Origin of the sequence: Nonomuraea rhizosphaerae (genome assembly GCF_019396405.1) — a bacterium.
Classification (GTDB): Bacteria; Actinomycetota; Actinomycetes; order Streptosporangiales; family Streptosporangiaceae; genus Nonomuraea; species Nonomuraea rhizosphaerae.
In genome coordinates, this window is the sequence record NZ_JAHKRL010000373.1 from 1 (window position 1) to 42154 (window position 42154).

The 42154-nt window shown below is 70.9% G+C and carries 41 protein-coding genes; 24 read left to right on the top strand and 17 right to left on the bottom strand.

The window, feature by feature from the left end:
- Positions 1-177 precede the first annotated feature (177 nt).
- Genes KME77_RS18835 through pdhA form a run of 3 tightly spaced genes read right to left on the bottom strand, consistent with a single transcriptional unit; the run spans position 178 to position 3676 of the window.
- A complete protein-coding gene (locus tag KME77_RS18835) occupies positions 178-1587 on the bottom strand; it encodes a dihydrolipoamide acetyltransferase family protein (RefSeq protein ID WP_219469345.1) in 1410 nt (469 codons plus the stop codon).
- Between the two features lie 20 nt (positions 1588-1607).
- Positions 1608-2588, bottom strand: coding sequence for an alpha-ketoacid dehydrogenase subunit beta (locus KME77_RS18840; protein ID WP_219469348.1), 981 nt, complete (start codon positions 2586-2588; stop codon positions 1608-1610).
- Entirely contained in the window at positions 2585-3676 is a 1092-nt protein-coding gene (pdhA, locus tag KME77_RS18845) for a pyruvate dehydrogenase (acetyl-transferring) E1 component subunit alpha (protein ID WP_219469351.1), read from the bottom strand. The genes KME77_RS18840 and pdhA overlap by 4 nt, the downstream gene beginning before the upstream one ends.
- Positions 3677-3904: 228 nt before the next feature.
- Here pdhA and purS point away from each other — a divergent pair, with 228 nt between their 5' ends.
- The 4 genes from purS to purL all read left to right on the top strand — a co-directional run bounded on the left by purS (position 3905) and on the right by purL (position 7777).
- Positions 3905-4150 (top strand): phosphoribosylformylglycinamidine synthase subunit PurS, encoded by a 246-nt coding sequence (gene purS, locus KME77_RS18850; protein ID WP_219469352.1) that lies wholly within the window; start codon positions 3905-3907, stop codon positions 4148-4150.
- A gap of 222 nt (positions 4151-4372) precedes the next feature.
- Complete coding sequence (locus KME77_RS18855) at positions 4373-4759, top strand: ATP-binding protein (RefSeq protein ID WP_219469355.1); 387 nt, start codon at positions 4373-4375, stop codon at positions 4757-4759.
- 94 nt (positions 4760-4853) lie between these two features.
- Positions 4854-5531, top strand: a complete 678-nt coding sequence (purQ, locus tag KME77_RS18860) for a phosphoribosylformylglycinamidine synthase subunit PurQ (RefSeq protein ID WP_219469359.1) — start codon at positions 4854-4856, stop codon at positions 5529-5531.
- Positions 5528-7777 (top strand): phosphoribosylformylglycinamidine synthase subunit PurL, encoded by a 2250-nt coding sequence (purL, locus tag KME77_RS18865; protein ID WP_219469362.1) that lies wholly within the window; start codon positions 5528-5530, stop codon positions 7775-7777. The genes purQ and purL overlap by 4 nt, the downstream gene beginning before the upstream one ends.
- A gap of 54 nt (positions 7778-7831) precedes the next feature.
- On the opposite strand, the gene KME77_RS18870 is transcribed toward purL, so the two are convergent.
- Positions 7832-8692: a collagen-like domain-containing protein gene (locus KME77_RS18870; protein WP_219469365.1), complete on the bottom strand. Its 861-nt coding sequence runs from the start codon at positions 8690-8692 to the stop codon at positions 7832-7834.
- Positions 8693-8933: 241 nt separating this feature from the next.
- On the opposite strand from KME77_RS18870, the gene KME77_RS18875 reads away from it, so the two are divergent.
- The 3 genes from KME77_RS18875 to KME77_RS18885 are packed head-to-tail and all read left to right on the top strand — an operon-like array spanning position 8934 to position 13131.
- Entirely contained in the window at positions 8934-10955 is a 2022-nt protein-coding gene (locus tag KME77_RS18875; protein WP_246610144.1) for an adenylate/guanylate cyclase domain-containing protein, read from the top strand.
- 33 nt (positions 10956-10988) lie between these two features.
- Complete coding sequence (locus KME77_RS18880; protein WP_219469370.1) at positions 10989-11651, top strand: Crp/Fnr family transcriptional regulator; 663 nt, start codon at positions 10989-10991, stop codon at positions 11649-11651.
- 43 nt (positions 11652-11694) lie between these two features.
- Positions 11695-13131 (top strand): MFS transporter, encoded by a 1437-nt coding sequence (locus KME77_RS18885; RefSeq protein ID WP_219469372.1) that lies wholly within the window; start codon positions 11695-11697, stop codon positions 13129-13131.
- On the opposite strand, the gene KME77_RS18890 is transcribed toward KME77_RS18885, so the two are convergent.
- On the bottom strand, positions 13128-13781 hold the full coding sequence (locus KME77_RS18890; protein WP_246610148.1) for a TetR/AcrR family transcriptional regulator: 654 nt from the start codon (positions 13779-13781) through the stop codon (positions 13128-13130). The genes KME77_RS18885 and KME77_RS18890 overlap by 4 nt on opposite strands.
- Positions 13782-13851: 70 nt before the next feature.
- Here KME77_RS18890 and KME77_RS18895 point away from each other — a divergent pair, with 70 nt between their 5' ends.
- Positions 13852-15279, top strand: coding sequence for an MFS transporter (locus KME77_RS18895; RefSeq protein WP_308250767.1), 1428 nt, complete (start codon positions 13852-13854; stop codon positions 15277-15279).
- Here KME77_RS18895 and KME77_RS18900 read toward each other — a convergent pair.
- Together KME77_RS18900 and KME77_RS18905 are read right to left on the bottom strand one after the other, a co-directional pair.
- Entirely contained in the window at positions 15243-17120 is a 1878-nt protein-coding gene (locus KME77_RS18900) for an ABC transporter ATP-binding protein (protein ID WP_219469379.1), read from the bottom strand. The genes KME77_RS18895 and KME77_RS18900 overlap by 37 nt on opposite strands.
- A gap of 57 nt (positions 17121-17177) precedes the next feature.
- A complete protein-coding gene (locus tag KME77_RS18905) occupies positions 17178-19184 on the bottom strand; it encodes a PhoX family protein (RefSeq protein WP_219469459.1) in 2007 nt (668 codons plus the stop codon).
- A 168-nt stretch (positions 19185-19352) separates the two neighbouring features.
- On the opposite strand from KME77_RS18905, the gene KME77_RS18910 reads away from it, so the two are divergent.
- Positions 19353-19790 (top strand): sterol carrier family protein, encoded by a 438-nt coding sequence (locus KME77_RS18910; protein ID WP_219469382.1) that lies wholly within the window; start codon positions 19353-19355, stop codon positions 19788-19790.
- Between the two features lie 23 nt (positions 19791-19813).
- Here the strand turns inward: KME77_RS18910 and KME77_RS18915 are convergent, their stop codons facing one another.
- Positions 19814-21220: a DUF4190 domain-containing protein gene (locus KME77_RS18915; protein ID WP_219469384.1), complete on the bottom strand. Its 1407-nt coding sequence runs from the start codon at positions 21218-21220 to the stop codon at positions 19814-19816.
- Positions 21221-21362: 142 nt separating this feature from the next.
- Between KME77_RS18915 and KME77_RS18920 the strand changes: the two genes are divergently transcribed.
- From KME77_RS18920 to purM, 4 genes are all read left to right on the top strand, one after another.
- On the top strand, positions 21363-21830 hold the full coding sequence (locus KME77_RS18920) for a MarR family winged helix-turn-helix transcriptional regulator (protein WP_219469387.1): 468 nt from the start codon (positions 21363-21365) through the stop codon (positions 21828-21830).
- A gap of 111 nt (positions 21831-21941) precedes the next feature.
- Positions 21942-22688 carry an SDR family NAD(P)-dependent oxidoreductase gene (locus KME77_RS18925; protein ID WP_219469390.1) on the top strand — a complete coding sequence of 249 codons (747 nt, stop codon included), beginning with the start codon at positions 21942-21944 and terminating at the stop codon, positions 22686-22688.
- Between the two features lie 58 nt (positions 22689-22746).
- Positions 22747-24183 carry an amidophosphoribosyltransferase gene (gene purF, locus KME77_RS18930; protein WP_219469392.1) on the top strand — a complete coding sequence of 479 codons (1437 nt, stop codon included), beginning with the start codon at positions 22747-22749 and terminating at the stop codon, positions 24181-24183.
- A complete protein-coding gene (gene purM, locus KME77_RS18935; protein WP_219469396.1) occupies positions 24180-25199 on the top strand; it encodes a phosphoribosylformylglycinamidine cyclo-ligase in 1020 nt (339 codons plus the stop codon). Before purF ends, purM begins: the two co-directional genes overlap by 4 nt.
- A gap of 356 nt (positions 25200-25555) precedes the next feature.
- Here the strand turns inward: purM and KME77_RS18940 are convergent, their stop codons facing one another.
- Together KME77_RS18940 and KME77_RS30355 are read right to left on the bottom strand one after the other, a co-directional pair.
- Complete coding sequence (locus KME77_RS18940; protein ID WP_219469399.1) at positions 25556-25774, bottom strand: DUF3073 domain-containing protein; 219 nt, start codon at positions 25772-25774, stop codon at positions 25556-25558.
- Between the two features lie 152 nt (positions 25775-25926).
- Positions 25927-27006: a Glu/Leu/Phe/Val family dehydrogenase gene (locus tag KME77_RS30355; protein ID WP_219469402.1), complete on the bottom strand. Its 1080-nt coding sequence runs from the start codon at positions 27004-27006 to the stop codon at positions 25927-25929.
- 251 nt (positions 27007-27257) lie between these two features.
- Here KME77_RS30355 and KME77_RS18950 point away from each other — a divergent pair, with 251 nt between their 5' ends.
- Together KME77_RS18950 and bldC are read left to right on the top strand one after the other, a co-directional pair.
- On the top strand, positions 27258-28121 hold the full coding sequence (locus KME77_RS18950) for a DUF8083 family protein (RefSeq protein ID WP_219469406.1): 864 nt from the start codon (positions 27258-27260) through the stop codon (positions 28119-28121).
- A gap of 322 nt (positions 28122-28443) precedes the next feature.
- Positions 28444-28647 carry a developmental transcriptional regulator BldC gene (gene bldC / locus KME77_RS18955; protein ID WP_013133571.1) on the top strand — a complete coding sequence of 68 codons (204 nt, stop codon included), beginning with the start codon at positions 28444-28446 and terminating at the stop codon, positions 28645-28647.
- Between the two features lie 245 nt (positions 28648-28892).
- Here bldC and KME77_RS18960 read toward each other — a convergent pair whose 3' ends face one another.
- A complete protein-coding gene (locus KME77_RS18960) occupies positions 28893-29552 on the bottom strand; it encodes a TetR/AcrR family transcriptional regulator (RefSeq protein ID WP_308250768.1) in 660 nt (219 codons plus the stop codon).
- Between the two features lie 146 nt (positions 29553-29698).
- On the opposite strand from KME77_RS18960, the gene KME77_RS18965 reads away from it, so the two are divergent.
- From KME77_RS18965 to KME77_RS18980, 4 genes are all read left to right on the top strand, one after another.
- Positions 29699-30748 (top strand): LacI family DNA-binding transcriptional regulator, encoded by a 1050-nt coding sequence (locus KME77_RS18965; RefSeq protein ID WP_281424186.1) that lies wholly within the window; start codon positions 29699-29701, stop codon positions 30746-30748.
- Positions 30749-30844: 96 nt separating this feature from the next.
- Positions 30845-31093, top strand: coding sequence for a hypothetical protein (locus KME77_RS18970; RefSeq protein ID WP_219469412.1), 249 nt, complete (start codon positions 30845-30847; stop codon positions 31091-31093).
- Positions 31094-31121: 28 nt separating this feature from the next.
- A complete protein-coding gene (locus KME77_RS18975; protein ID WP_219469415.1) occupies positions 31122-31949 on the top strand; it encodes an N-acetylmuramoyl-L-alanine amidase in 828 nt (275 codons plus the stop codon).
- Positions 31946-33544 (top strand): beta-N-acetylhexosaminidase, encoded by a 1599-nt coding sequence (locus tag KME77_RS18980; RefSeq protein ID WP_219469417.1) that lies wholly within the window; start codon positions 31946-31948, stop codon positions 33542-33544. The genes KME77_RS18975 and KME77_RS18980 overlap by 4 nt, the downstream gene beginning before the upstream one ends.
- A gap of 23 nt (positions 33545-33567) precedes the next feature.
- Here the strand turns inward: KME77_RS18980 and KME77_RS18985 are convergent, their stop codons facing one another.
- The gene (locus tag KME77_RS18985) at positions 33568-34350 is read right to left on the bottom strand and encodes a nucleotidyltransferase domain-containing protein (RefSeq protein ID WP_219469421.1); all 783 of its coding nucleotides are present in this window, start codon (positions 34348-34350) and stop codon (positions 33568-33570) included.
- 53 nt (positions 34351-34403) lie between these two features.
- Here KME77_RS18985 and KME77_RS18990 point away from each other — a divergent pair, with 53 nt between their 5' ends.
- Positions 34404-35516 carry an epoxide hydrolase family protein gene (locus tag KME77_RS18990; RefSeq protein ID WP_308250769.1) on the top strand — a complete coding sequence of 371 codons (1113 nt, stop codon included), beginning with the start codon at positions 34404-34406 and terminating at the stop codon, positions 35514-35516.
- Between the two features lie 10 nt (positions 35517-35526).
- On the opposite strand, the gene KME77_RS18995 is transcribed toward KME77_RS18990, so the two are convergent.
- Positions 35527-36579 (bottom strand): quinone-dependent dihydroorotate dehydrogenase, encoded by a 1053-nt coding sequence (locus tag KME77_RS18995; RefSeq protein WP_219469427.1) that lies wholly within the window; start codon positions 36577-36579, stop codon positions 35527-35529.
- A 34-nt stretch (positions 36580-36613) separates the two neighbouring features.
- On the opposite strand from KME77_RS18995, the gene KME77_RS19000 reads away from it, so the two are divergent.
- Positions 36614-36988, top strand: a complete 375-nt coding sequence (locus KME77_RS19000; protein ID WP_219469430.1) for a tautomerase family protein — start codon at positions 36614-36616, stop codon at positions 36986-36988.
- Here KME77_RS19000 and KME77_RS19005 read toward each other — a convergent pair.
- A complete protein-coding gene (locus tag KME77_RS19005; protein ID WP_219469433.1) occupies positions 36985-37650 on the bottom strand; it encodes a hypothetical protein in 666 nt (221 codons plus the stop codon). The two genes, KME77_RS19000 and KME77_RS19005, sit on opposite strands and share 4 nt — an antisense overlap.
- 89 nt (positions 37651-37739) lie before the next feature.
- Between KME77_RS19005 and lpdA the strand changes: the two genes are divergently transcribed.
- Complete coding sequence (lpdA, locus tag KME77_RS19010; protein WP_219469436.1) at positions 37740-39119, top strand: dihydrolipoyl dehydrogenase; 1380 nt, start codon at positions 37740-37742, stop codon at positions 39117-39119.
- Positions 39120-39182: 63 nt separating this feature from the next.
- Here lpdA and KME77_RS19015 read toward each other — a convergent pair whose 3' ends face one another.
- On the bottom strand, positions 39183-39572 hold the full coding sequence (locus KME77_RS19015; protein ID WP_219469439.1) for a bacteriocin fulvocin C-related protein: 390 nt from the start codon (positions 39570-39572) through the stop codon (positions 39183-39185).
- 87 nt (positions 39573-39659) lie between these two features.
- Here KME77_RS19015 and KME77_RS19020 point away from each other — a divergent pair, with 87 nt between their 5' ends.
- Together KME77_RS19020 and KME77_RS19025 are read left to right on the top strand one after the other, a co-directional pair.
- Positions 39660-40046 (top strand): hypothetical protein, encoded by a 387-nt coding sequence (locus KME77_RS19020; RefSeq protein WP_219469441.1) that lies wholly within the window; start codon positions 39660-39662, stop codon positions 40044-40046.
- Position 40047: 1 nt separating this feature from the next.
- Positions 40048-40623 carry a TetR/AcrR family transcriptional regulator gene (locus KME77_RS19025; protein WP_219469445.1) on the top strand — a complete coding sequence of 192 codons (576 nt, stop codon included), beginning with the start codon at positions 40048-40050 and terminating at the stop codon, positions 40621-40623.
- Positions 40624-40641: 18 nt separating this feature from the next.
- Here KME77_RS19025 and KME77_RS19030 read toward each other — a convergent pair whose 3' ends face one another.
- Positions 40642-41865 carry an ABC transporter permease gene (locus tag KME77_RS19030; protein ID WP_219469449.1) on the bottom strand — a complete coding sequence of 408 codons (1224 nt, stop codon included), beginning with the start codon at positions 41863-41865 and terminating at the stop codon, positions 40642-40644.
- Positions 41862-42154 (bottom strand): ATP-binding cassette domain-containing protein (locus tag KME77_RS19035; protein ID WP_219469452.1); only part of this gene is annotated, 293 nt, incomplete at its 5' end. The genes KME77_RS19030 and KME77_RS19035, both read right to left, overlap by 4 nt.

A 42154-nucleotide genomic window follows, 5' to 3' on the forward strand; every position in this document is an offset into this window, starting at 1 on the left:
CCGCGGCGGTGGCCGACGCCCTGGGGGCGCCGGTCCGGATCGGGTCGTACGGCCCGACAGCGGACGGCAAGCGAGCCCTCGCCGTCCGCTGACCCCGGAGCCGTCCGCTGACCCCGGAGCCGTCCGCCGAACCCGAGGCCGTCCGCCGACCTCAGGCGGGGCCGCGGGCCCTCAGGGCTACCCCCAGGCGAGCATGCGGAGCGGCTCCTCCAGCATGGCGCCGACGTCGCGCAGGAACATCGACCCCAGCTCCCCGTCCACGATCCGGTGGTCGAACGACAGCGCCAGTGTCGTCACCTTGCGCACCGCCAGCTCGCCGTCCACCACCCACGGCATGTCCCTGACCTGGCCGAAGGCCAGGATGGCCGACTCGCCGGGGTTCAGGATCGGGGTGCCGGTGTCGACGCCGAAGACGCCCACGTTCGTGATCGTGATCGTGCCGCCCGCCATCTCGGCCGGTTGGGTCCTGCCCGCCCTGGCGGTCTCCGTCAGGGCGGCCAGCTCACCGGCCAGCTGGGGCAGCGACAGGTCCTGGGCGCCCTTGACGTTCGGCACGACCAGGCCGCGCGGGGTGGCGGCGGCGATGCCCAGGTTCACGTAATGCTTGATCACGATCTCCTGCGCCGCCTCGTCCCACGAGGAGTTGATCATCGGGTACCGCTTCACCGCGGTGAGCACGGCCTTGGCGACCAGGAGCAGCGGCGAGACCTTGACCTCGGCGAACTCCGGGAGCGTGCGCAGGCGCTTGACGGCCTCCATGGTCGCGGTCACGTCGAGCTGGAGGAACTCGGTGACGTGCGGGGCGGTGAACGCGCTGGCCACCATGGCCTGGGCGGTCATCTTCCGCACGCCCTTGATCGGGACGCGCGACTCTCCCGCCGCCTGTGCGGGAGCGGCCGCCCGCGCGGGGACGGCCTCGGGCCGGTCGGCGGCGGACTGGACGTCGTCGCGGGTGATCGAGCCGTGCGGGCCGGAGCCGGAGAGCGCGGCCAGGTCGACGCCCAGGTCCTTGGCCAGCTTGCGGACCGGCGGCTTGGCCAGGACGGCGACCTGGGACGGGCTCAGGTCCGCCCCGGAGGCGCCGGGCCTCACGCTGGCGGGCGCCGAGCCGGAGCCTGACGCGGGAGCCGGGCCGCCCGCGGGCGGTCCGCCGGGGCGGGGGCCTCCCTTGCGGGGGCGGCGTTTCGTCGAGCCGGTCTTGACGCCGTAGCCGACCAGGACCGCCTGCCGTTCCTCCTTGGGCGCGGGGCCGCCGTGGACGCCGGGCTCGACCGCGCCCTCCGGGGGCGGGCTCGGCACCATGTCGTCGGACAGGGCCTCGGTACGGTCCCCGCCGGCGGCGTCCTCCTCGGACGTGTCGACCGCGATGATCGGCACGCCCACGTCGACGGTCTCGCCCTCGCCGGCCATCAGGCCGTGCACCACGCCGTCCCACGGGACGGGCAGCTCGACGATCGACTTGGCCGTCTCGATCTCCACGACGATCTGGTTGACCTTGACCGTGTCGCCCACCTTGACGTGCCAGCGGACGATCTCCGCCTCCGTCAGCCCTTCGCCGACGTCGGGGAGCTTGAATTCGCGTCGCATGAAAGGACGTTCCCCCTTGATCAGTAGCCGAAGGCGCGATCGACGGCGTCGAGCACCCTGTCCAGGTCGGGCAGGTAGTGCTCCTCCAGCTTCGACGGGGGGTAGGGCGTGGAGAAGCCGCCGACCCGCAGCACCGGCGACTCCAGGTGGTAGAAGCACTGCTCGGTGATCCTGGCCGCCAGCTCGGCGCCGAAGCCGCTGTTGACGGGCGCCTCGTGCACCACGACGGCCCGGCCGGTACGGCGTACCGAGTCCATGACCAGCGGAGTGTCGAGCGGGTTGAGCGAGCGCAGGTCGAGCACCTCGACGGAGCGGCCGTCCTCCTCGGCGGCCGTGGCGGCCTCCAGGCAGGTCTTGACCATCGGGCCGTAGGCGATCAGCGTGACGTCGGTCCCGGGCCGCACGGCGCGGCCGCGGTCGAGCGGCGTCCACCAGTCGGCCGAGGAGGTGTCGACCTCGGCCTTCTCCCAGTAGCGGCGCTTGGGCTCGAAGAAGATGACGGGGTCGTCGCTGTGGATGGCCTGCTGGATCATCGCGTACGCGTCGGCCGGGTTGGAGCAGGCGACCACGCGCAGGCCCGCCGTGTGCGTGAAGTACGCCTCGGGGGACTCACTGTGGTGCTCGACCGCGCCGATGCCGCCGCCGCAGGGGATGCGGACGACGACGGGCAGCTTGATCGCGCCGAGGGAGCGCATCGGCATCTTGGCGAGCTGGGTGATGATCTGGTCGGCGGCGGGGAAGACGAAGCCGTCGAACTGGATCTCGCACACCGGCCGGTAGCCGCGCAGCGCCAGGCCGATCGCGGTGCCGATGATGCCGGACTCGGCCAGCGGCGTGTCGATGACGCGGTCCTCGCCGAAGTCCTTCTGCAGGCCGTCGGTGACGCGGAACACGCCGCCGAGCTTGCCGACGTCCTCGCCCATGATGAGGACCTTGGAGTCGTCCTCCATGGCCTTGCGCATGCCCTCGTTGAGCGCCTTGGACAGGCTGAGCACGCTCATGACTCGAAACCCTCCAGGTAGGCGGCGTACTGGGCGCGCTCCTCGTCGATCAGCGCGTGCGGCTCGGCGTACACGTGGTCGAACATGTCGAGCGGCCTCGGGTCGGGCATGGCCAGGCAGCGTCTGCGCAGGTCGGCGCCGAGCTGGTCGGCCTCGCCCTCGACCGTGTCGAAGAACGCCTGGTCGGCCAGCTCGTTCTTGAACAGGTACGCCTTGACCCGCTCGATCGGGTCCTTCAGCTTCCACGCCTCCAGCTCGCTGGCCACGCGGTAGCGGGTGGGGTCGTCGGTGGTGGTGTGGGCGCCCATCCGGTACGTGAACGCCTCAATCATGGTCGGCCCCTGCCCGCTACGCGCGTCGGCCAGGGCCTTGCGCGTCACGGCGAGGCAGGCGAACACGTCGTTGCCGTCCACCCTGATGCCGGGGAAACCGAAGCCGGAGGCCCGGCGGTAGAGGGGGATGCGGCTCTGCTTCTCCAGCGGCTCGGAGATGGCCCACTGGTTGTTCTGGCAGAAGAACACGATCGGCGCGTTGAAGACGCTGGCCCAGATGAAGGACTCGTTCACGTCGCCCTGGGAGGTGGCGCCGTCGCCGAAGTAGGCGATGGTGGCCGCGGTCGCGTCGTCGCGCTGGATGCCCATGGCGTAGCCGACCGCGTGGAGGGTCTGGCTGCCGATCACGATCGTGTACAGGTGGAAGTTGTGCTCCTTGGGGTCCCATCCGCCGTGGTTGACGCCGCGGAAGAGGCCGAGCAGCTTGACCGGGTCCACGTCGCGGCACCACGCCACGCCGTGCTCGCGGTAGGTGGGGAAGGCCATGTCGGCGTCGGTCAGCGCGCGGCCGGAGCCGATCTGCGCGGCCTCCTGGCCGAGCAACGACGCCCAGATGCCGAGCTCGCCCTGCCGCTGCAGCGCCACGGCCTCCAGGTCGATGCGCCGGACGAGGACGAGGTCGCGGTAGAGGGACCTGATCTCTTCGGGCTTCAGGTCGATGTCGTAGTCGGGATGCTCGACCCGCTCGCCCTCGGGGGTGAGTAGCTGGACGAGTTCCGGGGGTGCTTCGGCACCACGAGGGGCCTCGAGTGTCACGTGCCGCTCCTGTGCGATCCGGGGCCGGGGGTCGATGGGATTGCCACCTTAGCCAGGCCTTTCGGGCGACGGACCATGTGGTGATGGTTCGTACGCGTTTGGGGACATCGTGGCAGACATCACAGTCCTTCGCGCAAGCCCCATGCCCTCCCCGTTCCCGTTGTGTCGTCTGCCACACGCACCGGTAGGCTTGCTTTCCCCACTACCACCGCATCCAGGAGGAACGCAGTGGCGCGCGTCATCGTAGACGTCATGCTGAAGCCCGAGATTCTCGATCCGCAGGGCCAGGCCATCGCCCGCGCGCTGCCCCGCCTGGGCTTCTCCGGCGTCGCGGCCGTGCGTCAGGGCAAGCGCTTCGAGGTGGAGCTGGAGGGGCCGGCCGACGAGGCGGCGCTGGAGGAGGTGCGGAAGATGGCCGAGACGCTCCTGGCCAACACCGTCATCGAGGACTACACCGTACGGGTTGACCAGTAGAACAGCACATTTGACACCTCGAAATACCCTTGCCCGGTTAAAGCCGGGTTCTGGCGTGCCACAATGCCACGCGCACGCCAACAGTAAATAACAACAGCGTGATTTTGCGGTTAGCCCCGATTTCACGGGGAAACCTACTCCAGGTGACATTCCGTAGCCCGGAGGGGTCTGGTGGATATTGAGTTCTCGTTGGCGCTGCCTCGGGATGCGATCGGCATACCGATGGTCAGGCGAGTGCTGGGCGATGCGATGCGCTCACTCAACGTGAGCGAGACGTGCATCTCCGACATGCTGCTCGCGGTCTCCGAGGCGTGCTCCAACGCGGTGCGCCACGGCGGTCCCGCCAATCGGTACGAGGTCACGGCATCGATCGGCTACGGCCGCTGCGACGTGCGCGTCGTCGACAACGGCGTCGGGCTGCCCTCGATGCCCCTGCACTTCCCGCCCCCCGACACCGAGAACGGCCGCGGGCTGCTCATCATGCGCTCGGTGGTCGACGAGATCACCTTCGGCATCACCCCCGGCCGTGGCACGACGGTCCACCTGCGTAAGACCCTCGCCTGGGAAGACGCGGCCGGCAGCCGCTCCCGCGAGCTGGCCGCGGTCTGACCTTTCCTCACCCCGGTACCTCACCCTGCGCACCGGTGCCCACCGGATAACCTGGGTGGCGGCCGCCGTGTGCCGCGTGCAGAGGGGATACCAAATGAGCGCCCGTGTGGGCATTGTCACGTTTCCAGGGACACTCGACGACCAAGATGCCGCGAGAGCCGTACGCCTGGTGGGCGCGGAGGCGGTTCCGCTGTGGCACGCCGACCACGACCTCAAGGGAGTCGACGCGGTCTTTCTGCCCGGCGGTTTCTCCTACGGCGACTACCTGCGCTGCGGCGCGATCTCCCGGTTCGCCCCGCTGATGCGGGAGCTGGTCCCGGCCGCGCGGCAGGGGCTGCCGGTGCTGGGCACGTGCAACGGGTTCCAGATCCTGTGCGAGGCGCACCTGCTGCCGGGCGCGCTGACCCGTAACGCCTCGCTCCACTACGTCTGCCGCGACCAGCGGCTCAAGGTCGAGACGACGGCCACGCCGTGGACGAACGCGTTCGCGGCCGGTCAGGAGATCGTGCTGCCGATCAAGCACGGCGAGGGCCGCTACGTGGCCTCCGCCGACACGCTGGCCGCGCTGGAGGCGAACGGCCAGGTGGTCGTGCGCTACCTGGGCAACCCCAACGGCTCCCTGAACGACATCGCGGGCATCCGCAACGAGGCGGGCAACGTGGTCGGCCTCATGCCGCACCCAGAGCACGCCGTCGAGGACCTGGTCGGCGCGCCCAGCACCGACGGTCTCGGCTTCTTCACCTCGATCCTCAAGAAGCTGGTGGACGCATGACGGACAACGTCGAGCGGGCGGCCGGCACCCCTGACGAGCCGATGCCCTTCGCCGAGCTGGGGATGAAGCAGGACGAGTACGACCGGGTCAAGGAGATCCTCGGCCGCCGTCCCACCGGCTCCGAGCTGGCCATCTACAGCGTCATGTGGTCCGAGCACTGCTCGTACAAGTCGTCCAAGGTGCATCTCAAGCAGTTCGCCACCAAGGCCCCCAAGTCCGACGCGCTGCTCGTCGGCATGGGCGAGAACGCGGGCGTGGTGGACATCGGCGACGGCTGGGCGGCCACGTTCAAGATCGAGTCGCACAACCATCCGAGCTACGTGGAGCCGCACCAGGGCGCCGCCACCGGCGTCGGCGGGATCGTGCGCGACATCATGTCGATGGGCGCCCGCCCGATCGCCGTCATGGACGCGCTGCGCTTCGGCGGGGCCGACCAGAACGACACCCGCAGGGTCCTGCCCGGCGTGGTCGAGGGCATCAGCAGCTACGGCAACTGCCTGGGGCTGCCCAACATCGGCGGCGAGGTCGTCTTCGACCCCTGCTACATCGGCAACCCGCTGGTCAACGCCCTGTGCGTGGGCCTGCTGCGTAAAGACCAGATCAAGCTGGCCACCGCGCCCGGCCCCGGCAACAAGGTCGTGCTGTTCGGCGCCTCCACCGGCCCCGACGGCATCGGCGGCGCCTCCGTGCTGGCCAGCGCCACGTTCGAGGACGAGTCGCAGGCCAAGCGCCCCGCGGTGCAGGTGGGCGACCCGTTCATGGAGAAGCTGCTCATCGAGTGCTGCCTGGAGCTGTACGCGGCCGACGTGGTCGTGGGCATCCAGGACCTGGGCGCGGCCGGCGTCTCCTGCGCCACGACCGAGCTGGCCGCCAAGGGCACCGGCGGCATGAGCGTCGACCTCAACCTCGTCCCGCTCCGCGACCCCTCGCTGCGGCCCGAGGAGATCCTCATGAGCGAGTCGCAGGAGCGGATGATGGCGGTCGTGCGCCCGTCCGACATCCCGGCCTTCACGGCGATCTGCGAGAAGTGGGACGTCCCCGCCACCGTCATCGGCGAGGTGACCGACACCGGCCGGCTCGTGATGACGTGGGACGGCGAGGTCATCGTCGACATCCCGCCCGGCACGGCGGCCGACGACGGGCCCGTCTACGAGCGCCCGCTGCGCGAGCCCGCCGGGCAGGCCGCGCTCAACGCCGACGTCCCCGACCGCCTCGACCGGCCCGCCGACCTGCGCGCCACGCTCCTGGAGCTGCTCGGGTCGCCCAACCTGGCCTCCAAGGAGTGGGTGACCTCCCAGTACGACCGGTACGTACGCTCCAACACCGTCCTGGCCCAGCCCGCCGACGCCGGGATGCTGCGCGTCTCCGAGGTCATGGCGGGGGCGGAGCCGACGACCAGGGGCATCGCGCTGGCCACCGACGGCAACGGCCGCTACGCCAAGCTCGACCCGTACGCCGGGGCCCAGCTCGCCCTGGCCGAGGCGTACCGCAACGTCGCGGTCACCGGGGCGCGCCCGCTGGCCGTCACCAACTGCCTCAATTTCGGCTCGCCGGAGGACCCGGAGGTCATGTGGCAGTTCGCCGAGGCCGTGCGCGGGCTCGCCGACGCCTGCCGCACCCTCGGCGTGCCGGTGACCGGCGGGAACGTCTCCTTCTACAACCAGACCGGCGCCACCGCGATCCACCCGACGCCGGTCGTCGGCGTGCTGGGCGTGATCGACGACGTGGCCAGGCGGGTGCCCACCGGCTTCACCACCGAAGGCCTGCGCGTGGCGCTGCTCGGCGAGACGGCGGCGGAGTTCGGCGGCTCGGAGTGGGCGCACGTGGCCCACGGCCACCTGGGCGGGCTGCCGCCCCAGGCCGACCTGGAGGCCGAGCGCTCCCTGGCGGCCGTGCTGGTCAGCGCGGCGGCCGAGGGGCTGCTGGAGGGCTCGCACGACCTGTCCGACGGCGGCCTGGCCGTCGCGCTCGCGGAGTCGTGCCTGGCGCGGGGCGTCGGCGCGTCGGTGAGCCTCACCGACGACGCCTTCACCGGCCTGTTCAGCGAGTCCGCGGCGCGGGCGCTGGTGACGGTGCGGCCCGAGGCGTTCGACCGGTTCGCCAAGCTGTGCGCCGACCACGAGGTGCCCTGCTACGGCCTCGGCGCGACCGGCGGCGCCTCGCTGGTGGTCGAGGGCGTGCTGGAGGTCACGGTCGCGGAGCTGCGGGAGACGCACGCGGGCACGTTGCCAGCGCTGTTCGGCTAGCTGTTCCGAGAAGGGGCCCGTACGCCGGTCGTACGGGCCCCTTCTCCGCGTGGGTCAGCTCTTCTTCAGGCAGACCACGTAGACGGTGCCGGAGGCGCTGCCGTAGCCGTCCTTCTCCGCCGAGACCGACCAACTGGCCGAGCCGCTGGGGGCGCTGCTGAGGACCGAGGAGCCCTTGCTGATCGTGAATCCGCCGCCGACCGCCAGGTCGCCGGTGGAGCAGGAGGCGCTGCCGGAGTTGGAGAAGGAGCTGGAACGGGTGTAGGTCGTGTAGGTCGCGCCGGAGCCGTCCTTCCCGTCCTTGCCGTCCTTGCCGTCGAGGCCGTTCCTGCCGTCCTTGCCCGGCAGGCCGTCCTTGCCGTTCTTCCCGTCGATCCCGTCCTTGCCGTCCTTGCCGGGAAGACCGTTCTTGCCGTCCTCGCCGTTCTTGCCGTCCTTACCGGGCAGGCCGTCCTTGCCGTCCTTGCCGTCGATCCCGTCCTTGCCGTTCTTGCCGTCCTCGCCGTTCTTCCCGTCCTTGCCCGGCAGGCCGTCCTTGCCGTCCTTGCCGTCAATACCGTTCTTGCCGTCGACGCCGTTCTTGCCGGGCAGGCCCTGCTTGCCGCGGGGGCCGGGGGCGCCCTGGAGGCCGGTGTCACCCTTCGGGCCCTGCGCGCCCGTGTCGCCCTTCTGGCCCTCGACCACGGTCGTCGTCGAGGTGCCGCCACCACCGCCGATCACCATCCGCGTCTCGGTCTTCCTGCACGGCGTGGTGGTGTTGACGATGCGGACGTACCGCGACTTCTTGTTGACGCAGGCGGTCACCTGCTCCGCCGACGACGCGGTGGCGACGCCCCCGACGGCGAGGAGCGACGCTGCCAGTGCTCCGACAGTGGCGAGGGTGAGCGTGCGCCCCCCGGGAACCTTGATGGTCACGGTTGTCCTTCCGAGAAACCTGTGGTGCTCACGATGAGCATGAGGTTCACGTTTCAACCGTTCCAATGGATGACAAGAACTACATAACGCATTCATCACGAAACACAGCGTGACAATCATGGCCAACCTGACTTGACGCGTCAAGAACGACGCCAGCTCGTAAAAGGACGCATTGGCGGGGTCCGTATCCGGTGGATAATCAGGACCGTTAGGGGGCTTGCACACATCCACGGGAGTGACCTTGCCGACCGCCAGTCCCTATCTACCCCCTGCTACGCAGCCCGTACGGGGGGTCGTCTGGGCCATACATCTGATCCTGCCGCTGCTGGGCCTCTGGCTCCTGCTCGCCCAGCCCGACCTGAACTACAAATGGGAGCACCACGCCAGCCACTTCTGGATGATCATCTCGCTGGCGGGCCTCAACGTCGCGCTCGCCGCGCTGATCAGTGAGGCGTCACGCAGGCGGCACGACGCCCGGCTGTTCCTGGTCTCGATGGTCTTCGTGGCCAGCGCGGGGTTCTTCTTCCTGCACGGCCTGGCCACGCCGCAGGTGATCCTGCCCACCGGCTCGCTCGGGTTCGACCTCGGGCAGCAGGTCGGGCTCACGATCGCGTCCGGCTTCGCGTTCGTCTCGTCGTTCCCCCTGGGCGACAAGGCGGCCGAGACCGTCCTGCGCTACCAGCACTTCATCAGGGGCGTGCTGTTCGGCTTCATGGTGCTGTGGGGGTTCGCCTCGCTGATCCCAGGGCTGACGCCGCTCAGCGAGCCGCCGTTCAAGGAGCCCGTGGACTGGGTCGCGGTGATGTCGCTGCCGGGCCTCGCCCTGTACGGGGCGGCCAGCGTGATGATGTTCCTGCTGCACCGGCGCCGGCCCTCGGCCATGCTGGTCAGCCTGATCACCGCGTACGCGCTGCTGGCCGAGGCCATGGTCGCCGGGATGTCGCAGCTCAACTGGCACCTGTCGTGGTGGGAGTGGCACATCCTGCTGACGCTGGCCTTCGTCTTCGTCGCCTACAGCGCCTACCTGCAGTTCAGGCGCGAGGGGTCGAGCGCGGGCCTGTTCGACTCGGTGGCGCTCGCGGCGACCGTGGCCCGCATCCAGCGCCAGTACGAGGACGCGCTGGAGGAGATGGTCGAGCACGTGCGGCGGGGCGAGCCGCTGGCCGCGACCCGGCTGTCGGAGAAGTTCCGGCTCAACGAGGGGCAGGCCGCGGTGCTCGACCGGGCCGGCGCGGCGCTGGCCAACGAGCGTGAGCTGACCCAGCGCCTGGGCGCCCTGGTGGCGGTCAGCGCCCAGACCCGCCTGCACCAGCCCGAGACCGAGCTGCTGGCCACCGCGCTGGAGCGGGTGCGGCAGGCGTACGGGGACGTGCGCATCGGCCTGGTGGCCGAGGGCAGGGCGCAGATCGGCTCGCGCGAGTACGAGTTCCCCGACAACACCCCGGTCAGGCGCGACAGCCTCATGGCCTACCCCCTGACCGTCAAGGGCCATCTGGCGGGCGTCCTGGAGGTGCCGGTCGGGCGGACCCAGCAGGACGAGGCCCTGGCCGCGACCCTGGCCGGGCAGCTGTCCATCTCGCTGGAGAACGCCCGCCTCTACCAGGAGCTGGACACGCTGTTCAAGCAGTACATGTCGCCCGACGTGGCCAACGCGCTGCTCGCCGACCCGGCGCAGGCGGCGCTCGGCGGCCAGCTCAAGGAGCTGACGGCGTTGTTCGCCGACCTCAAGGGCTTCACCACGTTCTCCGAGCGGGTCACCCCCGGCGAGATCGTCGAGATGCTCAACCGCTACCACACGGCCGCGGTCCCCTGCATCCTCGACAACGGCGGCACGATCGTGCAGTTCGTCGGCGACGCGCTGCTGGCCCTGTTCAACGCCCCCGCCACGCAGCGCGACCACGCCGCGGCGGCCTGCCGGGCGGCGCTGGCGATGCAGGAGGCCGCCGCCGAGGTGTCGGAGGAGGTGGCCTGGAAGGACAACGGGGGCAGCGTCGAGTGGCCGATGTTCCGCGTCGGCGTCAACACCGGCCCGGCCCTGGTCGGCAACATCGGCAGCCCCAGGCTGCGCGGCTTCAACGCCATGGGCGACTGCGTGAACGTGGCCGCCAGGCTGCAGGCCCTCGCCGAGCCCGGCACGGTGGTGATCGGGGAGACCACGCGCAGGCAGCTCGGCCCCACCGTCAAGGTCAACTCCCTGGGACAGCTCAGTCTCAAGGGCAAGGAGGAAACTGTAGGAGCGTACGTTCTGACCGCGATGAGCTAGAAGGGCGCTGCTCATACCGACATAATCGGCGGCATGAACGCAGAGGCCGGCGAGTTCCTCTCCATGCTCACCCCCGAAGAGGTCGATGAGCTGCGTGCCGCTGGACGGCCGCGGCGGTGGGAGCGCGGCACGACCGTGATGACCGAGGGCGACACCTCCGACTGGGTGCTCGTCCTGACGGAAGGAAGGGTGAAGGTCTCCTCCCACACCAGCAGCGGGACCGAGGTCGTGCTGGCCGTACGCGGGCCGGGCGGGCTGCTCGGCGAGATGTCGGCCATCGACGGCTCGCCGCGCTCGGCCACCGTCACCGCCCTGGAGCCGATCGCGGGCATCGTGGTCCGCGACTTCCCCAACTTCCTGCAGATGCACGGCCGCATCGCGGTGCTGCTCATGCAGCTGGTGACCGGGCGGCTGCGGGACGCCGACAGGAAGCGGATCGAATATGGAGCGTTCGACACCACCGGCCGCGTGGCGACCCGGCTGATCGAGCTGGCCGAGCGCTACGGCGAGAAGACCAACAGCGGCGTCCGCGTGGCGCTGCCGCTCTCCCAGGACGAGCTCGCCGGATGGACCGGCGCGTCGCGGGAGGCGGTCAGCAAGGCGTTGCGCACGTTGCGCGACCGCGGGCTGATCGAGACGGGGCGGCGGCGCGTGGTGATCCACGACCTGGAAGGGCTGCGCAAGCGCGCCAGGTAACCCCGGACAAATCGTACGTACGTCGTACGCCATAGTGGACGGCATGCCGTCAGAGCGTGACCCCCGCCTCCGCTACGCCTGGCGCGTCTGCTCGGTGACCAGCCTGGGGCTCGTCCTCATCGGCATCGCGGGCAGCACCTTGAACGTCGCGCTGCCCACGGTGGTCCGCCACTTCCAGGCGGGCCCGTTCGAGTCCGGCTGGATCCTGCTGTCGTTCCTGCTGGTGAACACCGCGAGCCTGGTGTTCTTCGGCCGGGTGGCCGACCTGCTGGGCAGGCGGGAGGTGTACCTGGCGGGGTTCGCGCTGTTCACCGTCGCCTCGCTGCTGGCGGGGCTGGCGCCGGACGTGTGGTTCCTGGTCGGGATGCGCGTGCTGCAGGCGGTCGGCGCGGCGATGATCCTCTCCAACGGCACCGTGATCATCGCCGACGCGTTCCCGCCGGAGAAGCTCAGCCAGGGCATGGGCGTCTACATGGGCACGCTGTCCGTGGCGCAGCTCGCCGGGCCCACGCTCGGCGGCCTGATCGCCGAGGCGGCGGGCTGGCAGTGGATCTTCTGGGTGAACGTGCCGGCGGGGCTGCTGGCGTTCGGCTGGGGCGCCGCGATCCTCCGCAAGACGCCCAGAGGGCCCAAGGAGCCGGTGGACGCGCTGGGCAACGCGCTGGTGTTCGCGGCACTGTCGGCCCTGCTGCTGGCCCTCTCGGAGGCGGGCTCGGCCGGTCTGTCGAGCCCGGTCGTGCTGACGGGGGCGGCGGTGTTCGCCGTGCTGGCGCCGCTGATCGCGCTGGTGGAGCGGCGGGCCGCGCATCCCCTGCTGGACCTGCGGCTGTTCGGCGGGCGGATGCTGGCCTTCGCGAACCTGGCCTCCTTCTGCAACGCCCTGGCGCGCGCCGCGCTGATCCTGGTCGTGGCGCTGTACTTCCAGGCGGCCCGGGGCGTGGACGCCTTCACGGCGGGGCTGAGCATCCTGCCGGTGCCGGTGGGCATGGCCGTCGCCTCGCCGCTGGCCGGCTCGCTCAAGATCTCGCCGTACGTGCTGGCGATCTGCGGCACGCTGATGAGCGCGCTCGGGCTGGGCACGCTCATGCTGACGGCCGACCCGTCGACGCCGTACTGGATCATCGGCGCCGGCCTGTTCGTGGCGGGCTGCGGCAGCGGCACGTTCCTGACCGGCAACACCACCCAGGTCATGCGCGCGCTGCCACCCGGCAGCCTGGGGGTGGTCAACGGCTTCCGCGTCATGGTGATGAACGTGGGCGTCGTGATCAGCGTCGGCCTGTCGCTGAGCGTCCTGGCCGGCTCCGTGGGGCCGGAGCTGCGCGCCCAGGTGTACGGGGCGACGCTGTCGCGGCTGTCGCCGGTGGCGGTCGGGCAGCTGATGCACGGCTTCCAGCGCACGTACGCGGTGCTGTTCGCGGTGGCCCTGCTCGGCGCCCTCTTCGCCGGCCTGGCCCGCTCCAGGCCCCGCGCAGCGCCCTAGTTCCTGGCCGCGAGCTTCTCGATGCCGGACATGACGAGGTCGACGCCGAAGGTGTCGTAGAGGTCGGCGCTCATGCCCGACACCATCGGGCCGGCCATCTCCACCAGGTTCGGGTACCGGCCCGCCGGGAGCGACTGCAGCCCGAGGCGCTTGACCCTGACGATCTCCTCCAGCTGCTCGGGCGTGTGGGTGCTGCGGAAGTGGACCGGGCCGTCGGCGATGGAGATCGCGCTCTGCAGGATGTACTTGGAGATCAGGCAGGACTCGTCCGCGTTGAATCCGGCGGCCCGCGCCAGGCCCAGCGCCTCGTCCCAGACCGCCAGGAAGCTGGGCACCGTCAGCGGGTCCACCTGCTCCAGGATGTTCTTGGCGCAGGGGTGGGCGCGCAGGACGCGGATCAGCCCGTCGACCATCTCGCGCAGCCGCTCCCGCCACGGGCGCTCGTCGCCGGTCTTCGGCGCGAACCCTGAGATCAGGTGGTCGGCCATGCCGACGAGCAGCAGCTCCTTGTTCTTGAAGTGCCAGTAGAGGGCCATCGGGGTCACGCCGAGGTCGGCCGCCAGCCGCCGGATCGTCAGGCCGTCGAGCCCTTCGGCGTCGCCGATCTCCAGAGCCCGGCCGACGATGGCCGCCGCCGTCAGTTTTCCCATCACGGTTGACAACTATACGCCGTACAAGTTGAACTGTACGGCGTACAAGTACGGCGTATAGGAGGCGATCGTGGACAGGAAGTGGTGGGCTCTCACGGCGGTGACGCTGGGGACCTTCATGACGTACCTGGACAACAACGTGGGCAACGTCGCCCTGCCCACCATCCAGCGCGACCTCGGGCTGACGATCTCGGGGCTCGAATGGGTGGTCAGCGGCTACATCCTGGTGTTCGCCGGGCTCATGCTGGTCGGCGGCAGGCTGGCGGACCTGTTCGGCGCCCGGCGGGTGTTCGCGACCGGCCTGGTGATCTTCACGCTGTCCTCGCTCGCGGCCGGACTGGCCACGGGCGGCGGGATGCTCATCGCGGCCCGCGCGGTCCAGGGCGTCGGCGCGGCGCTGCTGACCCCGACGGCACTGTCACTGCTGACCCAGATCTTCCCCGACCCGGGCGAGCGGGGCCGGGCGGTGGGCATCTGGAGCTCCGCCGGGGCGCTGTCCATGGCGCTCGGCCCGGTCACCGGCGGCTTCATCAGCGAGAACCTGCACTGGGGCTGGATCTACCTGATCAACGTGCCGATCGGGGCCCTCACCCTGGGCCTGGCGCTCTGGGCGATCCGCATCGACTTCACCCGGGTGCGCCACAACCTGGATCTTCCGGGCCTGGCCACCTCGGCCGTCACGCTGTTCGCCCTGACATATGCGCTCATCGAGGGCTCCGCGGCCGGATGGACCTCGCCCGAGATCCTGACCGCGTTCGGGGTCGCGCTGGCGGCGGCGCTGGCGTTCCTGCTGGTCGAGTCGCGCTCCGCGGAGCCGATGATCGACCTGTCGCTGTTCCGGGCCAGGGTGTTCAGCGGCGGACTGGTGACCATGGGCATCTGGTCGTTCGGGGTGTTCGGGATCTACTTCTTCAGCGCCCTCTGGCTGCAGAACGTGCTCGGCTTCTCCCCCACCGAGGCCGGCGGCTCGTTCGTGCCGATGGCGCTGGTCATGGCCGTGACGGCGATCCTGTCCCAGCGGGTCAGCCGGCTGCTCGGCCTGGCCGTGACCATCTCGATCGGCATGGCGCTCATGGGCGGCGCGATCTTCATGCTCTCCTCCGTCGGCGGCGACGCGAGCTACGGCGCCGTGCTCCCCTGGTTCCTCATGTACGGCCTGGGCGGCGGCCTGCTGGTGCCGCTCACCTCGGCCATCCTGAACGGCATGCCCCAGGGCAGATCGGGCGTCGCCTCCGGCGTGCTGAACGTCTCCCGTGAGGTGTTCGGGCTGCTCGGCATCACCGTGCTGGGCGCGATCCTCAGCTCCCGGCAGAGCGCGAGCGACCAGCCCCCGCTGGTCGCCTTCCTCGACGCCTACCAGTTCACGCTGGTGCTGGCCGCGGTGATCATGCTGGCCGCCATCCCGATCAGCCTGTACGCCCTGCGCGAGCGCCGTACGAGCACCCCGGAGCCAGAGCTTCCTCAGGCGGCCTCGGCGACGGTCGGGTCCGCGAACTGAGTGCGGTACAGCTCCTCGTAGCGGCCGCCGGCCTCCAGCAGCTCGGCGTGCGTGCCGCGCTCGGCCACCCGGCCGTCCTCGATCACCAGGATGACGTCGGCGGCCCTGATCGTGGACAGGCGGTGCGCGATCACCACGGCGGTCCTGCCCTGGAGCGCCTCGCCCAGCGCCTCCTGCACGGCCGCCTCGGAGGTCGAGTCGAGCGCGGCCGTGGCCTCGTCCAGGATCACCACCCTGGGCCTGGCCAGCAGCAGCCGGGCGATCGTCAGCCGCTGGCGCTCGCCGCCGGACAGCCGGTAGCCGCGCTCGCCGACCACGGTGTCCACGCCGTCGGGCAGGCTCTCGATCAGCTTGGCGAGCCTGGCCCTGGTCAGCGCCTCCCACAGGTCGGCCTCGCCGGCCTCAGGGCGGGCCAGCAGCAGGTTCGCCCGGATCGTCTCGTGGAACAGGTGGCCGTCCTGGGTCACCATGCCGAGCGTGTCACGGATGGAGTCGGCCGTCAGGTCGCGCACGTCCACGCCGCCGATCCGGACCGCGCCCGCGTCCACGTCGTACAGCCTGGGCAGGAGCTGGGCGATCGTGGACTTGCCCGCGCCCGAGGAGCCGACCAGGGCCACCATCTGGCCCGGCTCGGCCCTGAACGAGACGCCGTGCAGCACCTCGGCGCCGCCGCGCGAGTCGAGCGCGGCCACCTCCTCCAGCGAGGCGAGGGAGACCTTGTCGGCCGCCGGGTAGGCGAAGCGCACGTCGTCGAACTCGACGGCGACCGGCCCCTCGGGGACCTCGACCGCGCCCTTGCGCTCCTTGATCAGCGGTTCGAGGTCGAGCACCTCGAAGACCCGCTCGAAGCTGACCAGCGCGCTCATCACGTCCACGCGGGCGCTGGCCAGCGCGGTCAGCGGCGAGTACAGGCGGGTCAGCAGCAGCGCCAGCGACACGACCGAGCCGGGGTCGAGCTGGTCGCGCAGCGCGTAGAAGCCGCCCAGCCCGTACACCAGGGCCAGGGCGAGCGCGGAGACGAGGGTGAGCGCGGTGACGAACACCGACTGCGTCATGGCCGTGCGCACGCCGATGTCACGCACCCGCCTGGCCCTGGCGGCGAACTCCGCCGACTCCCTGGCCGGCCTGCCGAACAGCTTCACCAGCGTCGCGCCCGGCGCCGAGAAGCGCTCGGTCATCTGGTTGCCCATGGCCGCGTTGTGGTCGGCCGCCTCGCGCCGCAGCCGGGCGATCCTGACGCCCATCCGGCGGGCCGGCAGCACGAAGATCGGCAGCAGCAACAGCGCGAGCAGCGTGATCTGCCAGGAGATGCCGATCATCACGGTGAGCGTCAGGACGAGCGTCACGACGTTGCCCGCCACGCTGGACAGGGTGTCGGTGAAGGCCCGCTGGGCGCCGATCACGTCGTTGTTCAGCCTGCTCACCAGGGCCCCCGTGCGCGTCCTGGTGAAGAAGGCGACGGGCATCCGCTGCACGTGGTCGAAGACGGCCGTGCGCAGGTCCAGGATCAGGTCCTCGCCCAGTCCCGCCGACAGCCACCTGGTCAGCAGCCCGAGCCCGGCCTCGGCAACCGCGATCAGCGCGATCACCCCCGCCAGCCCGGCCACGACGCCGAACGGATCACCCTTGACGATCGCGTCCAGCACCCGGCCGGCGAGCACCGGAGCGACCACCGCCAGTGCCGCCATCACGAGGGTGAGCAGCAGGAACAGGAGCACCTTGCGCCGGTGCGGCCGGGCGAAGGCCGCGATGCGGCCGAGCGTCGCCCGGGACAGGGGGCGACGCTCCTGCTCGTTGTTCATCGAATAAAGCTGGTGCCATGCGGTCATCTCCATGCTCATGGCATGGAGCGTAGAAACTCAACCTAAGTTGAGGTCAAGCGCCGCAGGGTGGGGGCGTCAGGTGCCGATCTTCTTGCCCTGTTTGTGCCATACGACGGCGACCGACGGGCGCGGCTGGTCGCCGTCGGGCCAGTGGCTGGCCGGGCTCTCGGGGGTCGCGCCGTCCAGCTCGCCCGGGTGCTGCACCGCCACGAACACGCTGCGCTGGTCCTCGGTGACCATCGGGCCGCAGGTCTCCGCGCCGAGCGGGACCGTCAGGAACTGGCGCAGGTGGCCGCGGTCCCGGCCGCGCACGGGCATGACGAACATGCCGTCGTTGCTGCCGAGTTGGTTGCCGTCGGTAGAGATCCACAGGTTGCCGTCGCGGTCGAAGGCCACGTTGTCCGGGCACGAGATCGGCGAGACCTTGGTCTTGTCGTACCCGGCGAAGTAGGTGGCCGGGTCGTTCGGGTCGCCGCAGACCAGCGGCAGCGACCAGGCGAACGTCGTGGCGGCCGCGTCGTCGCGCCGCTCGACCAGCTCCAGCACGTGGCCGTGCTTGTTGGAGGCGCGCGGGTTGGCCTCGTCGACCTGGGCGGCGGTGCGGTTGGTGTTGTTGGTCAGCGCCACGTACACGCCGCCGGTGACCGGGTTGCGCTCCATGTCCTCGGGGCGGTCCATCTTGGTGGCCCCGGCCTTGTCGGCGGCGACGCGGGTGTAGACGAGCACCTCGACGGCGGACATGCCGTCCACGTACGACTTGTTGCCCGAGACCAGCGGGATCCACTCGCCCGAGCCGTCGAACGAGCCGTCGGCGGGCAGCTTGCCGGTGCCGTCGATCTCGGCCTGCGGGCTGTCGCCGGTGAATTTGGCGACGTACAGGGTGCCCTCGTCGAGGAGATCCCGGTTGTGCCGATCAAACCCGGGGATATACCGATTTTTCGAGACAAACTTGTAGATGTACTCGAAGCGGGCGTCATCCCCCATGTACACGACCAGGCGGCCGTCGCGCGCCAGCGTCGTGGTGGCGGCCTCGTGCTTCATCCGGCCCAGCGCGGTCCGCTTGATCGGCGTCGAGTCCGGGTCGAACGGGTCGATCTCCACGACCCAGCCGAACCTGTTGCACTCGTTCGGGTGCTTGGCCAGGTCGAAGCGCTCCTCCACGCGGTCGAACCTGCGGTTGGTCGCCGGCACGCCGGTCGTGATCGTGTAGCGGGCGACGTACGGGAGCTGCGCAGCGGGGACCTTGTCGCCGTTGATGAAGTACTGGTCGACGTTCTCCTCGGCGGTCAGCACGGTCCCCCACGGGGTGGAGCCGCCGGAGCAGTTGCTCAGCATGCCGACGGGCCTGCGGCCCTGCGGGTCGGCGGCGGTCCGCAGCGGTTCGGCGCCGGCGGCCGGGCCGCTGAAGCGCATGGGCGTCTGGGCGGTGATCCGCCGGTTGTAGCGCCTGCGGCCGTTGGTGACCAGCTTCCACTGGCCGGTCGAGCGTACGCGCTCGATCTCGACGACCGAGCCGCCGTGCGCGGCGAGCGCGATCCTGATCTGCTCCTCGGTGGCGGCGGCGCCGGTCGTGTAGCCGCGGAACATCAGGTTCTCGTTGGTGTACTCGTGGTTCACCCAGAGCAGGCCACGGTTGCCGCCCATGGGGAAGAACGTGACGAAGTCGCAGTTGTAGCCGAACTGCTTGGCCTGCGCCTCGGCGCTCTGGCCGTCGAAGGCGAACGCGGGCGCGTCGGCCGTCACAGGGTCGCCCCAGCGCGCCACCACGGCGCTCACGTAGCCGTCGGGGACGCGGAGCGCGTCGTCCTTGTTCGGCGGCACGGGGGTGAAGCGGAGGTCGCCCTGGCTCTGGCCGTGGCCGCGGCTCAGCGTCTCCGAGGGGTCGGAGGGGTCCGCCAGGGCCGATGCGGCCGACACGGCGCCGGCCACGCCCGCGCCCGCCACCACCGCGCCGAGGGCGCCCGCGCGGAGCACGCCTCTGCGGGACAGCGCCTCGGTGACCACGTCGCCGAAGTAGGTGTTCTCACTGCCGTTCGCCACGTCGTGGGCGCAGGCGTTGCCGCACCTGAACCGGCACGTCATCGCCGATCGGCCGGATCTGTGCGGGGTGAGCAGCGGTAGCAGCCGAATCGCCACGGGTCCTCCAAACGCATTGCGGTCTTACGGCCGTGAACGCTACGACCGCCGTCGGAACCGCGGGTGAACGACGACCTCCGACCCGATGAACGCTTTCCGCGACACAATGGGCGGGTGCCCTCACGGAAACCGGATCCGGAAAAACTGCGCGCCGCGCTGGACGCCCAGCTCGTGTCGCTGGACGAGCCGCCGTACGACGGACCGGCCTCCGCGCTGGCCGACGCGCTGGTCGCGGCCGTGCTCGCCGCGTACGAGCGGGGGCTGAAGCCGGAGCGCGACGCGGCCAGGCAGGCGGTCCGGCACCTGCTCGACCGGCTGGCCACGGCCGCTCCCGGCCGGACCGTGGAGGTGCGGGTGCCGCCGTACGCGGCCGTGCAGGCCGTCGAGGGGCCGCGGCACACGCGTGGCACTCCCCCGAACGTGGTGGAGATGGACGGGCGGACCTGGATCGAGCTGGCGGTCGGGCGGCTCACGTGGGCGCAGGCCGTGGAGAGGGGCGCGGTCTCGGCGAGCGGCGCCCGCGCCGACCTGTCCGACTTCTTGCCGCTGTAAGCGGCTGTTTCGCGAAGGTTGCCTTATCCGGGCGACTGCCGCATCCAGGGGAACCTGTCCTCGAAGCAGCGGTCGGCGAGCCGGCCCGGGAGCTGGGCGCAGTCCTGCACCACGTTGTAGAACCAGACCGCCACCACGGCGAAGACGATCAGCGCGAGAACGCTGAACACGATGCCCGCGATGGCGCGGCCCTTGCCGGCCCGCCGGTTGAGCGCCACGGCGCCGAAGACGATCGACAGGATCGCCGTGAGCAGGCCGGTGAAGCAGACGAACACCAGGAACGGGCTGGCCACCCCCAGCACCAGCGACGCGGTCGCCAGGCCGCTGCCCGGCCGCTGCTGCTGGTACGGGCCTCCCTGGTAGGGGCCTCCTTGGTACGGGGCGCCTTGGTACGGGCCGCCTGGCGGGGCGTGGACGCCTCCCCCGGGTGGGGGGCCGTAGCCGGGGCCACCCGCGCCGGGCGGGCCGCCGTACGGGCTGGAGGGCGAGGTTCCGGGCACCGTGGGCATGTCCTGGGTGTGCCGGGTCTCCGAGGCGGGCTGCCCGTACGTGTCCGAGGCGCCGTACTCCCTGGGACCGCCGTCGTACGGTGAACCGCCGGGCGGCGTGAACGACGCCCCCCGCGACGGCCCCTGCGACGAATCCCGCGCGGACTCATGTGCGGACTCCGGCGCCGACCTCTGCGCGGACTCGGGCGCGGACTCGGGTGCGGCCTCGGGTGCGGCCTCGTGCGCCGGCCGCTGCGCGACCCCGTGCGCGGCCCCCAGAGGCGACGCCAGGGGGTCGCCGTGCGGCGAACTGGGCGAGGCGCCGGCCGACGCCGCTGTGTCGTCCGGCGAGGCGTCGGGCCCCATGCCGGCGTGCCACGGAGAGCGCGGCGTGCCGTACGGCGGAGTGTCGGACGACGAGCGCATGCCGGACGGTGAGGCGTCGCGCTCCATGCCGGCAGGCGGCGAGGTCGGCGGGTCGTAGCGTGACGGCGGCGGTGAGGTCGGCGCGCCCGGCTCCGCCCCTTCGTCGTCCCACCCGGGGTACGACGGCTGCCCGAAGACGACCGTGCGCTCGGCGTCCGGCTCCCTGGCGGTCGGGCTCGGCGTCTCCGGCGATCCCGGCAGGTCCGGGTGATGCGGTGTCCACGGATCCCCCTCGGGCCCCGGCGCGCCGTCCGGACGCGGATCACCCTCCGGACGCGGCTCGGGCGGCACGATCGGCGGCGCGGGCGCGATCGGCTCCTCGGTCCCGCGAGGCTCGACCGGCCCCGCCGTCCCACGGTCCTCGTACCTGCGAGGCTCACCCCTGCGGGGTTCGTCCTGATCGTCGGGAGCCGGACGGGCGGGGGCCGGGCCGTCGGGCGCCGGGCCCTCCTCGCTCCACCAGGGGGTGGGGTCGTCGGTGTGCGGTGGCTGGTTCGGGTCCCCAGGTGTGGTCACGTCTGCGTCTCCCGACGGGTCTGCATGCCGGATACCTCACCTTTTCGCGCCCGCGATCCCCGCCCCGGCGCGACACGGTAAGCGCCCGCTCATCCTTGGGTCACCATGCGCCCAAGCGGCAGGCGAAGGGCAGGATGAGGGCATGCTGGAAGAGACCCTGACCTACGCGCTGATCATCGCCATGAAGCAGAAGCGTCACCGGATGGCCGCGGCGATGGCCCCGCTCGGGCTGCACGTCGGCCAGGAGTTCCTGCTGAACAAGCTCTGGCACGAGGACGGCCTCACCCAGAGCGAGCTGATCGCCCGGCTCGGGGTCGAGCCGCCGACGGTGACGAAGACCATCCAGCGCCTGGAGAGGGCCGGTTTCCTGCGGCGTTCGCGGGACGCCGACCGGCCGAGGGTGAGCCGCGTGTGGCTGACCGACGCGGGCAGGGCCCTGCGCGAGCCCGTGGAGCGGATCTGGGCCGAGCTGGACGAGGAGCTGGTGAACGGGCTCGGCGAGGAGGAGCGCGAGCTGCTGGCCGGCGTGCTGGAACGCGCCGTGCGCCGGTCACCGCACGCCCCGAAGCACACCACGAAGCACGCCCCGGAGCGCGCCACGGGCCGGTAGTCCCAGCAGTCCAGGCGAATCTTTCACTCCCAGCGAAATCGGCTTGCCAATCGGCCACCCCTTCAACTTAGCTGGCTAATTAGTCGGCTAAAAAACAACTTGGGAGTCATCATGCATGTCCTCGTAACAGGCGGCTCGTCCGGCATCGGCGCCGCCACAGCGGTCGCCTACGGCTCCATGGGAGCCCGCGTCACCATCACCTACAACTCCGGCGCCGACCGCGCCGCCGAGGTGGTCAAGCGGGTGCACGAGGCCGGCGGCGAGGCCACCGCGGTCCGTCTCGACCTGGAGGACCACGACACCATCGCCGCCGCGGCGTGGGCGGCCGGGCCGGTGGACGCCCTGGTCGCCAACGCCGTGCGGTGGGGCACGATCATGCCGAACAGCGTCCCCTTCGAGGAGGTCCCGGCCGAGGAGTGGACCGCCGCCCTGCACGCGAACGTGGTCGGCAACGCCCTGCTCGTCCAGGCGGTGCTGCCCGCCATGCGGAGGAACGGTTTCGGGCGGATCGTGTTCGTCTCGTCGGGCGCGGCGGAGGAGGGCCTGCCCGGCCCCGGCGCGTACGGCACCGCCAAGGCGGCCCTGCACGGCATGTGCCGCGCCCTGGCCTGGCAGGCGGGCAAGGACGGCGTCCTGGTGAACGTGGCCGTCGCGGGCCTCACCGTGACCGAGCGCGAACGCCCGGTGTCCCAGGACCTCCTGGACACGATCGCGTCCCACACTCCCACCGGCAGGCTCTCGACGGCCGAGGACATGGCGGCGCTCATCGTCTTCCTCGGCTCGGCCGCGAACCGTAACATCACCGGCGAACTCATCCGCGACGGCTCCAACGCCGGAAGATCGTCGCACGTCCTCTGAGTGGCTGTTCAGCCCCCGGGTGTGCGAGCAGGGAAGCGACCGACCTAGACTGAAGCATGTGCTGAAAGGCGACGGCCGGCTCGGCCATGACCTGGACCCCCAAGACCGCGCTCCCCAAGACGCCTGTGGCGTCTTCGGCGTATGGGCGCCTGGCGAGGAAGTCTCCAAACTCACCTACTACGGGCTGTACGCGTTGCAGCACCGCGGGCAGGAGTCCGCGGGCATCGCGGTCAGCGAGGGCAGCCGCATCCTCGTGTACAAGGACATGGGCCTGGTGGCCCAGGTCTTCGACGAGTCGGTGCTGGGCACCCTCAGGGGCCACCTGGCCATCGGCCACTGCCGCTACTCCACGACCGGTTCGAGCGTGTGGGAGAACGCGCAGCCCACGCTGAGCTCCACCGACGTGGGCGGTCTCGCGCTGGCCCACAACGGCAACCTGATCAACACCCCCGAGCTGGCCCAGCGGCTGGCTCCGGGGGCCACCCGGGCGACCACCGACACCGAGGTGCTCACCTCGCTGCTCGCCCAGGACCGCACCAGATCCATCGAGGACGCCGCCGCCGAGCTGCTGCCGCAGGTCAAGGGCGCCTACTCGCTGGTTTTCATGGACGAGAAGACCCTCTACGCGGCCCGTGACCCGCAGGGCATCCGCCCCATGGTCCTGGGCCGCCTGGAGCGGGGCTGGGTGGTGGCCTCCGAGACGGCGGCGCTCGACATCGTGGGCGCCACGTTCGTGCGCGAGATCGAGCCCGGCGAGATGCTCACGATCGACGAGCGCGGCGTCAGGTCGCGCAGGTTCGCTCTGGCCGAGCCCAAGGGCTGCCTGTTCGAGTACGTCTACCTGGCCCGTCCCGACACCACGATCGCCAGGCGCGGCGTCCAGGTGACCCGGGTCGAGGTCGGCCGCGTGCTGGCCCGCGAGCATCCCGTCGAGGCCGACCTGGTCATCCCGACCCCGGAGTCCGGCACGCCCGCCGCCGTGGGCTACGCCGAAGAGAGCGGCATCCCCTACGGCCAGGGCCTGGTGAAGAACTCGTACGTGGGCCGCACGTTCATCCAGCCCTCGCAGACCATCAGGCAGCTCGGCATCAGGCTCAAGCTCAACCCGCTGCGCGAGGTCGTGGAGGGCAAGCGGCTGGTCGTCGTGGACGACTCGATCGTGCGCGGCAACACCCAGCGCGCGATCGTCAGGATGCTGCGCGAGGCGGGCGCCGCCGAGGTGCACGTGCGCATCTCCTCGCCGCCCGTGGCGTGGCCGTGCTTCTACGGCATCGACTTCGCAACCAGGGCCGAGCTGATCGCGGGCTCGCTCACGGTCGAGGAGATCCGCGCCTCGCTCGGCGCCGACTCGCTGGGCTACATCTCGCTGGAGGGCCTGACCAAGGCCACGACGATCCCGGCCGAGCGCCTGTGCATGGCGTGCTTCAACGGCTCGTACCCGATCCCCATCGACCAGGACAACGTGGGCAAGTTCGTACTGGAGAGCAAGGCGTGACGACTTACGAGGCCGCCGGGGTCGACATCGAGGCGGGCGAGCGCGCCGTCGCGCTGATGAAGGACAAGGTGGCCCGCTCCCGCAGGCCCGAGGTGGTCGACGACGTCAGCGGCTTCGCCGGGCTGTTCGACGCCTCGGCGCTGCGCGGCTACGAGCGGCCGCTGCTGGCCAGCTCGACCGACGGCGTGGGCACCAAGGTCATGATCGCCCAGCGCTACGGCAAGCACGACACGATCGGGATCGACCTGGTCGGCATGGTCCTCGACGACCTGGTGGTGTGCGGGGCCGAGCCGCTGTTCATGACCGACTACATCGCCTGCGGCAAGGTCGTGCCCGAGCGGATCGCCGAGATCGTCGGCGGCGTGGCGGAGGGCTGCCGCCTGGCCGGTGCGGCCCTGGTGGGCGGCGAGACGGCCGAGCACCCGGGCGCGATGGGCCCCGACGAGTACGACCTGGCCGGCGCCGGCACGGGCGTGGTCGAGGCGTCGGCGATGCTCGGCCCGTCCAAGGTGCGGGCGGGCGACGCGGTGCTCGCCCTGGCCTCGTCGGGCCTGCACTCCAACGGCTACTCCCTGGTACGCCACGTGCTCAAGGACGTCCCGCTGGACGCCGACCTGCCCGAGCTGGCCCGGCCCCTGGGCGCCGAGCTGCTGGAGCCGACCCGTATCTACTCGCTCGACTGCCTGGCGCTGGCCCGCGCGGCCGAGGTCCACGCCTATGCCCACATCACGGGCGGCGGCATCGAGAACAACCTGTCCCGCTCGCTCCCCGGCCACCTGGACGCCGTCCTGGACCGGTCCTCCTGGACGCCGCCGCCCATCTTCGAGGTCCTGGCCGGGCACGGCGACATCGCCCAGCCCGACATGGACAGGACCTTCAACCTGGGGATCGGCATGGCCGCCGTCGTGGCGGCGGAGGCCGCCGACGAGTCGATCCGCCTGCTGGCCTCAAGGGGCCTGGACGCCTGGGTGCTGGGCGAGGTCGTCGAGGGCACCGGCCGGGCTGCCTACCGCTGAGCAGGGCCGCGGCCAGGCTGAAAGGGCTCCGGCCGCCGCCCGACACCCCAGACGGTCTCACCGTCTTGTCGCGGCGGCCGGCCCCGTGCGGGCTCAGCGGCCGTGTCCCTGGAGGTCCTCAGGCACGTACGGCGACTGGGTCTTGGCCGGCCTGCCGTAACGGAAAATCAGGCACGTCACACAGCGGACGCGCGCCACAGGACGGACCGGCCTGCCACCCACGACAGACCGGTCCGTCACAGAAGAAAAATGGGAACGAACGTCAAGGCTCCACTGCGGCGGATTGCCCGCCCAACAGAGAAATCGGCCCCCACGGATGGGTGCCGTGGGGGTGGACGCGTCAACCAGAAGGACGACTACTTACGACCCGAAGAACGGTCGTCGTCCTCGGCGCCGTACTCGTCGGCATAATCCGCGTAGCGATCAGCCAACTCGTCGCCGGGGTCGTCGTCGTTGTCGTTGGGGTCTCCGACCCCGAGTTCATCGCGAAGACGATCAAGATCCGTGCCACCGCTGTTGTACTTCAGCTGGCGAGCAACCTTGACCTGCTTGGCCTTTGCTCGGCCGCGCCCCATTGGCTCGACCCCCTCGTGTGGGGTCGTCCCCGACCCCTCGTCGCTAACGCACCACACACTGACGCCGCCTGACTTTGGGCGTCAGCCTATTCGTTCGCCTATTACCGTACCTGTTTTGTGCCCAGCTCGGTACGCCGTATGGGCGTGGGGAGTCACCGGCCCAGCCAAATGCCCCTAATACGCCCGACTTCCGACATTCTGCGCTCGGCTAGCCTATCCGCTGCGACCGCCGGAGGGACGCCCTCCTCGGCCGCTATCGCGAAGATCTTCAGAGTCGTGTCGTAGATCTGGGTCGCCTTGGCCCTGGCCCGATCCATGTTGAAGCCCTCGATCTCGTCGGCGACCTGGATGACGCCACCGGAGTTGACCACGTAGTCGGGCGCGTACAGGATGCCGCGCTCGTCGAGCTGCTTCTCCACGCCGGGATGGGCGAGCTGGTTGTTCGCCGCGCCGCACACGATCTTGGCGCGCAGCCTGGCCACCGTGTGGTCGTCCAGCGCGCCGCCCAGCGCGCACGGCGCGAACACGTCGATGTCGGCCATGGTCAGCGCGTGCGCGTCGGGCAGCACCTCGACCCCGGGATGGCGCTCGCGCACGCGCTCGACCGCCCTGGGGTCGACGTCGCACACGACCACGTCGGCGCCGTCCTCGCGCAGCAGGTCCACCAGCCGGTGGCCCACCTTGCCGACGCCCTCGACGCCGACGCGCCTGCCGCGCAGCGACGGCGTGCCGTACACGATCTCGGCCGAGGCCCGCATCCCCTGGAAGACACCGAACGAGGTCAGGATCGAGGAGTCACCCGCGCCGCCGTGGGCCAGGGTGCGGCCGGTCACGAAGCGCGACTCCCTGGCGATGACGTCCATGTCCTCGCTGTAGGTGCCCACGTCGCAGGCGGTGATGTAGCGCCCGCCGAGCGAGTCGACGAAGCGGCCGTACGCGCGAAGCAGCGCCTCGCTCTTGTCCTGGGCCGGGTCGCCGATGATGACGGCCTTGCCGCCGCCCAGGTCGAGGCCGGCCAGCGCGTTCTTGTAGGCCATGCCCTTGGCCAGGTTGAGCGCGTCGGCCAGAGCCTCCTGCTCGCCCGCGTACGGGTAGAACCTGGTGCCCCCCAGGGCCGGGCCGAGCGCGGTGTTGTGGATGGCGATGATGGCACGCAGGCCGCTCTGCTCGTCGGCGCAGAACACAACTTGCTCGTGGACGTCCTTGTGGGACGAGCCGAAGACGTCGGTCACGGTAGTGACTCCCTGTCCGGTCCGCCGCGCCTTTGCGGCGGAGATCACCTGTCAGCGTATTGACGTCCCGGTCGCCGCGCACGCGGACGAGGTCACGTGTGGGCGACGACACAGCGAATCCGGTCGGTTCGCGGCCGTCACCGTTCTTCTGCCCGTTGCGTGGCCGGGATCACGTGACGCCGAGCGGAAGAAGGACATCCGGCATGAGCCACAACGGTGCAAGCAGGTTGTCTTCATGACACGATGCCTCCGTGCTGCCCTATGCCGCTTACCTCCGGGTCTACGAGCCGCTGACCGCGTTCGGCGAGTCCGAGCGCAAGGTCTGGGCCGAGTACGCAGAGTCACGTGACCGCCCTCGGCGCGCCAACGCGCTCAACGCCGAGCACGACGAGGCCATCAGGCGGCTGCTCGGCACGCCTCCGCACCCGGCACCCGCCCAGGAGAGCCCCAACGCCTATCTGCGGCGCGTTGAGGACCGGTTGTACGTGTGCCCGTGGCAGACCCGGCTGCGGTCGTGGCTGGCGTTCTCAAGGCTCCGTGGCGGCACTCCCGTGAAGCTGATGGACCGGCTCGTCCCGAAGGCCATCGCCGAGCAGACGAGCGACGACTTCGACAAGTACAAGCGCGGCGGCGACTCCTCCGCCCTTCGCACGCACATCCGCACGACGGCGTGGCACGTGCCGCCGGCGTGGTTCGTGCCGTTCGACGGCAACGAGCGCTGGCTGGTGCTCGGCTCCTCCACCCCGGGCCAGGACGTGACCACCGCCACGGGGCGCAACCTCATCTACGTCACCTCGATGGCGCAGGCCAGGAGGCGTTCGGCCCGCGCCATGGGGGTGCTGCGCAAGCACCTGGGCGACGTGTCGGCCAACTTCGACGTCGAGGACGTGGCCCGCTGGCTGGAGGAGTTCCACCCGCACTCGCTGGTGGAGCTCGACTACGGCGGCCTGGTGCACCTCATGGACGACGACGCGTTGCAGGCCGACCAGTCCGTCGCGGAGCTCTCCGCCGCCCTCACGGGCCTGGACACGGGTCAAGAAGAGCTTGCCTACGCCATGTACCAGAGGGTGATCCTGCGCTGGAAGTCAATGCAACTCCTGGAATCATCCAACTGAGCCCCAATACAACCGTCTGACCTGCATAAGTAGGTCATGACTAGCGGCTGCTGTCTTCTGCGAACTGAGTAGTTTGCCGTTTTCACTGCGATACCACGAAACGTGTCGCTAGAATCACCGAGCGTGACATCGCCACGTGGGCGGGCAGTTGGGTCAAAGAAGGGCTCGCCAATCGCTCTGCGTGGCGGTATGGTCACTTCGGGTGATGCCGCATATGGCCCAGAAAAGCCGCACGCTCTGGGCTATAGGGGGACATCCGTGACACGCGCAAAGGGAGTCACAGGATCGCTGAGCCGGTCCGCACGGAGGAGAGGCCGCACAAATGTCAGCTCGTACACCCGAGGCCGAGCCGCTGCTCACGCCCGCCGAGGTCGCGACCATGTTCAGGGTCGACCCCAAGACCGTCACGCGGTGGGCCAAGGCAGGCAAGTTGACGTCGATTCGTACCCTCGGCGGTCACCGTCGTTACCGGGAGACCGAGGTCAGGGCACTGCTGGCGGGCATTCCGCAGCAGCGCTCGGAGTAGCCGGGGTCGTCACGAACCTCAGGGGGGTTGAACGGTGGGCCGTGTCAGGACGGCCCGGTCCACCTCGGTGACGACGTCAAGTCGTAAGTGGGGAGTTGGCGCCGCCCGCCCGGCGCCATCCTTCCCTCGTTGTCACGATCGGTAGCGATCAGTGACGAATGTCGGGGTCACGGTCCGTGACGCTTCAGGACGTCACGATGCGTGACGGCGACGAAGGTACGGTTTTGTGCCCAGCGGGTGAGCGGTTACCGCCCCGCGGTGAGCATGTCGAGCAGGCCGCGCACGTCCTCGTCGTAGCCAGCGGCCACTCCGAGCAGCGCCACCATGTGGTCGACCAGCATCTTCTCCAGCGCCGGGCGCTCGATGTCACGATGCTCCAGCCAGTCGAGCCCCGCCGTCTCCACGGAGGCGATCCACGACCTGAGCGTCGTGCGCAGCACCGGGCTCGGCCGCTCGACCCCCATCTGCCGTTGGATTAAACGGAACAGCCGCTGCCGGACGCCCTCCACGATCTCGCCGACGTCGCCCGCCCGGTTGGCGGGGCCGCCGCGCAGCAGCGCCGCGAACCCGGCCGCGTGCTCCTCGACGAAGTCGAAGTAGCGCCCGAGCCCCAGGGCCAGCTCGTCGATCGGCCGGCCGCCGCCCTGCGGGCGCAGCCGCGACTCCAGTTGCTCGGCCGCGCTCCTCAGCGCGGCCACGTAGAGCTCCTGCTTGCCGCCGAAGTAGTGGTAGACGAGCGCTCGCGACGCCCCCGCCGCCGAGGCCACGTCGTCGATCGAGACGTCCTCCGCGTCACGGGTGCTGAAGAGCTCCAACGCCGCCGCCATGAGCTCCTCGCGACGACGGTCCACGCTGAGCCTGCGCCGCGCCGGTCGTGCCGTCTCGGCTGACTTCCCGGGTGTCACATCAGCACAGTATCCGACGGCGTGCCCAATAGCGGACATGTAGCCGACCGGTCAATATCAGCCTTCCCTAACCTGAAGCCGTACCCTGCGGCGAACTCGATCGTTTGGTCAGACAGGTGCCCAACTTCGCATCGCGGGGGAGACACATGTCAGGACCGCCCGTCAACACTTCAACCATCACCGAGCTCCGAGAGGTAGACGCGGTGCCTCGGCCAAGACCCACCATCCGCAACGTCGCCGAACGAGCCGGCGTCTCGAAATCGCTGGTGTCGCTCGTACTGCGCGGATCCCCGCACGTGAGCGAGCACCGGCGGCAAGCCGTGCTGCAAGCGGCCCGCGAGCTCGGCTACCGCCCCAACGCGGTGGCCCGCAGCCTCGTCGAGGGCCGCACTCACCTGGTCGGCGCGCTCGTAGCCGATCTGCACAACCCGTTCTACGCCGAGTTCCTCGACGGTCTGCAGGAGAGCCTGCACGGCGACGGACTGCGCATGCTGATCGGCAACAGCCAGTGGGACCCAGCGTTCGAGGACGAAGCCGTGGAGGCGTTCTTAGAACTCAGGGTCGACGGGCTGGTGCTGCTCGGCATCGCGCCGACCAGCGAGACGCTGATCGAGGCGACCTCCTACACGCCCACGGTCGTCGTAGGGGAACGTGACATAGAGCTCGAAGGAGTCGACATCGTCGTCGACGACGACCAGCTCGGCGCCCGCCTGGCCATCGACCACCTGGTCGAGCACGGCCACAAGCGGATCGCGCACATCGAGGGCGCGCGCTCGTCGCGCTGCGAGGGCTACCTCGTGGCGATGCGCAGGCACTCGCTGGCGCCGTACATCATGGTCGAAGCCGCGGAGTCGACCGAGGAGGACGGCCGTCAGGCCGCCCTCGCCCTGCTCAACCGCGATCCCAGGCCCACGGCGATCTTCGCCGCCAACGACGTGGTGGCGCTCGGCGTTCTGTCCGCCGCCGCGGAGCTGGGCCTGAAGGTGCCGGAGGACCTGTCGGTGGTCGGCTACGACAACACCCACCTGGCCGCCTCGCACCACATCTCGCTCACGTCGGTCGACCAGCCCCGCCGCACCATGGGACGGTCGGCGGCGGCACTGCTCAGCGACCGGATCGGAGATCCGGCCAAAGTCGCGCGCCTGCGCGAGGTGACCCCTGAGCTGATCGTACGACGGAGCACGGGTCCCGCCTAAGAGTGGGCCAAAGCTGGGTCAACCCGTGCGGCGGCGGCGCCGCACGGCGGTTTACTCATGAGGGTCATGCGAACGATCTGATCCGGGGGGACAGTCATGCGTGATCCCGAACTTGTGTCCTGCGCCCAGCGCGCGGCGGCCGAGCTCGAAAGGGCATGGGCGCACTGGCGCGCGGGCCGAGGCAGGGGCACCGACGTCGGCGCCGAGTCCGTGGCCAGCTACGTCGCCCATTCGCTCGACCATCCGTGGGGCCGTCCCCGCGTCGTGCTCGGCCTCGACGCCGAGGACGCCCGGGAGCTGGCCGCGCTGCTCGAACGGCAGGAGGTGGGCGAACGCGTCTGGTGAGGACCGCTGTTGACGTAAGTTGGAGGCCATGCGTGCTCTCCCAGCGTCAGTCCTCGCCGTCTGCGGCCTGATCGCCACCGCGTGCAGCGGCGCCGGCAGCGATGGCGCCGCCGCAGGTCAGGCGGCCCAGGCCGCCAACGCGGCCACGACGTCCGAACAGGCACCCGTTCCGGCCAAGCCCGAGGCGGCGGCCAAGCCGCTCGACGGCAAGGTCATCGTGATCGACCCCGGCCACAACGGCGGCAACTACCGCGCGCCCAAGGCCGTCAACCGCAAGGTCAACGTGCTGACCAAGTGGAAGCCGTGCGACACGACGGGCACGGAGACCAACAACCACTACACCGAGGCGGCCTTCACCTGGGACGTCTCCAACCGGATGCTCAAGATCCTGAAGAGCCGCGGCGCCACGGTGAAGCTGACCAGGGCCGACAACGACAGCGTCGGGCCGTGCATCACCCAGCGGGCCGCGATCGGCAACAAGGCCAAGGCCGACGCCGCGATCTCCGTGCACGCCGACGGCGCCGGCCCGGCCAACCACGGCTTCCACGTCATCATGCCGAAGAAGATCAACGGGCCGGTGGACCCGGTCGTGGGCAAGTCGCGTCAGCTCGGCGTGGCGGTGCGTGACTCGTTCAGGAAGGGCACCGGGCTGCCCTACTCCACCTACATCGGCAGCAAGGCCCTCGACTACCGCAGCGACCTGGGCGGACTCAACCTGTCGTCGGTGCCGAAGATCTTCGTCGAGTGCGGCAACATGCGCAACGCGGCCGAGGCGGCCAAGTTCCAGGACCCGAAGTTCCGGCAGCGGATCGCCCTGGCGCTCGCCAACGGATTGCAGCACTATCTCGAAGCATGATTCCTCGCTCTGACCTGTTTCGTGATCTTTCCGGTTCCTATGAGCTGACCTCCGGCGCCACCGTGTCCGGCCCCGCCGACCTGGTCGACGCCGTACGCCTCGCGCTGCCGGTGCTCGACCTGCGCCCCGGCGACTCGGGGGCCGTCGACCTGAGGCTCGACCCGGCGCTCGGCCCCGAGGCGTACCGGCTGACCGTGGGCTCGCGCGGCGTGGAGATCGCCGCGGGCGGCCGGTCCGGCGCTTTCTACGCGGGCCAGTCGCTGCACCAGTTGCTGCCGCCCTCCTCCTACCGCTTCTCGGCGGGCACGGCGTGGAACGTGCCGGGGGTGCGGATCGAGGACGCGCCCCGCTTCTCCTGGCGCGGCCTGCACCTGGACGTGGCCCGGCACTTCTTCCCCAAGCGTGAGGTGCTGCGGCTGCTCGACCTGATGGCCGTGCACAAGCTGAACCGGCTGCACCTGCACCTGGTGGACGACCAGGGCTGGCGGGTGGAGAGCAGGGCGTACCCGCTGCTGCACGAGATCGCCTCGCACCGCGCGCGTACGGCCACCAACTTCTCCCGCGACCCCGAGTCCTACGACGAGATCCCGCACGGCGGCTACTACTCGCTGGAGGACCTGGCGGAGATCGGCGCGTACGCGCGGGCCAGGGCGGTCACCGTCGTGCCGGAGATCGACGTGCCGGGCCACGCGCAGGCGATCCTGACGGCCTACCCGGAGTTCGGCTCGTCCGACGACCGCTGGCAGGTGCTGGAGCGCTGGGGCATCACCCGGGCGATCCTGTCGCCGAAGCCGCCGACGGTCGAGTTCCTGACGGCGATCTTCGACGAGCTGATCGGCGCGCTCGGCGAGACCCCCTACGTCCACATCGGCGGCGACGAGGTGGTGCTCGACCACTGGGCCGAGTCCAAGGAGATCACCGCCTACCGCGACTCGCTGGGCCTGTCGTCGAACGGCGAGCTGCAGGCGTGGTTCCTGCGCAGGCTCGCCGACGTGCTGGCCGAGCGGGGCGCGCGGGCGGTGGTGTGGGACGAGGCGTTCGTCAGCGGTGAGCTGCGGCCCGACACGCTGGTGATGCCGTGGCGCGGCATGGGCGTGGGCCGGCGCGCGGCCGCGGCGGGGCACGACGTGATCGCGACGCCGGTGTTCCCGCTGTACTTCGACTACGCCGAGTCGGCCTCGGCGGACGAGCCGATGGCGATCGGCGACGCGATCACCGTCGCCGACGTGGCGGCCTTCTCCCCCGTCCCGGACGACTGGACGCGGGAGGAGCGGGTGCGGGTCGTCGGCGCCCAGGCGCAGCTCTGGAGCGAGCGCATCCCCGACCCCCGCACGCTCGACTACCGGACGTGGCCGCGGGCGTGCGCGCTGGCGGAGGTGACGTGGTCGGGCTCGGCGGGCGACGACTTCCCGGCCCGCCTGGACGAGCATCTCGGGCGGCTCGACGCGCTCGGGGTGGAGTACCGGCCGCTCGACGGGCCGCGGCCGTGGCAGCGGCGCCGGCCGCACCGGCCCGGCAAGGTGCCCGTCTCCGAGGTGATGAAGCGCCTGAACGCGATGACCCACGACGCGGAGTCGACCAAGCCGACCGTGTGACGTGATCGAGCCTCCGGTGTGCCTCAGCCCTCCAGCACCATGCCCATGAAGGCCAGCAGGTCGGCCCGGCGGCGCAGGCGGTTGCGGTACACCGGGGGCCCGCCCAGCCTGATCCGCAGCGCCTCGCGGACGATCGGGTGCCAGCGCTCGTCGTAGGTCTCCAGCGCGTACCGGGCCGCCGCGGTCTTCGAGGTCACCTCGCCGGCCGCGAGCGTGTGACGCAGGCGGGTGACGCCGAGCGCGCCCCAGGTGGTCATGTAGTCGCTCAGCACGGCCACGCCCCAGAGGGACGGCAGCCGCGAGGCGCGCCGCACCCAGGCGGTCCAGTACGTCGCCAGGTTGTGCCGGGTCTGCCCGGCCAGCTTGTCCCAGTCGGTGTGGACGCCCAGGCCGGCGGCCGACGGCCCGCGCACGGCCACGCCGCCCTGGGCCAGGAGGTGCCAGGTGACCAGGCCGCGCTCCCCTCGGCTCGACCCGTCCACCTTCCAGTCGTGGGCCGAGGGGCCGGCGGGCGTCTCGTCGGGGTCCTTGCGCAGGTCGTCCCAGGTGACGTACACGCCGTCGAAGTTCGGCCTGGCCCCGTTGCGTCGCCGCAGCTCGGCATGGACGGTCCTGAGCGCGGCGACGTCCGGCGGACGGCCGACGACGGCCACGAAGTCGACGTCGCTCACCGCCGGGTGGTAGTCGCCGAGCGCGATCGAGCCCGACAGGTACAGGCCCTCGATCAGGCCGGGGGCGTGGCGATCGGCCAGTTCGAGATAGTTCCGGCAGAGACGGGCGGGTATCTCGTGCGGATCGTTCGCCATCCGGGCACCCTAGCAACGGCATGGCTTCGCCCCGGCGGGAAAGGTCATCAGAGGTGACGCCATTCCTGATCGACGTTCCCGAGTCCGACCTGGCCGACCTGCGGGCGCGGCTGAGGAACACCCGCTGGCCGGAGCCCGAGACGGTGCCGGACGAGTCCCAGGGCGTCCCGCTGGCCTACCTGCGGGAGCTGTGCGGCTACTGGGCCGGCCTGTACGACTGGCGGCGGGCGGAGGCGCGGCTCAACGCCTTCCCGCAGTTCCGGATGGAGATCGGCGGCCTCGGCATCCATCTCCTGCACGTACGCTCCCCGCACCCGTCCGCGACCCCGCTGGTCATGACGCACGGCTGGCCCGGGTCGGTGATCGAGTTCCTCGACGTCATCGGGCCGCTGACCGACCCGGCGGACCCGGCGGACGCCTTCCACGTCGTCTGCCCCTCGCTGCCCGGCTACGGCTTCAGCGACAAACCCGCCCGCGCCGGCTGGGGCATCGAGCGCGTCGCCGACGCGTGGGCGGAGCTGATGGACAGGCTCGGGTACGAGCGGTACGGCGCGCAGGGCCACGACTGGGGCACCAGCGTCAGCACCTTGCTGGCGCGGCGGCATCCGGAGCACGTCATCGGCATCCACCTGGTGCCGCCCCTGGCCGCTCCCGGCGACGCGATCACCGAGGCCGAGCGGTCGGCGCTGGCCGAGCTGAGGCAGGCCGGGGAGCAGGGCGACGGCTACAACCTGATGCAGTCCACCCGGCCCCAGACCATCGGGTACGCGCTGGTGGACTCCCCCGCCGCGCTGTGCGGGTGGATGGCGGAGAAGTTCCTCGCCTGGTCCGATCCCCGCAGCGAGCTGAGCAGGGACGCGATGCTCGACAACGTCTCGCTCTACTGGCTGACCGCCACGGGCGCGTCGTCGGCGCGCCTGTACTGGGAGAGCTTCAAGCAGGTGCGGACCTGGTTCACCGAGTCGAACCCGGACACGGTCGACGTGCCCACCGGCGCGTCGATCTTCCCCAAGGAGCTGCCCCGGCCCTCGCGCCGCTGGGCGGCCCGGCGTTTCACCGACCTCCGCCACTGGAACGAGCTGGACAGGGGCGGCCACTTCGCCGCCCTTGAGCAGCCCAAGCTGTTCGTGGACGAGGTCCGCGCCTTCTTCCGCCTGCTCCGCTGAGGCACGTGCCTCAGGCCGTGCGGCCGATCGCCTCGGTGATCGACTTCATGCCGTGCCGCCGGACCCGGCGGGCGAGCCGGCGGTGGATGCGCGAGGCCCACAGCGGCCCGCCGTAGATCCACCCCGTGTACCCCTGCACCAGGGTGGCCCCGGCGAGCAGGCGCTCCCACACGTCGTCCACGTCCTCCACCCCGCCCACCGACACCAGCGTGAGCCGGTCGCCGGCGCGGGCCCGCAGGCGGCGCAGCACCTCCAGCGAGCGGGCCTTGAGCGGCCGGCCCGACAGCCCGCCGGTCTCGCCGCCGTGCCTGATCGTGGTGTTGGTCGCGATGATCCCGTCCAGCCCCAGCTCCAGGGCCAGGTCGGCGACCGCGTCGACGTCCTCGTCGGCCAGGTCGGGGGCGATCTTCACCAGCAGCGGGGTACGGCGCGGCGTGCCGTCGGCGACGTCCTTGACCGAGGCGAGCAGCGGCCGCAGCTTCGAGACGGCCTGAAGGTCGCGCAGGCCGGGCGTGTTGGGCGAGCTGACGTTGACCACGAGGTAGTCGGCGAGCGCGGCCAGTTCCTTGGCACTGGCCACGTAGTCGGCGGCGGCCTCGGACTCGGGCACCACCTTGGTCTTGCCGATGTTCACCCCGATCACGACCGGGACGCCCCGGGTGCGGCGCAGGCGGCGCGAGGCGGCCACGGCCCCGGCGTTGTTGAAGCCCATCCGGTTGATCACCGCCTGGCCCGGCACCAGCCGGAACAGCCGCGGCCTGGGGTTGCCCGGCTGGGCGTGCGCGGTGATGGTGCCGACCTCGACGTGCCCGAACCCCAGGGCGGCCACGCCCTCGGCGCAGGCGGCGTCCTTGTCGAACCCGGCGGCCAGGCCCAGCGGCCCGGGGAAGTGCACGCCGAACGCGCTCACGCGCAGGACGGGGTCGCGCGGCGCGAGCGCTCGGTGAAGCAGCCGCTTGAGCAGGGGCAGCGCCGAGAGCAGCGCGAGGGCCCTGACGGTCAGGTGGTGCACGGCCTCGGCGTCGAAACGTCGCAAGACCTGCGTGAACACGAGGCGATACATCAGGGCTCAGGCTACATCTTCTACAGTGGCGGTCATGGCCCAGCTGAAGATCTACGGACGGCGCGACGTGTGGGCGGGGCGGCGGCGGGAGCTGTCGGACCTGCTGCAGTCGTGCCTGGTGAGCGCGTGGGGGCTGCCGGAGGACAAGCGCTTCCACCGCTTCCTGCTGCTCGACGCCGACGACTTCGTCTGCCCTCAGCGCAGCGACCAGTACCTGATCATCGAGGTCGTCTGCTTCACCGGCCGCAGCGACGACGCCAAGCGGGCGCTGATCCGGGCGATCTACGAGCGCTGCGGGCTGCCGCCCGAGGACGTGGAGATCACGATCATCGAGATGCCCAAGGTCAACTGGGGTATTCGCGGGGTTCCGGCGGACGAGCTGGCGCTGACGTACAAGGTGGAGGTCTAGCCGAGGGTGCCGAGCGCGAACGCGCCCGCGCCGATCGCCAGGGCCAGCGGGACGGCCCACCACCTCGGCGCCGGGCCGTCGCGCAGCACCTTGACGCCGAGCGGCACGAGCGCGACGCACAGGCCCACGGTCGCCACGATCGACATCGGGCCGGTGCCCTTCAGCACACCGATCGGCAGCGCGGACATCAGGCCCAGCGCGAGCGCCCGCGCGAGGCCGAGCGTGCCGGCCCGCCACAGGCCGATCGCCAGCACGATCCAGCCGAAGAACAGTGCCACGCTGAGCGAGGCGAAGACGTGGAAGGCTCCGTACGAGTCCGCCACCGCGTTACGGGCGGCCGAAAGTCCCTGCACGGAGACGAGCTGGAACGCCAGATGGCTGATCCCGGCGTGGAACGTGCGCTCGAAGAGCCCGAGCAGCACCATCGCCGCGCCCCACGGCGCGACCCGGGCCAGCCGCAGCACGCCGGGCCAGAGCAGCACGTTGCCCGCCGCGAAGCAGCTGTAGGAGGCGGTCATCAGCGCGGGCTCCGCGGCGAAGGCCGCGAGCTGGCTCGGGAAGAAGCCGTCGTACGGCAGGCGCAGCAGCACGCCCGCGAGCATGAGGACGGGGGCCGCGGTGAGGCTGACGCCCTCCGCCCAGCGTCCGGGGAATTCGGTCATGCCCCGATCCAACCGGGGCGCGCGGAGCCGGTCATTGGCGCAGGGGCGAGGGTCAGGGGTAGACCTGGGTGGACGGTATCGTCCGACGCATGAGCACTCACTATGACGTCGTCGTTCTCGGCGCGGGTCCCGGAGGTTACACGGCTGCGGTCCGCGCCGCCCAGCTCGGGCTGCGCACAGCGGTCGTCGAGGAGAAGTACTGGGGTGGCGTCTGCCTGAACGTGGGCTGCATCCCGTCCAAGGCGCTGTTGCGCAACGCGGAGCTCGCCCATATTTTCCACAGCGAGGCCAAGACCTTCGGCATCAGCGGCGAGGTCAGCTTCGACTACGGCGCCGCCTTCCAGCGCAGCCGCAAGGTGGCCGACGGCCGGGTCAAGGGCGTCCACTACCTGATGAAGAAGAACGCCATCAAGGAGTACGACGGCCGCGGCACGTTCCTGGACGCCAACACCATCCAGGTCAACGACGAGACCATCACCTTTGCCCACTGCATCATCGCCGCCGGCGCCACCACCAGGCTGATCCCCGGCACGTCGCTGTCGGAGCGGGTGGTGACGTACGAGGAGCAGATCATGACCGACCAGCTCCCGGGCAGCGTCATCATCGCGGGCGCGGGCGCGATCGGCGTGGAGTTCGCGTATGTGCTGCACAACTACGGCGTCAAGGTGACGATCGTCGAGTTCCTCGACCGCATGGTGCCGCTGGAGGACGAGGAGGTCTCCGCCGAGCTGGCCAAGCGCTACAAGCGGCTCGGCATCGAGGTGCTCACCTCCACCCGGGTGGACGGCATCGACGACACCGGCTCCTCGGTCAAGGTCACCGTCACCCGCAACGACCAGCAGCAGGTGCTGGAGGCCGACAAGGTCATGCAGGCCATCGGGTTCGCGCCGCGGGTGGACGGCTACGGCCTGGAGAAGACCGGCGTGGCGCTCACCGACCGGGGCGCGATCGCCGTGGACGGCCGGTGCCGCACGAACGTGCCGCACATCTTCGCCATCGGCGACGTCACCGCCAAGCTCATGCTGGCGCACGCGGCCGAGGCCATGGGCATCATCGCGGCCGAGACGATCGGCGACGCGGAGACCATGGAGCTCGACTACGTGATGATCCCGCGGGCCACCTACTGCCAGCCGCAGGTGGCCAGCTTCGGCTACACCGAGGCGCAGGCCCGCGACCTGGGGTACGACGTGAAGGTCGTCAAGTTCCCGTTCACCGCGAACGGCAAGGCGCACGGCCTCGGCGACTCGACCGGCTTCGTCAAGATCATCAGCGACAACCAGTACGGCGAGCTGCTCGGCGCGCACCTGATCGGCCCCGAGGTGACGGAGCTGCTGCCGGAGCTGACGCTGGCCCAGCAGTGGGACCTGACGGTGCACGAGGTGGCGCGCAACGTGCACGCGCACCCGACGCTCGGCGAGGCGGTCAAGGAGGCGATCCACGGCCTCGCGGGCCACATGATCAACATGTAGGGGCGTGGCCCCGGGCGGCTCGGGGCCTCACCCGCCTGGCGCGGCTCGCCTTCCCGGCCTGCCTCACCTGATCGAGCAGGATCCCCCGGGCGGGCCGAGCGTCGCGAACAGGTCGTGCGCCTCGTCCGCCCCGAACGCCGCGACGGCCCTGCCGCCGAGCGCGTCGAGCTTGTCGCGGTCGAACGGCCGGTCCTGCCGATGGACCTCCGGTACGAGAACCTGCGCGTCGGCTATGACGTGCCGCTGCTCGGCCGACAGGTCGGGGTGCCCGTCGAGGTAGTGGCCGAAGTGCTCCGTCCACAGCCGGGCCTTGGTGTCGGGCGTGAGCCGCCGGTAGATCGCCTTGCGATAGGCGAAGGAGAACGTGCTGTACTCCGCGTAGGTGCGCGGAAGCCGGTCGCTGTTGGCCTGAACCCAGGCGTGGGCTTCGTCCCACTCGTTGTCTGAAGTCATCTTCCGCCCAGTACAGCACGGTGACCGCCGGGCCTGCCATCGAGTTATGCCTTGCAGAAAATTACTCACCTGTATAACTTTACTCGCATGGATAACAAGACTTGGGCTCCGGTCCGGATCCTCTTCGTCGTCATGCTCGTGATCTCCCTGCTCGCCCTCGCCGTCGCGGGCGTCGTCGGCGGTGACTGGGTGGTGTGGGTGCGAGGCGTCGCCGTCGCCGCGGCCGCCGCCTGGCTCATCACGCTGACCGGCCGCGCCGCCGAAGGACACCTGCCCGCCTACGTCCGCATCCGCTTCATCGCCACCATCGCGCCCATCGGCATCCTGCTGATCGTGGCCGTCCCCTCCAGCGGCTACCCGGCGTGGATGCGGGTCGAGCAGGCCCTGGTCGGAGTGCTGCTGGCGGCCGTCGCCGTGATCGTCAACCGTCGTGCCGTACGACAGGCGTACCCCAAGCGTGGCAAGCTCGGGTGACATGCAGACAGCTCGCCGCGCCGCGACCGAGGCACGCAGGGCGCAGATCGCGCAGGCCACGATCGCCGTCCTGGCCCGGCGCGGGTACGCCGCCACCACGTTCGAGGCCATCTGCGAGCACGCGGGGCTCAGCAGCAAGCGGCTGATCTCCTACCATTTCTCCACCAAGGACGAGCTGCTGGCGGCCGTCGTGCGCAAGGTGATCGAGGACGCCGCCGCCTTCATGCGGCCCGCGCTCGACGCCGCCGGCGGGGTGCGCGACCTGCTCCAGGCCTACATCAGGTCGAACGTGGCCTTCGTCGCCGCCCATCCCGACCACGTGCGGGCCGTGCAGCAGATCGCGCTCAACGCCGCCGCGGCCGGGGGGCAGGAGGCCGACGAGGGGGTGGCCCGGCTGGTGGCGATGTTCGACGACGGGCAGCGTACGGGGGCGTTCCGGGCGTTCGACTCGACGATCATGGCCGCCACGGTGCGGGCGGCGCTCGACGTGGTGGCCGAGCGGCTGGTCAGGGGGCTGGATCCGGAGCTGTGCGCGGACGAACTGGCCGAGACGTTCGACCGGGCCACCCGCCCGTGACTTTCGGGTGGGCGGGTCTCAGGTGGTGGTCAGGGCCACCGTCGGGGACAGGCGGGCGGCTCGCACGGCCGGGTAGAGTCCCGCGATCGTGCCGATGACCAGCGTGGCGGCGAGCGCGCCGCCGAGCGCCCACGGCGGCACCACGGCGGGCCAGCCGCGCGACATCGCGTAGACCGTGGTGGCCAGCGCCCCGAGCACCGCCCCCACCACCCCGCCCAGCGCCGACAGCAGCAGCGACTCCGCCAGGAACTGCAGCCGCACCTGCCCCCGCGTCGCCCCGAGCGAGCGGCGCAGCCCGATCTCGCTGCGGCGCTCCAGCACCGAGATCACCATCGTGTTCGCCACGCCGACGCCGCCGACCAGGAGCGCGACCGCGCCGAGGCCGAGCAGCAGGTTCGTGAACGCGCCGGCCGCCGCCGCCTTGGCCGCCAGCGCGTCGGACGGCCTGCTGACCTGGACCTCCTCAGGGTTCTCCGGGTTCACGGTGCGCGGCAGCACCGCTCGTACGCCCTCCACCGACTCCTCCGACGACCGTTCGTACACCACGGACGGATGCCCGTCGAAGCCCAGCAGCTCCTGCGCGGCCGGGAAGCCGATCAGCGCCGACCGCTCGATCTCCGGCGCCAGCGGCATCGGCGTCAGGATGCCGGTCACCGTGAACCACCGGCCGCCGATCCACACCCGCACCCCGGTCCGGGTGATGCCGAGCGTCTCGGCGCTCTTGGAGCCGAGGACGACCACGGGCCGGCGTTCGGTGGCGGCGTTGAGCCAGACGCCCTTGGCGACGGCGCCCTCCAGCGTGTCCAGCAGCCCCACGGACGCCGCCTGTACGGCGATGCCGCCGGTCACGGCCACGGGGATGTGGTCGGTGCGCCGGATCGTGACGGTGGAGACCATCCCGGTGGCGGCGGCCGTACGGACCGGGCCGATGCGCCGGACCATGGCGACCGCGCCGGTGGGCAGCTCGGCGTTCTCGCCGAACATGGTCTGTCCCGCCGAGACGGTGAGCAGGTTGGTGCCGAGGCGGTCGAGCCGGCGCAGCAGCTGCTCCCGCGAGGAGGCCGAGATGCCGATCACCGCGATCATGGTCGCGATGCCGATGGCGATGCCGAGCGCGGACAGGATCACCCTGGTCGGGCGGGTGCTGAGCCCGGCCGCGCCGACCCGCAGGACGTCGGCCAGGCCCAGGCGGGCCGGGATCAGCCGGGCGCGGGGTGGCTTGGCGAGGGTCAGCCGGGTCATGCCGGGGCTCCGTTCGAGAGGTCGGCGACGATGTGGCCGTCGCGGAGTCTGACCTGGCGGTGGCACCAGGAGGCGACGTCGGCGTCATGCGTGATGACCGCGATCGTCGTACCGGCCGTGTGCAGGTCGCCCAGCACGGCCAGCACCTCCGCGCCCGAGGCGGAGTCCAGGTTGCCGGTCGGCTCGTCGGCCAGCAGCAGCGGCGGGTCGCCGGCCACGGCGCGGGCCACCGCGACCCGCTGCTGCTCGCCGCCCGAGAGCTGGTTCGGCCGGTGCCCGAGCCGGTGGC

Coding starts and splice junctions, on each gene's coding strand:
- KME77_RS18835 (WP_219469345.1), bottom strand. CDS start 1,587: ATGCGACGCGAATTCAAGCTCCCCGACGTCGGCGAAGGGCTGACGGAG.
- KME77_RS18840 (WP_219469348.1), bottom strand. CDS start 2,588: ATGAGCGTGCTCAGCCTGTCCAAGGCGCTCAACGAGGGCATGCGCAAG.
- KME77_RS18855 (WP_219469355.1), top strand. CDS start 4,373: ATGGTCAGGCGAGTGCTGGGCGATGCGATGCGCTCACTCAACGTGAGC.
- purQ (WP_219469359.1), top strand. CDS start 4,854: ATGAGCGCCCGTGTGGGCATTGTCACGTTTCCAGGGACACTCGACGAC.
- purL (WP_219469362.1), top strand. CDS start 5,528: ATGACGGACAACGTCGAGCGGGCGGCCGGCACCCCTGACGAGCCGATG.
- KME77_RS18880 (WP_219469370.1), top strand. CDS start 10,989: ATGAACGCAGAGGCCGGCGAGTTCCTCTCCATGCTCACCCCCGAAGAG.
- KME77_RS18885 (WP_219469372.1), top strand. CDS start 11,695: ATGCCGTCAGAGCGTGACCCCCGCCTCCGCTACGCCTGGCGCGTCTGC.
- KME77_RS18890 (WP_246610148.1), bottom strand. CDS start 13,781: ATGGGAAAACTGACGGCGGCGGCCATCGTCGGCCGGGCTCTGGAGATC.
- KME77_RS18900 (WP_219469379.1), bottom strand. CDS start 17,120: ATGAGCATGGAGATGACCGCATGGCACCAGCTTTATTCGATGAACAAC.
- KME77_RS18905 (WP_219469459.1), bottom strand. CDS start 19,184: ATGACGTGCCGGTTCAGGTGCGGCAACGCCTGCGCCCACGACGTGGCG.
- KME77_RS18920 (WP_219469387.1), top strand. CDS start 21,363: ATGCTGGAAGAGACCCTGACCTACGCGCTGATCATCGCCATGAAGCAG.
- KME77_RS18925 (WP_219469390.1), top strand. CDS start 21,942: ATGCATGTCCTCGTAACAGGCGGCTCGTCCGGCATCGGCGCCGCCACA.
- KME77_RS18940 (WP_219469399.1), bottom strand. CDS start 25,774: ATGGGGCGCGGCCGAGCAAAGGCCAAGCAGGTCAAGGTTGCTCGCCAG.
- bldC (WP_013133571.1), top strand. CDS start 28,444: ATGTCAGCTCGTACACCCGAGGCCGAGCCGCTGCTCACGCCCGCCGAG.
- KME77_RS18965 (WP_281424186.1), top strand. CDS start 29,699: ATGTCAGGACCGCCCGTCAACACTTCAACCATCACCGAGCTCCGAGAG.
- KME77_RS18970 (WP_219469412.1), top strand. CDS start 30,845: ATGCGTGATCCCGAACTTGTGTCCTGCGCCCAGCGCGCGGCGGCCGAG.
- KME77_RS18975 (WP_219469415.1), top strand. CDS start 31,122: ATGCGTGCTCTCCCAGCGTCAGTCCTCGCCGTCTGCGGCCTGATCGCC.
- KME77_RS18980 (WP_219469417.1), top strand. CDS start 31,946: ATGATTCCTCGCTCTGACCTGTTTCGTGATCTTTCCGGTTCCTATGAG.
- KME77_RS18985 (WP_219469421.1), bottom strand. CDS start 34,350: ATGGCGAACGATCCGCACGAGATACCCGCCCGTCTCTGCCGGAACTAT.
- KME77_RS18995 (WP_219469427.1), bottom strand. CDS start 36,579: ATGTATCGCCTCGTGTTCACGCAGGTCTTGCGACGTTTCGACGCCGAG.
- KME77_RS19000 (WP_219469430.1), top strand. CDS start 36,614: ATGGCCCAGCTGAAGATCTACGGACGGCGCGACGTGTGGGCGGGGCGG.
- KME77_RS19005 (WP_219469433.1), bottom strand. CDS start 37,650: ATGACCGAATTCCCCGGACGCTGGGCGGAGGGCGTCAGCCTCACCGCG.
- lpdA (WP_219469436.1), top strand. CDS start 37,740: ATGAGCACTCACTATGACGTCGTCGTTCTCGGCGCGGGTCCCGGAGGT.
- KME77_RS19015 (WP_219469439.1), bottom strand. CDS start 39,572: ATGACTTCAGACAACGAGTGGGACGAAGCCCACGCCTGGGTTCAGGCC.
- KME77_RS19020 (WP_219469441.1), top strand. CDS start 39,660: ATGGATAACAAGACTTGGGCTCCGGTCCGGATCCTCTTCGTCGTCATG.
- KME77_RS19025 (WP_219469445.1), top strand. CDS start 40,048: ATGCAGACAGCTCGCCGCGCCGCGACCGAGGCACGCAGGGCGCAGATC.
- KME77_RS19030 (WP_219469449.1), bottom strand. CDS start 41,865: ATGACCCGGCTGACCCTCGCCAAGCCACCCCGCGCCCGGCTGATCCCG.